The 57,671-nt window shown below is 63.4% G+C and carries 53 protein-coding genes (2 of these 53 cut by a window edge); 24 read left to right on the forward strand and 29 right to left on the reverse strand.

Going from position 1 to position 57,671, the window contains the following annotated elements; all coding sequences use genetic code 11:
• The 4 genes in view from fabI to L981_RS07295 are tightly spaced (at most 16 nt apart) and all read right to left on the reverse strand, a layout consistent with a single transcriptional unit that may run on beyond the window.
• Positions 1 to 233 carry the 5' end (the start) of an enoyl-ACP reductase FabI gene (gene fabI, locus L981_RS07280; RefSeq protein WP_043613405.1) on the reverse strand. The gene continues 553 nt to the left of window position 1, outside the view, so the window shows 233 of its 786 coding nt (coding positions 1–233); its start codon is at positions 231 to 233; its stop codon lies off the left edge, out of view.
• A gap of 16 nt (positions 234 to 249) precedes the next feature.
• Positions 250 to 1,434, reverse strand: a complete 1,185-nt coding sequence (locus L981_RS07285; RefSeq protein ID WP_043613407.1) for an acetate/propionate family kinase — start codon at positions 1,432 to 1,434, stop codon at positions 250 to 252.
• Position 1,435: 1 nt separating this feature from the next.
• On the reverse strand, positions 1,436 to 2,392 hold the full coding sequence (locus L981_RS07290) for a phosphate acetyltransferase (RefSeq protein ID WP_043613409.1): 957 nt from the start codon (positions 2,390 to 2,392) through the stop codon (positions 1,436 to 1,438).
• Positions 2,393 to 2,405: 13 nt separating this feature from the next.
• Positions 2,406 to 4,622 carry a DUF3141 domain-containing protein gene (locus L981_RS07295; RefSeq protein ID WP_052201653.1) on the reverse strand — a complete coding sequence of 739 codons (2,217 nt, stop codon included), beginning with the start codon at positions 4,620 to 4,622 and terminating at the stop codon, positions 2,406 to 2,408.
• Positions 4,623 to 4,980: 358 nt separating this feature from the next.
• Here L981_RS07295 and htpG point away from each other — a divergent pair, with 358 nt between their 5' ends.
• Positions 4,981 to 6,870, forward strand: a complete 1,890-nt coding sequence (htpG, locus tag L981_RS07300; protein WP_043613411.1) for a molecular chaperone HtpG — start codon at positions 4,981 to 4,983, stop codon at positions 6,868 to 6,870.
• 93 nt (positions 6,871 to 6,963) lie between these two features.
• Here the strand turns inward: htpG and L981_RS07305 are convergent, their stop codons facing one another.
• Positions 6,964 to 8,148, reverse strand: coding sequence for a CaiB/BaiF CoA-transferase family protein (locus L981_RS07305; protein WP_043613413.1), 1,185 nt, complete (start codon positions 8,146 to 8,148; stop codon positions 6,964 to 6,966).
• 11 nt (positions 8,149 to 8,159) lie between these two features.
• The gene (locus tag L981_RS07310) at positions 8,160 to 9,347 is read right to left on the reverse strand and encodes an acyl-CoA dehydrogenase (protein ID WP_043613415.1); all 1,188 of its coding nucleotides are present in this window, start codon (positions 9,345 to 9,347) and stop codon (positions 8,160 to 8,162) included.
• A gap of 235 nt (positions 9,348 to 9,582) precedes the next feature.
• On the opposite strand from L981_RS07310, the gene L981_RS07315 reads away from it, so the two are divergent.
• The 5 genes from L981_RS07315 to L981_RS33230 all read left to right on the forward strand — a co-directional run bounded on the left by L981_RS07315 (position 9,583) and on the right by L981_RS33230 (position 14,932).
• Entirely contained in the window at positions 9,583 to 10,533 is a 951-nt protein-coding gene (locus L981_RS07315; RefSeq protein WP_043613417.1) for a LysR family transcriptional regulator, read from the forward strand.
• A 95-nt stretch (positions 10,534 to 10,628) separates the two neighbouring features.
• On the forward strand, positions 10,629 to 11,756 hold the full coding sequence (locus tag L981_RS07320) for an FAD-binding oxidoreductase (RefSeq protein ID WP_043613419.1): 1,128 nt from the start codon (positions 10,629 to 10,631) through the stop codon (positions 11,754 to 11,756).
• Positions 11,757 to 11,901: 145 nt separating this feature from the next.
• Positions 11,902 to 12,861, forward strand: coding sequence for an ATP-grasp fold amidoligase family protein (locus L981_RS07325; RefSeq protein ID WP_043613422.1), 960 nt, complete (start codon positions 11,902 to 11,904; stop codon positions 12,859 to 12,861).
• The gene (locus tag L981_RS33225) at positions 12,861 to 13,898 is read left to right on the forward strand and encodes a sugar-transfer associated ATP-grasp domain-containing protein (protein WP_052201646.1); all 1,038 of its coding nucleotides are present in this window, start codon (positions 12,861 to 12,863) and stop codon (positions 13,896 to 13,898) included. Before L981_RS07325 ends, L981_RS33225 begins: the two co-directional genes overlap by 1 nt.
• The gene (locus L981_RS33230) at positions 13,898 to 14,932 is read left to right on the forward strand and encodes a sugar-transfer associated ATP-grasp domain-containing protein (protein WP_052201647.1); all 1,035 of its coding nucleotides are present in this window, start codon (positions 13,898 to 13,900) and stop codon (positions 14,930 to 14,932) included. Before L981_RS33225 ends, L981_RS33230 begins: the two co-directional genes overlap by 1 nt.
• Positions 14,933 to 14,944: 12 nt before the next feature.
• On the opposite strand, the gene L981_RS07340 is transcribed toward L981_RS33230, so the two are convergent.
• Complete coding sequence (locus L981_RS07340) at positions 14,945 to 16,465, reverse strand: lipopolysaccharide biosynthesis protein (RefSeq protein ID WP_197067108.1); 1,521 nt, start codon at positions 16,463 to 16,465, stop codon at positions 14,945 to 14,947.
• Positions 16,466 to 16,677: 212 nt separating this feature from the next.
• On the opposite strand from L981_RS07340, the gene L981_RS07345 reads away from it, so the two are divergent.
• The 14 genes from L981_RS07345 to L981_RS07410 all read left to right on the forward strand — a co-directional run bounded on the left by L981_RS07345 (position 16,678) and on the right by L981_RS07410 (position 32,099).
• Positions 16,678 to 17,838, forward strand: coding sequence for a glycosyltransferase family A protein (locus L981_RS07345; protein WP_052201648.1), 1,161 nt, complete (start codon positions 16,678 to 16,680; stop codon positions 17,836 to 17,838).
• Positions 17,839 to 17,949: 111 nt separating this feature from the next.
• Positions 17,950 to 18,333 (forward strand): YciI family protein, encoded by a 384-nt coding sequence (locus L981_RS07350; protein ID WP_043613427.1) that lies wholly within the window; start codon positions 17,950 to 17,952, stop codon positions 18,331 to 18,333.
• Positions 18,334 to 18,573: 240 nt separating this feature from the next.
• Positions 18,574 to 19,416, forward strand: coding sequence for a phosphonate ABC transporter ATP-binding protein (gene phnC / locus L981_RS07355; protein ID WP_043613429.1), 843 nt, complete (start codon positions 18,574 to 18,576; stop codon positions 19,414 to 19,416).
• A gap of 84 nt (positions 19,417 to 19,500) precedes the next feature.
• Positions 19,501 to 20,406, forward strand: coding sequence for a phosphonate ABC transporter substrate-binding protein (phnD, locus tag L981_RS07360; RefSeq protein ID WP_043613432.1), 906 nt, complete (start codon positions 19,501 to 19,503; stop codon positions 20,404 to 20,406).
• Positions 20,407 to 20,575: 169 nt separating this feature from the next.
• Positions 20,576 to 21,538, forward strand: a complete 963-nt coding sequence (gene phnE / locus L981_RS07365) for a phosphonate ABC transporter, permease protein PhnE (protein ID WP_043613435.1) — start codon at positions 20,576 to 20,578, stop codon at positions 21,536 to 21,538.
• Between the two features lie 9 nt (positions 21,539 to 21,547).
• The gene (phnE, locus tag L981_RS07370; RefSeq protein ID WP_043613601.1) at positions 21,548 to 23,065 is read left to right on the forward strand and encodes a phosphonate ABC transporter, permease protein PhnE; all 1,518 of its coding nucleotides are present in this window, start codon (positions 21,548 to 21,550) and stop codon (positions 23,063 to 23,065) included.
• A 127-nt stretch (positions 23,066 to 23,192) separates the two neighbouring features.
• Entirely contained in the window at positions 23,193 to 23,900 is a 708-nt protein-coding gene (locus tag L981_RS07375; RefSeq protein WP_043613437.1) for a DUF1045 domain-containing protein, read from the forward strand.
• A 1-nt stretch (position 23,901) separates the two neighbouring features.
• Complete coding sequence (locus tag L981_RS07380; protein ID WP_043613439.1) at positions 23,902 to 25,041, forward strand: alpha-D-ribose 1-methylphosphonate 5-triphosphate diphosphatase; 1,140 nt, start codon at positions 23,902 to 23,904, stop codon at positions 25,039 to 25,041.
• Complete coding sequence (gene phnN / locus L981_RS07385) at positions 25,038 to 25,622, forward strand: phosphonate metabolism protein/1,5-bisphosphokinase (PRPP-forming) PhnN (protein ID WP_043613441.1); 585 nt, start codon at positions 25,038 to 25,040, stop codon at positions 25,620 to 25,622. Before L981_RS07380 ends, phnN begins: the two co-directional genes overlap by 4 nt.
• Before the next feature lie 298 nt (positions 25,623 to 25,920).
• A complete protein-coding gene (hutI, locus tag L981_RS07390) occupies positions 25,921 to 27,165 on the forward strand; it encodes an imidazolonepropionase (protein ID WP_043613444.1) in 1,245 nt (414 codons plus the stop codon).
• A complete protein-coding gene (gene hutH, locus L981_RS07395; protein ID WP_043613446.1) occupies positions 27,162 to 28,697 on the forward strand; it encodes a histidine ammonia-lyase in 1,536 nt (511 codons plus the stop codon). Before hutI ends, hutH begins: the two co-directional genes overlap by 4 nt.
• Before the next feature lies 1 nt (position 28,698).
• Complete coding sequence (gene hutG, locus L981_RS07400) at positions 28,699 to 29,517, forward strand: N-formylglutamate deformylase (RefSeq protein WP_043613448.1); 819 nt, start codon at positions 28,699 to 28,701, stop codon at positions 29,515 to 29,517.
• Between the two features lie 2 nt (positions 29,518 to 29,519).
• Positions 29,520 to 31,193, forward strand: coding sequence for a urocanate hydratase (gene hutU / locus L981_RS07405; RefSeq protein ID WP_043613602.1), 1,674 nt, complete (start codon positions 29,520 to 29,522; stop codon positions 31,191 to 31,193).
• 267 nt (positions 31,194 to 31,460) lie between these two features.
• A complete protein-coding gene (locus L981_RS07410; RefSeq protein ID WP_043613450.1) occupies positions 31,461 to 32,099 on the forward strand; it encodes a hypothetical protein in 639 nt (212 codons plus the stop codon).
• Between the two features lies 1 nt (position 32,100).
• On the opposite strand, the gene L981_RS07415 is transcribed toward L981_RS07410, so the two are convergent.
• The 6 genes from L981_RS07415 to L981_RS07440 all read right to left on the reverse strand — a co-directional run bounded on the left by L981_RS07415 (position 32,101) and on the right by L981_RS07440 (position 39,022).
• The gene (locus tag L981_RS07415) at positions 32,101 to 33,321 is read right to left on the reverse strand and encodes an MFS transporter (protein ID WP_043613453.1); all 1,221 of its coding nucleotides are present in this window, start codon (positions 33,319 to 33,321) and stop codon (positions 32,101 to 32,103) included.
• 181 nt (positions 33,322 to 33,502) lie between these two features.
• Entirely contained in the window at positions 33,503 to 34,945 is a 1,443-nt protein-coding gene (locus L981_RS07420) for a M81 family metallopeptidase (RefSeq protein ID WP_043613455.1), read from the reverse strand.
• Positions 34,946 to 34,956: 11 nt separating this feature from the next.
• Positions 34,957 to 36,876: a beta-N-acetylhexosaminidase gene (locus L981_RS07425; protein ID WP_043613457.1), complete on the reverse strand. Its 1,920-nt coding sequence runs from the start codon at positions 36,874 to 36,876 to the stop codon at positions 34,957 to 34,959.
• Between the two features lie 23 nt (positions 36,877 to 36,899).
• The gene (locus tag L981_RS07430) at positions 36,900 to 37,676 is read right to left on the reverse strand and encodes an SDR family oxidoreductase (RefSeq protein ID WP_043613458.1); all 777 of its coding nucleotides are present in this window, start codon (positions 37,674 to 37,676) and stop codon (positions 36,900 to 36,902) included.
• A gap of 21 nt (positions 37,677 to 37,697) precedes the next feature.
• Positions 37,698 to 38,561 carry a MurR/RpiR family transcriptional regulator gene (locus L981_RS07435; RefSeq protein ID WP_043613460.1) on the reverse strand — a complete coding sequence of 288 codons (864 nt, stop codon included), beginning with the start codon at positions 38,559 to 38,561 and terminating at the stop codon, positions 37,698 to 37,700.
• 71 nt (positions 38,562 to 38,632) lie between these two features.
• Complete coding sequence (locus L981_RS07440) at positions 38,633 to 39,022, reverse strand: RidA family protein (RefSeq protein WP_043613462.1); 390 nt, start codon at positions 39,020 to 39,022, stop codon at positions 38,633 to 38,635.
• A 114-nt stretch (positions 39,023 to 39,136) separates the two neighbouring features.
• On the opposite strand from L981_RS07440, the gene L981_RS07445 reads away from it, so the two are divergent.
• Together L981_RS07445 and L981_RS07450 are read left to right on the forward strand one after the other, a co-directional pair.
• A complete protein-coding gene (locus L981_RS07445) occupies positions 39,137 to 39,634 on the forward strand; it encodes a hypothetical protein (protein WP_043613464.1) in 498 nt (165 codons plus the stop codon).
• Positions 39,635 to 39,756: 122 nt separating this feature from the next.
• Positions 39,757 to 41,232 (forward strand): M81 family metallopeptidase, encoded by a 1,476-nt coding sequence (locus L981_RS07450; RefSeq protein ID WP_043613603.1) that lies wholly within the window; start codon positions 39,757 to 39,759, stop codon positions 41,230 to 41,232.
• Between the two features lie 36 nt (positions 41,233 to 41,268).
• On the opposite strand, the gene L981_RS07455 is transcribed toward L981_RS07450, so the two are convergent.
• From L981_RS07455 to L981_RS07520, 14 genes are all read right to left on the reverse strand, one after another.
• A complete protein-coding gene (locus L981_RS07455; protein ID WP_043613466.1) occupies positions 41,269 to 41,625 on the reverse strand; it encodes a DUF1801 domain-containing protein in 357 nt (118 codons plus the stop codon).
• Entirely contained in the window at positions 41,615 to 42,025 is a 411-nt protein-coding gene (locus tag L981_RS07460) for a VOC family protein (protein ID WP_043613468.1), read from the reverse strand. Before L981_RS07460 ends, L981_RS07455 begins: the two co-directional genes overlap by 11 nt.
• 55 nt (positions 42,026 to 42,080) lie before the next feature.
• Positions 42,081 to 42,476 carry a VOC family protein gene (locus L981_RS07465; RefSeq protein WP_043613470.1) on the reverse strand — a complete coding sequence of 132 codons (396 nt, stop codon included), beginning with the start codon at positions 42,474 to 42,476 and terminating at the stop codon, positions 42,081 to 42,083.
• Positions 42,477 to 42,589: 113 nt separating this feature from the next.
• Positions 42,590 to 43,366 (reverse strand): helix-turn-helix transcriptional regulator, encoded by a 777-nt coding sequence (locus tag L981_RS07470; RefSeq protein ID WP_043613472.1) that lies wholly within the window; start codon positions 43,364 to 43,366, stop codon positions 42,590 to 42,592.
• Between the two features lie 154 nt (positions 43,367 to 43,520).
• A complete protein-coding gene (locus L981_RS07475) occupies positions 43,521 to 44,660 on the reverse strand; it encodes an ABC transporter ATP-binding protein (RefSeq protein WP_043613474.1) in 1,140 nt (379 codons plus the stop codon).
• Positions 44,661 to 44,755: 95 nt separating this feature from the next.
• Positions 44,756 to 45,985: an ABC transporter substrate-binding protein gene (locus L981_RS07480; protein WP_043613477.1), complete on the reverse strand. Its 1,230-nt coding sequence runs from the start codon at positions 45,983 to 45,985 to the stop codon at positions 44,756 to 44,758.
• Between the two features lie 38 nt (positions 45,986 to 46,023).
• Positions 46,024 to 46,881, reverse strand: coding sequence for a carbohydrate ABC transporter permease (locus L981_RS07485; protein WP_043613479.1), 858 nt, complete (start codon positions 46,879 to 46,881; stop codon positions 46,024 to 46,026).
• The gene (locus L981_RS07490; protein ID WP_043613481.1) at positions 46,878 to 47,762 is read right to left on the reverse strand and encodes a carbohydrate ABC transporter permease; all 885 of its coding nucleotides are present in this window, start codon (positions 47,760 to 47,762) and stop codon (positions 46,878 to 46,880) included. Before L981_RS07490 ends, L981_RS07485 begins: the two co-directional genes overlap by 4 nt.
• Positions 47,763 to 47,775: 13 nt before the next feature.
• Positions 47,776 to 48,933 carry a Gfo/Idh/MocA family protein gene (locus tag L981_RS07495; RefSeq protein ID WP_043613483.1) on the reverse strand — a complete coding sequence of 386 codons (1,158 nt, stop codon included), beginning with the start codon at positions 48,931 to 48,933 and terminating at the stop codon, positions 47,776 to 47,778.
• Between the two features lie 241 nt (positions 48,934 to 49,174).
• Positions 49,175 to 49,987 (reverse strand): pirin family protein, encoded by an 813-nt coding sequence (locus tag L981_RS07500; RefSeq protein WP_043613486.1) that lies wholly within the window; start codon positions 49,985 to 49,987, stop codon positions 49,175 to 49,177.
• Between the two features lie 78 nt (positions 49,988 to 50,065).
• Entirely contained in the window at positions 50,066 to 50,803 is a 738-nt protein-coding gene (locus L981_RS07505) for an ABC transporter permease (RefSeq protein ID WP_043613488.1), read from the reverse strand.
• The gene (locus L981_RS07510; protein WP_043613490.1) at positions 50,803 to 51,741 is read right to left on the reverse strand and encodes an ABC transporter ATP-binding protein; all 939 of its coding nucleotides are present in this window, start codon (positions 51,739 to 51,741) and stop codon (positions 50,803 to 50,805) included. The genes L981_RS07505 and L981_RS07510 overlap by 1 nt, the downstream gene beginning before the upstream one ends.
• Positions 51,738 to 52,907, reverse strand: a complete 1,170-nt coding sequence (locus L981_RS07515) for an ABC transporter permease (protein ID WP_043613492.1) — start codon at positions 52,905 to 52,907, stop codon at positions 51,738 to 51,740. Before L981_RS07515 ends, L981_RS07510 begins: the two co-directional genes overlap by 4 nt.
• 98 nt (positions 52,908 to 53,005) lie before the next feature.
• Positions 53,006 to 53,917 carry an ABC transporter substrate-binding protein gene (locus L981_RS07520; protein ID WP_043613494.1) on the reverse strand — a complete coding sequence of 304 codons (912 nt, stop codon included), beginning with the start codon at positions 53,915 to 53,917 and terminating at the stop codon, positions 53,006 to 53,008.
• Positions 53,918 to 54,251: 334 nt separating this feature from the next.
• On the opposite strand from L981_RS07520, the gene L981_RS07525 reads away from it, so the two are divergent.
• Together L981_RS07525 and L981_RS07530 are read left to right on the forward strand one after the other, a co-directional pair.
• Positions 54,252 to 54,719, forward strand: coding sequence for a membrane protein (locus tag L981_RS07525; protein ID WP_043613498.1), 468 nt, complete (start codon positions 54,252 to 54,254; stop codon positions 54,717 to 54,719).
• Complete coding sequence (locus tag L981_RS07530) at positions 54,716 to 56,092, forward strand: FAD-containing oxidoreductase (RefSeq protein ID WP_043613500.1); 1,377 nt, start codon at positions 54,716 to 54,718, stop codon at positions 56,090 to 56,092. Before L981_RS07525 ends, L981_RS07530 begins: the two co-directional genes overlap by 4 nt.
• 26 nt (positions 56,093 to 56,118) lie before the next feature.
• Here the strand turns inward: L981_RS07530 and L981_RS07535 are convergent, their stop codons facing one another.
• Both L981_RS07535 and L981_RS07540 read right to left on the reverse strand, forming a co-directional pair.
• Positions 56,119 to 57,270, reverse strand: a complete 1,152-nt coding sequence (locus L981_RS07535; protein WP_043613504.1) for a M20 aminoacylase family protein — start codon at positions 57,268 to 57,270, stop codon at positions 56,119 to 56,121.
• A 10-nt stretch (positions 57,271 to 57,280) separates the two neighbouring features.
• Positions 57,281 to 57,671, reverse strand: partial view of an ABC transporter ATP-binding protein gene (locus L981_RS07540; RefSeq protein WP_043613505.1) — the 3' portion only. Its footprint extends 374 nt past the window's final position; 391 of the gene's 765 nt are visible here — the last part of the coding sequence; the start codon falls outside the window, past its right edge; its stop codon occupies positions 57,281 to 57,283.

Below are 57,671 nucleotides of genomic sequence, written 5' to 3' on the forward strand. Positions count from 1 at the left end.
ATCTGACCCGGCACAGCCACGTCGAGCGGCAGGAAGATCGGCGCCTCGATTTCACGCGCCAGGGGTTCGACATGGGGCTTCGCCTTGTCGTTCAGATAGGTGACGGCGACGTCCGCCCCGAAGGCACGGAAAGCACGGGCGCAGCCCCAGGCGATCGAGCGGTCATTGGCGATACCGACGATCAGGCCCTTGCGGCCATCGAGAAGTCTGGCCTTTGCGACAGGAATGGACATCAATTGTCTCCGATGGTCAGGCTGCGCGCGATTTAAGCAGAGCAAGCGTATGGCGTGCGATCATCAGTTCCTCGTCGGTCGGGATGACGTAGAGCGCAACGCGGCTCGAAGGCGTCGAAATCAGCGTTGCGCCGGCCTCGTTGGCGGCCGGGTCGAGTTCGACGCCGAGCCAGGCGATGTTTTCGGCGATGCGGGCACGGATCTGGGCGGAGTTTTCCCCGACGCCCGCCGTGAAGACCAAGGCATCGACGCCACGGAGCGCGGCTGCCAGCATCCCGACATTGAGCCCTGAGCGATAGACGAAGTGGTCGATCGCGAGCTTGGCATGAGGATCCGCGCTTGCAAGCAGGTCCCGCATGTCGTTCGACACGCCCGAGAGCCCCTTGAGGCCGGCCTCGTGGTAGAGCAGATCGGAAACGGCCTGGGCACTCATGCCGCGCTGCAGGATCAGATAGAGTACGACGCCCGGATCGAGCTGGCCGGGCCGGGTTCCCATCGGCAGGCCGTCGAGCGCGGTGAAGCCCATGGTGCTCTCGACGCTTTGGCCATCGCTGAGGGCGCACATCGAGGCGCCGCTGCCGAGATGCGCGACGATAACGCGGCCACCGGCGACCTGAGGTGCCACATCCCGCAGTCGCTCCGAGATGTATTCATAGGAAAGGCCATGGAAGCCGTAGCGCCGCACGCCTTCATCATAATAGCTGTGCGGCATCGCGTAGCAGTTCACCTCTTGCGGGTGGCCGTGGTGAAAGGCCGTATCGAAACAGGCGACCTGCGGCACATCCGGGTTGATCGCCATCGCCTGGCGGATCGGCGCCAGATTGTTGGGCTGGTGCAGCGGCGCCAGATCCTGGTAGCTCGCGAGGCGATCGAGGACGGTCGCATCGATCAGCACCGGCGCGGCATAATCGGGACCGCCATGCACGACGCGATGGCCGACCGCCCGCAGGGTGAAGCCTTCCAGCGTCAGCAGCCAGTCGCGCGCCGCCGCGATCGCTGCCGGCAAGTCGCCAACGTCACCCGCATCATAGCTTTTGTCGACCAGCACGGTCCCGTCGGCGGCTTTCGCCTGCAGGCGGGGACGGGTGCCGATGCCGCCGATCTGGCCCTTGATCTGGCGCTCAAGTCCCTGATCCGTGATCCCGAACACTTGGAACTTCAGGCTCGACGAGCCGGCATTGACGACGAGAAGCGCGTCCATGTCACACCGCCGCGACTTGCGAGGTCCGCCGGCGCGCCGCGTAGAGCGAGGCGACGGCGCAGGAGGCGAGACGCGTGCGCACGGAGTCCGCCCGCGACGTCAACACGATCGGGACGCGGGCACCCAGCACGATGCCGGCCGCATCGGCATGGGACAGGAAGGTGAGGTTCTTCGCCAGCATGTTGCCGGCCTCAAGATCCGGCACCACCAGGATCTGGCCGCGCCCGGCGACCGGCGACTTGATGCCCTTGATCCGTGCCGCTTCCGGGTCGATCGCATTGTCGAAGGCAAGCGGACCGTCGAGCAGGCCGCCGGTGATCTGGCCGCGCTCGGCCATCTTGCAGAGTGCCGCCGCCTCGATCGTCGAGGGGATCTTCGTCGTCACGGTCTCGACCGCCGAAAGGATGGCGACCCGCGGCTCGCCGAGCCCGATCGTCACCCAGAGGTCGATGGCGTTCTGCACGATGTCGCGCTTGGCTTCGAGGTCGGGGAAAATGTTGATGGCGGCATCGGTAATGAACAGCGTTTCGCTATGCCCCGGCACGTCCATGATGAAGACGTGGCTGATCCGTCGGTCGGTCCTGAGTCCGGTCGCCGACGCCGCGACCTCCTTCATCAGCTCGTCGGTATGCAGGCTGCCTTTCATCAACAGCTCGCCTCGCCCCTCCCGGATCATCGCCACCGCTTTGGCCGCCGCCGCATGGCTGTGCGGCGCATCGACGATCTCGCTCCGGCCGAGATCGAGGCCATGTTCGGCGGCAACGCTGCGGATCTTTGCTTCCGGCCCGACCAGAACGGGCGCGATCAAACCCATCTGCGCGGCCTCCAGCGCACCACGCAGAGAGGTTTCGTCACAGGGATGCGCGACGATGGTGACCGCCGGCGTTTCATCTCTCGCGGTGGCGATCAGCAGATCGTATTTGGACTGCTCAACCGGCAGTTCGGTTAATTCGGACACGTCGATTCCCCCATCAGGATGCAGTGCGATTGCGAATGGTCTTGCCCGCCGCGATCGGAACCGGCGGCTCGCTCTCCAGCCGGAAAAGCGCGGCAACCTGCTGCAGCCGCTCGGCAGCGACGCCCGTGACGGCCCCGGATGCCTCCAGCACCTCACGAAGGGCCGTAAAGGCGCTGCGACGCTCCTCGACCGTTTCCGGCAGCAGCTTCGGAAGGGTAGCGAGCGCCTCCGCCTCGTCGATCAGCAGCATGAAGTACTGCTCCCGCATCACGGTCTTGAACTCGGCCAGGCTCAGCCGTTTCGCCTCTGGATGGGAAAGCCGGAGCCGGCGAACCGCCTCAAACCCACGTTCGTCCGCGCCGCCGCGCGCCATGCCGACGAAAGTCAGGGCTCTGGCAAGGCCTTCGCAGGTTCCACCCTCGGCCATCCGGGCCTTGAGTTCGGCGATCCGCGCCTTGACGAGCTCCTGGTGCAGCAGGCTCTTCTCCGCCTTTCGCGGCGGCTGCTTTGTGTTCGTGTCGATACCGAGCGCGGCCTGCAGGCTCGGAGCGCCATAGATGGCGTGGAAGCTCTGCTCCGAAAGATACTCGGCCGTCCGCCGCCAGGTCTCGAGACCATCGACGATCTGCTGTGACAGTGCCTCCTGCCAGGCGATGAACGGGTTTCCGGCGGCGGCAGGTTCCCGGTTTTCGCGAACATGGTCCGCGAGCGCCGACGTCCAGGCCATGAACGGATTGTCCGGTCCGAAAAGCGCATATTGCAGGCGCAGCGGGTGCATGTTGCGCATTGCCTCTGCCACGGGCGGCGTCGCCGCGGCTTTGACCATCGGCTGCAGGTAAGCGCGGTAGAGCGCCAGATTGATCTCCGAGAGCTTCGCCGCAGTGGCGAAGCGCCTGTCGTCCTCGATGTCGTTTCCGCCGAGTGCGCGGATATCTTCAAGGGTGCGCGGCTCGCAGCGCATCAGCCATTCGCCGGAGACAAGCGCCCTGCCCTCGACCGCTTCGCTTGCCGGCGTCAGCACCGCCTCATAAAGCCCTGGCGGCAGCACGTCGATCAGCTCGATGTTGGAAGCGAACTCGTCATGTTCTTTCCGCGCAACGCCAGCGGAGACGAAGATGCCGAGATGGCCCACGGTCTCGTGCACGGTGTAGACGATCGTCTGGCCGTAGGCGCGGATTTCGTCGACGCTGTCATAGAGATCTAGGATCCAGTCGAGCGCCTGTTGCGGCGGGGTGATGTTGTCGCCCTTGGAGCAGAAGACAACAATCGGCGAGCGGATGTTGCGCAGGTCGATCGCGATGCCGTCGGAGGTTCGGATTTCGCCGGCCGCGAGCTTGTTGCCCACGAAGAGTTCGTCGACGATGAACTGCATCTCCTCGGCATTGAGCGTGACATGGCCGCCCCACCAGCGTTCGAAGCCGAGGTAGCGCGCAGCTTCCGTGTCGATCTTAGAATAGAGATTGTACTGCTTGGTCCAAAGTGTGTTCGCCGGATTCTGGTTCTCGAAATTCTGCACGAGCCAGGCGCCGTCGAAAATGCCGCCACCGAGGTCGCCGGTCAGCGCCGTCAGCCAGCTGCCGCCGAGAAGCCCGCCGGAATAGCGCATCGGGTTCTGCCCGCGCACCCCTGCCCAATAGGAAAGTGGCGCACCGGCGATGATGATCGGGCCGAAGAGTTCGGGACGCAGTGCCGCGACGATCGTGACCGCCCAGCCCGCCTGGCAATTGCCGATCACGCAGGGCTTGCCGTCCGCCTGCGGATGGCGGGCGATGACGGTTTCGAGAAAACCGGCTTCGGCCAGCGCGATGTCCTCGATCGTCTGGCCGGGAACCGGATCCGGCAGGAAGCCGATGAAATAGCAGGGATGGCCCGCTTTCAGCGCCACGCCGATCTCGCTGTCGGCCTTGAAGCCGCCGATGCCGGGGCCGTGTCCCGCCCGGGGATCGACGACGACGAAGGGACGCTTCGTCGGATCGATCGTGACACCCTCGGGCGGAACGATGCTGACCAGAGCATAGTTCACCGGCCGGGCGAGCGTGCGCCCATCGGTAACGAGCCGGGCCTCGAACTCCAGCACGTTCGGCGCAGTCTGGGTGCGATGCTCCTCATATTGCGCCCCACGCTGGCGCATCACATCGAGAAAGAGGACCGAGCGCTGCCAGGCATCGAGCGAATAGGAATAGGCATCTGCGAAAGTCGGGATGGTCGGGCTCGTGGAATGCTTCGGCATGATGTCCACTCCTCGGTGCGATTGAAGGTCGGCCCCGTTTCCAAAGCCAATAGAACAACGCAATTCGTCTCGCATTGACCTTAGTCAAAGAGACAGGCGGCAGGGCCGCGATATGAACTCGGCATGATAACCCAAGGCCATTGCCCGGGTCGAAGCAGCATAACTGCGGAGTGTTACGGCGATTTGTCGCCCGCGCGACTTCCTCGCCGTGGACCCCGTTGAAGAAGCATCGTTTCGCTAGCGTTCACTGATCTTTCGCACTGCAGCATTATCCAGAAATGGGGAGCGCGCAAGTCAGGCCTTGAAATTCCGAACACCGCTTGCCAATTGGGGCGAAACCCAAAGGAGTTGCCAGGCAATGAGCGAAATCGAAATGTCCGTAGAGAAACATGTCTTCGAAGCCGATGTGGCGCGACTGCTCCATTTGATGGTGCATTCTGTCTATTCCGACAAGAACGTCTTCCTCCGCGAACTGATTTCGAACGCCGCGGATGCCTGCGAGAAGCTGCGCTACGAAGCGATCGTCTCGCCGGAGCTTCTGGCCGGCGACCCGACCCCGCGCATCGTGCTGAAGCTGGACGAGGAAAACAACCGGCTCGTCGTCGAGGACAACGGCATCGGCATGAGCCGCGACGAGCTGGTCGAAGCGCTCGGGACGATCGCCCGCTCGGGCACGCGCGCCTTCATGGAGCGTATCGAAGCCGCCCAGGGCAAGGAGGGCGCGCAGCTCATCGGCCAGTTCGGCGTCGGCTTCTATTCCGCCTTCATGGTCGCCGACAAGGTGGACGTGGTATCGCGCCGCGCCGGTTCCGAGCATGCCTTCCTGTGGTCGTCGGACGGTAAGGGCAGCTATACCGTTTCTGCAGCCGAACTCGCCGACGCCCCGGCGCGTGGCACCCGCATCACGCTGCACCTGATGGAAGACGCGAAGACCTACACCTCGCGCTGGACCGTCGAGCGCATCGTCAAGGACCAGTCCGGCCACGTGCCTGTGCCGATCTCGATTCTCGAAAAGCCCGACGCTGAGCCGGTCCAGATCGGCGATGGCACCGCGCTCTGGACCAAGCAAAAGAGCGAGATCAGCAAGGAAGACTACGCCGATTTCTACCGCGGCGTCGCCGGCCAGTATGACGATCCGGCACTGACGGTGCATTTCCGCGCCGAAGGCCGGCACGAATATACGGCCCTTGCCTTCGTGCCTGGCTCGAAGCCCTTCGATCTGTTCGACCCGGACCGCAAGGGTCGGATGAAACTCTACGTCAAGCGCGTCTTCATCACCGACGAGGCGGAATTGCTGCCGCGTTACCTGCGCTTCGTGCGCGGCCTCGTCGATACGTCCGACCTGCCGCTCAACGTCTCGCGCGAGATGATCCAGGAAAGCCCGCTGCTCGCCAGCATCCGCAAGGGTGTCACCAACCGCGTGCTGACGGCAATCGAGAAGCTGGCGGAGAGCGAGAAGGAAACGTTCGACAAGCTCTGGGAAAACTTCGGCAGCGTGCTGAAGGAAGGCATCTACGAAGACTACGAGCGCCGCGAGCAGCTGGTGGCGCTGTCGCGCTTCCGTACCACCACGTCGGATGAGAGCCAGCGCAGCCTTGCCGATTACGTCAAGGACATGAAGGACGGCCAGTCGGCGATCTATTACCTGACCGGCGACAACCTCGCCCAACTCAAGGCCTCGCCACAGCTCGAAGGTTTTCGCGCCCGCGGCATCGAAGTGCTGCTCCTGACCGATCCGGTCGACAGCTTCTGGGTGACCTCGGCACCGGATTTCGACGGCAAGCCCTGGAAGTCGATTACGCAAGGGGCGGCCGATCTCGGCGCCATCTCCAAGCCCGAAGGCGGCAAGGAAGAGGCCCCACAGGCGAGCCAGTTGGTCATCGACTTCGTCGCCTTTGCCAAGGAAACCCTCGGCGCGGCCGTCTCGGACGTGCGCACCTCCGACCGCCTGACGGAAAGCGCGGTCTGCCTGGTGGCGCCGGAACACGGCCCCGACCGCCAGCTTGAAAAGATGCTGCAGGGCGCCGGCCGTCTCGAGGACGCCCCCAAGCCGATCCTCGAAATCAACCCGGGCCACGCGCTGATCACCGCCATGGCCGCAAGCCCCGCCGGCGACACGGCGTTCCGCACGGACGCCGTTCAACTCCTGCTCGACCAGGCGCGCGTGCTCGACGGCGACAAGCCGCAGGACCCGCGCGGCTTCGCCGAGCGGCTGTCGCGCGTCTTTGATCGCGCACTCAAGGCCTAACAAAGAAGCCCTGGAAATCTCTCCGATTTCCAGGGCTTTTCGCTGTTTTCTTCAGGTCGCGCATCAACGAGAGACTCAGCATCTCACGCTGCGTTAATCGCGCTTCGACGCGTCCATCCCGATCTCCGTCAGCACTTCAGCCGTATGCTCCCCAAGCCGCGGCACGCCACGATCGAGTGCCAACTCGGCGGCCGAAAAGCGAATCGGCGTCCGGACCCCGGGCGAGGTACCGCCAGCGGCCCCCGAATGCGGCGTATCCACCCGCATCTGCCGATGCTCGATCTGCGGATCGGCAAAGACGTCGGCGACGGTGTTGATTGGCCCGCCGGGCACACCGGCATCTTCGAGCAGTTTCAACAGCGTGTCGCGCTCGATCTTCGCCGTCTCGGCTGACAGTTCCGGCGTCAGCGTGTCGCGGTTCTGCACGCGAAGCGCATTGGTCAAATAACGCTCGTCGGACGCAAGATCCGACCGTCCGAGCAAGGTGCAGAACTTCACGAACTGCCGATCGTTGCCGACAGCGACGATCAGGTGGCCATCGGATGTGGGGAAGACCTGATAGGGCGCGATGTTCGGGTGCGCATTGCCGAGCCGGCGCGGCGCCTTGCCGGAGACCAGGAAATTCAACGCCTGGTTGGCGAGCACGCCGGTCATGCAGTCGAGCAGAGCCATGTCGATCTGCTGCCCCTCGCCGGTGCGCTCGCGCTGGGCAAGGGCCGCCTGTACGGCGATCACGCCGTAGAGACCGGTGAAGATATCGGCAAAGGCGACGCCGATCTTCTGCGGCTCGCGGTCGGGTTCGCCGGTCAGGTCCATGATGCCGCTCATGCCCTGGACGATGTAATCGTAGCCGGCGCGATGGGCATAGGGGCCATCCTGGCCAAAGCCGGTGACCGAGCAATAGATCAGCCGCGGATTGATCTTCTTCAGGCTCTCGTAATCGAGCCCATACTTGGTAAGCCCGCCGACCTTGAAGTTTTCGAGCAGCACGTCCGACTGGGTGGCAAGGCGGCGCACGGCCTCCTGCCCTTCCTCGGTCGTGAAGTCGAGCACCACGGAGCGCTTGCCGCGGTTGCAGGCATGGAAATAGGCGGCGTCCAGCGTCTCGCCGTCCTCGCCCGCAACAAAGGGTGGGCCCCAGGTGCGGGTGTCATCGCCATCAGGGCTTTCCACCTTGATAACGTCGGCACCGAGATCGGCCAGCGTCTGGCCGATCCATGGGCCCGCAAGAATGCGGGCCAGTTCCAGAACACGAATGCCCTTCAGCGGCGCTTCCATGACGGCACCGCTCAGAAGAAGGCCTGGAGGCCGGTCTGGGCGCGACCGAGGATCAACGCATGGACGTCATGCGTACCCTCGTAGGTGTTGACGGTCTCGAGGTTCGCCATGTGGCGCATGACCTGGTATTCCTCGGAGATGCCGTTGCCGCCGTGCATGTCGCGGGCCATGCGGGCAATGTCGAGTGCCTTGCCGCAATTGTTGCGCTTGACGATCGAGATCATTTCCGGAGCCATGCGGCCTTCGTCCATCAGGCGGCCGACGCGCAACGACCCTTGCAGGCCGAGCGTGATCTCCGTCTGCATGTCGGCGAGCTTCTTCTGGAAGAGCTGCGTCTGGGCGAGCGGGCGGTTGAACTGCTTGCGGTCGAGGCCGTATTGGCGCGCCGCATGCCAGCAGAATTCGGCCGCACCGAGCGCACCCCAGGAAATGCCGTAGCGGGCGCGGTTGAGGCAACCGAACGGACCCTTGAGGCCCTCGACATTCGGCAGCAGTGCCTCCTCGCCGACCTCGACGTTATCCATGACGATCTCGCCGGTGATCGACGCGCGCAGCGACAGCTTGCCGGCGATCTTCGGGGCGGAAAGGCCCTTCATGCCCTTTTCGAGCACGAAGCCACGGATGGCGCCGCCATGCGCTTCCGACTTCGCCCAGACGACGAAGACATCGGCGATCGGTGCATTGGAGATCCACATCTTCGAACCGACGAGGCGGTAACCGCTCTCGGTCTTGATCGCGCGGGTCTTCATGCCGGCCGGGTCAGAGCCGGCGTCCGGCTCGGTCAGGCCGAAGCAGCCGATCCATTCGCCACTGGTGAGCTTCGGCAGGTATTTCTGCTTCTGCTCCTCGGAGCCATAGGCATAGATTGGGTAGATCACCAGCGACGACTGCACGCTCATCATCGAGCGGTAACCCGAATCGACGCGCTCGACTTCGCGGGCAACCAGGCCGTAGGCGACGTAGGAAGCGCCGACGCCGCCATAGGTTTCCGAGACGGTAACGCCGAGCAGGCCAAGCTCGCCCATTTCGCGGAAGATTTCCGGATCGGTCGATTCTTCGCGGTAGGCGTCGATGACGCGCGGCTGCAGACGGTCCTGCGCATAGGCCCGCGCGGTGTCGCGGATCATGCGCTCGTCCTCGGTCAACTGATCGTCGAGGAGGAACGGATCATCCCATTGAAATTGCGTCTTGCCGGCCATGTTTCTCTCCCATCGGATTATTCGGCTCACGTTATCGCAAGGGGTGCATGGCGTTTCAAACGAAATTGAGGCACCGCCTCATGCGTCCAGGGAATGGCCCCTCGCCCGGCTTCGTGCAGCCCTTGTTGCAAAATCGCTGGAATATGACGACAAGAACGGATGTCTTTCGCTCTGCCTGCCCTCCTTGGAGATCGAATGCCAGTGCAACGCCAGAGATCAGAAGCAAGCCACGACCATGGCCAATGACCGCCTCGAACGCTTCGCCCACAATCTCGACTGGAACCTGCTGCGCACCTTCGTCGTGCTCGTCGAGGAAGGCAGCATCACGGCCGCGGCCAACCGGCTGCTCCTGCAACAGCCGGCCGTCAGCATGGCGCTGAAGCGGCTGGAACAGACCGTCGGCCAGAAGCTCATCGACCGCCGTCCCGGACGTTTCAACCTGACGGACGCCGGTGCCCGGCTGCATGCCCAGTGCCGCGATATCTTCGCAGCCGTCATCCGTCTGCCGAACGTTCTTGAAACCGCCGGCGATGAGATTACCGGCCATCTCAACATCCATTCGGTCAGCCACGCCCACAATCCCGCCTGGGACCGCAAGCTCGAAAGCTTCTTCCGCCTGCACCCCAAGGTGACCCTGTCGGTCACGATCGCAACGACCGTGGATGTGTTGAGTGCCGTCGAACGCAATGTCGCGACCATGGGCCTTTGCGACGGCAACATTCCCGACTGGCTGAACAGGCGCTTTCACGTGCGCGAGCGCTATGCGCTCTATTGCGGCAGAAGCCATCCGCTGTTCGGGGTCGAAGGCGTCGACTTCAACGACCTCAGGGGCAATCCCTATATCGCCTTCATCGCCGACGTTTTGGGCGGCCAGCACATGAACTCGGTAACGGCCGTGCGCGCGGTCGGGTCTTTCGGCCAGCAGGTCCGCGCCGTCTCCTGCAATGTCGAAGAGGTGATGCGACTGATTGCCGCCAATGTCGGCATCGGCATGCTGCCGGACCATCTGGCGTCACCTGCCGTCGCGGCGGGCCAGCTCTGGCAGCTGCCACCCTATAGCGATCTGCCGACCACCGACGTCTTTCGCATCTCCAATCCGAACGCGATCCTCAATCCGGCAGAAGCCGCATTTCTTGCCCATGTGGCCGATACGGAGCCGCTGGATCACTGCCTCGATGCTGCCTAAGCATCATCAAAATTGATAGTCGCCTTTCCAGTTATAAATTTGAACACGGATGGCGCCTTGCCTATGGTCCGGCCGACAACCAACGGAGGCGGGACATGCAGGACTACGATGTGGCGATCATTGGCGGTGGAATTGCCGGCCTGTCGCTGGCCTATTTCCTGGCGCCGCATCGCTCCGTCGTGGTGATCGAGCGGGAGGAAGGCCTCGGCTATCACAGCACCGGTCGCTCGGCGGCGGAGTTCGTGCTGCGCTACAATGCGCCGGAAGTCTGTGCGCTCGCGGCCATCTCCAAAAGCTTCTTCGACAACCCACCCGAAGGCTTCTCCGAAATTGCGCTGCTCAAGCAGCGCGGCGGCGTGATGATCGCCAATGCCGAAAAGCTTGCGCGGTTCGAAGAGGTATTTGCCGCAGAAAGCCGTGCCAACGCCGACATTGAAAGGCTGACCGTCGACGAGGCGATCGCACGCGTGCCGGTCCTGCGCCGTGACTATGTGGCCGCGGCCTTTTATGATCCGCAGTTCTGGGACATCGAAGTCGAGAACCTGTTGCAGGGATACGTCCGCGGCGCGCGCCGCCACGGTGCCGCGATCATCGAGCGCTCAGACGTGCTGGCACCGCGCCGGGACGGCGACCGCTGGGTCCTGGCGACGAGTACCGGCGAGGTTGGCGCCAAGACGATCGTCAATGCCGCCGGCGGCTGGGCCGATCCCGTCGCGCAATCGTTCGGCGTCGCCCCCGTCGGCATCGTGCCGCATCGCCGCACGGCGATCACCGTCGACCTGCCCGAAGGCATCGACGCGCTGACGCTGCCCGAAATCAACGAGATCGACGAAGACTTTTACATGAAGCCTGAGGGCGGGCGGCTGCTTTCCTCGCCCGCCGACGCAACGCCGTGCGAGCCGGCCGACGTCCAGCCGGAGGAGATCGACGTCGCCTGGGCTGCGCACTACGTCGAGGAGGCAACAACCGTGCCGGTGCGCCGCATCTTCAAAAGCTGGGCCGGCATGCGCAGCTTCTCGCCGGACAAGCTTCCGGTGATCGGCTTTGCCCGCGAGCGCCCGGACTTCTTCTGGCTCGCCGGCCAGGGCGGCTACGGAATCCTTACCTCACCCGCACTTGGAGCATTCGCCGCAAATCTCCTCGTCGGTGCACCAGCGCCCGAGGGCTTCGAAGCGGCCGGCCTCGATGCCGCGACGTTCAGCCCGGCTCGATTGGAACGCTAGCCCGAGCAAAGTTGGCAGCAGGCATCCCGTCGGCAGGTCGGGTTGCGCCCCGGCCACCGTATCGCCACATCGTTCTGGAAACCTCCGCCTCGTCGCGCGCCCAACCGGATCGCCGGCACCGAGGTTTCTTAGTGACGGATAAGCGATGTCCACCATGAAGGAATATTCCCGCCAGTTGCTGGCGCGGCGGGCCCCCGATCTCCTGACGCAACTCTACCGCTGGTCCCGCTACAGTCGCTTCCGTAACGAGCGCCGGACCAGCACACGCGCCTTCATTGAGGCGCAGTATCGCGGCAGAACCGGCAGGGTTCTCGAAGTCGACAGGCCACGGGGGCTGAGCGAAAAGCTCAATGCCCTGAAGCTGCTGCCTGCGACGGAGCTGCAGACGATCTGCGCCGACAAGATCAAGGTGCGCGATTACGTTGCCGAGCGCGTCGGCACGGATATTCTCATTCCCGCCATCCTCGCAACCTATCGGCTGAGGGACATAACGCCTCGGTACATCCGGCAGGATGCCTTTGTCCTCAAGACGAACCACGATTTCGGCGGCGTGGTGATCTGCCGGGACAGGAACGCCTTCGACTGGGGTGCAGCCCGAGCCAAGCTCGCCGATCATCTGGCGTTCAACCATTGGTACCGGCACCGGGAGCCGGTCTATCGGGACATCCGCCCGGGCGTGCTTGCCGAAGAGTTTCTCCACGCAGATAGTCCCGATGGCCTGCGCGAGTTCAAGATCTTCTGTTTCCACGGTCGGCCGCTTTTCATCATGGTCATCCGCGAGAAGGATGGCGTGCGCGCCAAGACGGTTTTCGACACAGATTGGCAGCCGTTGCCGGTGCGTCGGCGCGGCGCGCCGTGCGAACGGGAAGCGATCGCCGCGCCCCAGTCCCTTCGCACCCTGCTCGATGTCGCGACGGAACTCTCCGCGCCCTTCGCGTTCAGCCGCGTCGATCTCTACGAGAATTTCGGTCGGGTTCTGTTCGGAGAAATCACCTTCTTCCCCGAGGGCGGCATGGATGTTTTCGAACCTTATGAGTGGGAACTGCGTTTCGGGGATCTGCTGCGATTGCCGACAGCGGAACCAGGAGAGGAGGCCCACGCCTGATGCTGCAAGCTTTGGTTCGACAGACGATCGACACACGCCGTCTTCGCTTTCTGAAAAGCCATGCGCGGCGCTATTGGTCAGACAGCGCTTCCACCGAGGAGCGGCAGTTGGCGCCGCTACGGCGCATCCAGGACATTCTGGCTGGCTTCGACCCCAAGGAGGCCGACTGGTATCGCCAGATCCGCGGTGATGTCAGGGGCGTCGTCACCAATTGCGAAAGAGAGCAGCACCTGCATGGCCTAAACGGCCACTATGCCTATGTGCTGGACAACAAGTCCGTGTTCACCGAGCTTCTCGTCTCGGCGCAACTGCCGACGCCGCAGACCTTCGCCTGCTACTTTGGAGACAGGTGGCATTGGCGCGATGGAAGCCGAAGCGCTTTCCACGACGAACTCGCCGCACGCGGCCGCTTTGTCATCAAGCCGACGCTCGGATCGAAGGGGCGTTCGGTGCAGATCGGCACGACCCCGGACGCCGTCGACAGCTATCGCGGCGAAGACGCCATTCTCACCGGCTTCGTGCAGCAGGCCGACTATGCCCAGATTATTTTTCCGGACGCCTTGAACACGATACGCCTGCTCATGCTGCGCGACGATGATGGCACTCCGCTCCCGGCCGCCGCCATCCATCGCTTCGGCAGCGCGCGTTCTGTGCCGGTCGACAACTTCAGCGCCGGCGGCCTCGTCTCCAAGGTGGACCTGAAGACCGGGCGGCTTTCGCGCGCCGTTTCGATCGGCAAGGACAATCACGTCCGTCATCATGACGTGCATCCGGATACGCGGGCAGCGATGCCCGATGTCGAGATCGCCCATTGGCCAGCGGTGCTGCGGCTCGTCGAGGATCTCGGACGCGCCTTTCCCTATCTGCATTATGTCGGCTGGGACATTGCGGTGACGCCCGATGGCCCGACGGTCATCGAGGGCAATGCGCATCCGAGCCTGCGCTTCTTCCAGCTCTATGATCGCCTGCTCGACGAGCCCCGGCTGCGGCGCATCTTTGCCCGCTATATCCCCCGGGCCAACGGCGAACCGCTCTGATGGCCGGGCTCCCGATCGTCGGCGCCATCCGGCACCGCGTCTCCTTGCTTCGGCAGTTCTGGGCGCTGGAACGGCGCGGAAATACCGGTCGCCCCAGGTTGCGGCTCCTGACCCGCGGGTTCCTTTCCAACCGCGCCTGGCTCTACCCTTTCGACCAGTTCGACCAGCACCTGTTCCTGACCGACCTCGAAGCCGAAGCGCGGTTGCCGCGGCTGAACAGCCCGGAGGCAATGGCGCTTCTCGGCGACAAGCTGCGGTTCCACCAATGGGCGGGCACGGGCGCCTTTCCCGCATCCTGTCCGGAGTTGATCGGAATCGTCGAGGATGGTGTCGCGAGACGGCCCGACGGCAGCCCGCTGCCACGCGCCGAAATCGACGGCCGCGCGATAATCGCAAAGCCGGTTGACGGCAGTGGCGGGCGGGGCGTCAAGCGCATAGCGTCGATCGATGACGTCGACCGACATGGCCGCTATCTGATCGAAGCCGCCGTCGAGCAGCATCCCTACGCTTCCGCCATCTACCCGCATGCGGTCAACACGATCCGGATCCTTGTCGGCCATGACGAGACGACCGGCAAGACGGTACTGCTCGGTGCCGCGCACCGCTTCGGGACGCAACACTCCCGCCCGACGGACAACTTCAAGGCCGGCGGCATCGTTGCGCTGGTCGATCTCGAGAGTGGTCAGCTGACCGCTGCGATCGCCGATGACGGCGGTCCTGAAAGGACGATCTTCGATCGTCACCCGGAGACGGGCACTGCCATCGTTGGAACCGTCATCCCACGTTGGAACGACATCAAGACGCTGGCATTGCAATGCACGCGCGCTATCCCCGGCCTCAGCTATGTCGGCTGGGATATCGTGTCGACCGAAGCCGGCCCGGTCGTGATCGAGGGCAATGCCGCGCTTGCCAATCCCAATCTTATCCAATTCCATGAGCCGATGCTGCTTCGCAAGGAGGCACGGGACTTCTTCGCTGCCAAGGGCACGATCAGCCAGCGCCGGGTAAAGCGCCTGCGCGCCTTCGCTGCCTGACGAGCGATTGGATCAGCCGTTGCGCGATGCCTGCGGATCGGCAATCGTTCCGAGGATCAGCGGGATGCGTGATTTCGCCGAAGCCCAGTCGCCACGAACCACATCGAACATGGCCTTGAGCAACAGGATCGTCTGCCGCGGATTGAAGGCGGCCCAGGCCAGCCCGTAGACGATCACGCCGATCGCAACCAGTGAGCAGAGCAACGGCACCGGCTGCAAGCCATGAATGGTCTCGCTGGCAAACCAGACGGAGCCGGCCATGATCAAGGACGGAAGCGCTGCAATGAAAAGCATGCGCAACTGGCCGAGGGGATGCAGCCCGGAGACGCGATAGACCTGCATCGCGCCGACCGGCCAGAGCGCCCATTGCCGGAGCGACAGCGCGGCGGCAACGCCAACGAGGCCATATTGGACGCCGACCGCGAGGAAGGCCACGCCCAGCACGATCGACAGAACGGAAATGAAGGATACGGATCCCATGCGGCCGAACGCGACAAGCACCGCCGTGTTGAAGCTCGAGACCGGCGCGCGCAGGGTTCCAAGCGCAAGGGTCTGAAGTACGGGGATCGCGCCGGCCCATCCGTCGCCGAACGCCAGCGGCACGAGGACCGGGGCGACCATTGCGACACCAAGGACGACCGGCCAGAACACCCAGGTCGTCAGCCGCACGGATGTCTCGATCAGCCGGGCAAGGCGCTCCCGGTCGTGCTGCAGCTGCGCGGCCGCGGGAAAGGCGACCGCGGCGACGGGGCCGCTCAGTATATTGTGCAGCTGATCGAGCAGCCGGCGAGCGACGGCGAACAGGCCGAGCGCCTCGGTGCCGAGCCATTGGCCGATGAAGAGCCGCGGCAGCGCGTTCTGCGAGATGTAGGTCAGCCCGTTGTTTTCGACCCGGCGCGACGCAAAGCGCAGGACTTCGGCGAATTCCTGCCGCTGAAAGCGTAGGCCGGGTCGCCAGCACGCTGCCGGAAAGAGCATCGCGAGGTTCATCGCGCGCCGCGCGATCTCCATGATAACGAGGCTCCAGATGCCGGCGCCGGAGAAAGCCAGGACCACGCCAACAAGAACGGCCAGGGTTCCGCTGACCGCCCCGATGCGGGCGAGATCATTGAATTGCAGCCGCCGCACGAGGATCTGGTTGGGAACGCTCGCAAGCCCGGTGAGAACGGGCAGAACCGCCATCGCAAGAAGCGGCGCCTGCAGCTGCGGCGCCTCGAAGAAATCCGCCGCAGCGGCCCCGCCCGCCCAGATCACGACAGCCGAGAGAACCGAAATCACGCTCAGCGCGACGAAGGCGGCATTGCGATGGCCGGCTGTGACATCCGGTTTCTGCACCACGATGTCGGCGGCATGACCACCAACGAAGATCTCGGCGAAGCCGACGATCAGCAATCCGAGCGCGAACACACCATAGGTCTCGGCGCCAAGAATTCGTGCCAGGATGATGGTGCTGATGGTTGCAAGCAACGCCTGCGCCAGTTGGCCCAATGACGCCCAGATGGCTTGCCCGGTCAGTTCTACTGCACGGCTCAATAGGTCTGCCTTCCGTCGTTCGGCTCGCAAACTAGCCGAAGCAAGCCTGCTTTCCATCTCACGATAGATTTTGCCTTGTTGTCGAAATTGAGGGCAGGCCGCCTTTTTGTGGACGTTTCAAGCGTCATGGTTGTGCACGTTTTCCGGGTGATGCCCGGTTCATCGAGCGAATGCGCTGCAGGGGAGGCAGCGATCGAGGAGGAGCATAAAGTATGAAATTGTCGAAAGAATCTCGCAACGGCGCCCGCGTGTCGATCATCGTTCCGACCTACAACCGCGCACAGTTTCTGCCGGCTTCAATCGACGCGCTGCTGCCGCAGATCGCGGGGGATGACGAGATCGTCGTCGTCGTCGACGGTTCGACCGATGAGACCATGGATGTGCTGTCCCGATACGGTGACAGGATCAGCGTCCTCAACCAGGAAAATGCCGGCAAGGCACGCGCCCTCAATGCCGGCTTGCAACAGAGCACTGGCCAATATGTCTGGATCGTCGACGATGACGACATCGTCTGTCCGACCGGTCTCGCCGACCTCCTGCAGGTCTTCGAGGCGGATCCGTCAGCCGACATCGCCTATGGGCGCTACGTCCGCTTTCAGCACGAGCTGGACACCCCTGCCCGTTTCCTCGACACCGGCTACTGGACCGACTGCCCGCCGGACGAATTCCTGATCGCCACGCTGGAAGACTTTTTCGTCCATCAGCCGGGCATGCTCGTGCGCCGCCGGCTTTACGAAGCGGCGGGCCCCTTCGACGAAGCGCTGCCCCGATCAGTCGACTACGACATGCTGATCCGGCTGTCGCTTCTCGGCAGGGCGACGTCGAGCCGCAACATCATCTTTCACCAGCGCTTGCATGATGGCGACAGAGGGCCGGCGGCAAGCCGCTTCCAGGCACATCGCCGAAATCAAAACTGGATCAGCAACGACGCCCTCATATTCGACCGCCTGCACCAGACACTGCCGCTGGCGGACTATCTGCCCACGCGGCGGATCGAGAGCGCCGAAGAGCGACGCCGAGCCCTTCTCCAGCGCGGCGCCATCATGGCCCGCAAGAAGCGCTGGGACGTGGCGATCACCGACTTCGGACACGCGATGGAGCAAAGCCCCATCGCGCTGACCGGTCAGGAGAAGCGCATCCTGCGGCGCGCAACGGGATCGAAATACGATTGTGACGAGGTCTTCGGCAACGCCGCGATCGATGAGGGTCTGCGCGCACTCAGCCGCCGATATCCGTCGGGGCGCGACGTTGCCCGCTCGCTGGCGCGCGGCCTCGTCTGGAGGGCCCGCGATGCGGCGACCCGCGGCGAGCTCACACGCAGTTCGCGGATCGCCCGGCAGGCCTGTCGATGGGCGGCGACGGCCTGGAGCTGATCGGATGAACAGGCGCCCCTCTCCGGCGGCACGCCCGGTGATGCGGTCCGCGCGACGAGCCGTTGATGCGGCCGGCAAAACCTGACAGGAATACACGCGGGAGGACGGTTCATGTATTACGCAATCTTGGCCTACCACACAGCAGGCGTCGTCGAATCCTGGACCGAGGAGGAGGACGAAGCGCTGATGACCGACCTGCTTCAGGTTCATGACCGGTTCGTCCAGCAGAAGGCCTTTGGCCCGGCCGCCCGGCTCGGACCAGCCGAAGGTGCCGTGACGCTAAGGGGCAACGGCGAAGGCATCGTCACCGATGGGCCCTTCGCCGAAACCAAGGAGCAATTGCTCGGCCTCTACGTCGTCGACTTCCCGGCCATCGACGCCGCCGTTGACGCCGCGCGCGAATTGCGCCGCTCCAATCCGAGCGCGATCTACGAAATCCGGCCGATTGCACTCTACATTCCCGGCGCGACGCTGGACCCCGGTCCGCAGAACTAGCGCCCCTCACCGGTCCTGCGTCGCCGACCGCAGGTATTCGCTCGATGTTGATGCGAACTCCCCCTGAAAGTTGATGGGGGTGCGGGCGCCTGCGCGCCGGCAGTCAAATTTGGTCAACCAAACATGCGGGGCTGTGAACTGTAACAGAACTTACAACAAACTGACATTCCGGCTTCATGAAGCGGCGATATGGCAGGGTCATACCGATGACCGGTCTCCCCGAAAGAGGACCTGCTAGACATGTTTCAGTTGAAGAATGTAACCCGCCAGTTCGGCGAGAAGACAGCCGTGAGTTCGGTTACCTTCGACATCCCGCAGGGCCAGATGGTCGGCGTTATCGGCCGTTCCGGCGCCGGCAAGTCAACGCTCCTGCGCATGATCAACCGCCTCGTGGACCTATCTTCCGGCGCGATCGTCTTCGACGGCACGGAAGTCTCGTCGCTTCGCGGTGCTGCCCTTCGCACCTGGCAGCGCGACTGCGCAATGATCTTCCAGCAGTTCAACCTGGTGCCGCGCCTCGACGTGCTCACCAACGTGCTGCTCGGCCGCCTCAACCACCGCTCGACCGTGCTCAGCATCCTCAACATGTTCACCCGCGAAGAACGGATCATGGCGATCGGCGCGCTCGAGCGTCTCGGCATCGAGCAGACCGCGCTGCAGCCGGCCGGCACGCTCTCTGGCGGCCAGCAGCAGCGCGTCGCGATCGCCCGCGCACTGATGCAGCAGCCGAAGGTTCTGCTTGCCGATGAGCCGATCGCCTCGCTCGACCCGCTGAACGCCAAAATCGTCATGGATGCGCTGCGCGACATCAACGAGCGCGATGGCATCACCGTCATCACCAACCTGCACACGCTCGACACCGCCCGCAACTATTGCGAACGCATCATCGGCATGGCGCACGGCCGCGTGGTCTTCGACGGCCAGCCCAAGGATCTGACGGCGGCAGCCGTTGCCGAGATCTACGGCGCCGACACGGGCATCGAGGAATCGATGACCTCCACCAGCATCAACATTCCGGCGGCAGTACCGCAGGAAGAAACGGCATCGGCCGGCCTCAAGCCGCTGGCACTCGCCGGCATCTGACGCCCGCCACGATCGAAAGCCCGCGTCAAGGGCACCTCTTTGAAACCCAATAGGATCCGGCCAAGCCGGACACGGGAGAACCTTATGCTGAAGAAAGCTCTTCTGGGCGCCGTCGCGCTCCTCGCCCTCGTCGGCCACGCCCAGGCTGAAGACCTCAAGGAATTCCGCGTCGGCATTATCGGCGGCGAAAACGAAGCCGACCGCCTGCGCAATTTCCAGTGCATCGTCGACAAGCTGCCGGCTGCCATCGGCGTCGAAAAGGTTTCGCTGTTCCCGGCCGCCGACTATGACGGCGTCATCCAGGGCCTGCTTGGCGGCACGCTCGACTACGCAGAACTCGGCGCTTCCGGCTTTGCCAAGATCTATCTCGCCAAGGCCGACGCCGTCGAGCCGATCCTGACGACCGTCCAGACCGACGGCTCGACCGGCTACCACTCGATCATGGTTGCCCGCAAGGATTCCGGCATCACCAAGCTCGAAGACCTGAAGGGCAAGAAGCTCGGTTTCGCCGACCCGGACTCCACTTCCGGCTACCTCGTCCCGCTCGTCACGCTGCCGGAATCGATCGGCGCGCCGGTCAAGGAATTCTTCGGTGAAACCGGCTTCGGCGGTGGTCACGAGAACCTCGTTCTCGAAGTCGTCAAGGGCACCTTCGATGCCGGCACGACCTTCGGTTCGGGCGTCGGCGAATTCAAGGACGGCTACACCTCGGGCAACCTGAAGAAGATGGTCGACAAGGGCATCCTCGACATGAACGACCTGGTCGAGCTCTGGAAGTCGCCGCTGATCCCGAACGGCCCGATCGTCGTGCGCTCCACCATGAACGACGACATGAAGGCCAAGTTCAAGCAGTTCATGCTCGACCTGCCGAAGACCGACGCCGCTTGCTTCTCGGCCATCCAGGGCGGCGACTTCACCGGCTTCACCGAAGTCAACGCGGACTTCTACAAGCCGATCATCGACGCCCGCAAGGCGACGATCGGCGGCTGATAGACCCGCACCACTCGGGAACGCTGGCCGCCCAAACGGCCAGCGTTTCACTGTTTGAAGGGGTGCTTTCGCATCCTCCGTCGCATTGTTTTCACGCATTTCCGGGGCGGAAAGCCGCTTCGCAAATTTCCTGGAAATGCTCTAGAGGCCGGCGAAAGCCGGAACGGTCATGGCAACTTCCCTGCTCCCGCGACATCTGAGCGACAACGGCGCCGTCATCGAGCGTCACTGGCAGGAACTCAGTTCCCGCCGCCGGCTCTACTCCTGGCTCGGCTTCGGCGTTCTCCTCCTGGCGCTGTCGGGTTCGCTCTGGTTCGCCAACGATTCCAATGCCGGCAAGTTCTTCGACCGTTTGCCGCATTTCTTCGATTTCGTCGGCGATCTCGCACCGCGCGACGGGCTGGAAATTTTCCGCGCCATGTTCGACCTGCCCTCGCCCTATGACGACGGCAGCTTCAAGTACAACTACCCCGAGGGCCGGCTGTACCTGACCGAGAGCTTCTACATCCCCGAATACGTGCACAAGATGCTGGAGACCGTGAACATCGCGATCTTCTCGACGGTGATCGGCACGGCCTTCGGCTTCGTGCTCTGCTTCCTTGCCGCGCGCAACCTGATGCCCAATCCGTGGATCCGCGGCATCGTTCGCCGCATCATGGAAATCCTGCGCGCCTTTCCCGAGGTCGTGATCGCCGGCTTTTTCCTCGCCATCCTGTCGCTCGGCCCCATTCCGGCGATTGCCGCCGTCTCGATCCACACGATCGGCGCGCTCGGCAAGCTCTTCTATGAAGTGGTGGAAAACGCCGACATGAAGCCGGACGAGGGCCTGCGGGCTGCCGGCGGCAACTGGATCGAGCGCGTCTGGTTCGGCATGGTGCCGCAGGTTCTGCCCAACTTCGCCAGTTACTTCCTGCTGCGCCTCGAGATCAACGTACGCGCCTCGACGATCATCGGCGCCGTCGGTGGCGGCGGCATTGGCGAGCTTCTCCGACTTTCGATCGGCCAGGGACACCAGGCCAAGACCCTTGCAATCGTCCTCCTGCTGTTTGCGACCATTTTTGCCGTCGACCAGTTCTCCGCCTGGCTTCGCCGCCGCCTTGTTGGCGAGCAGGCCTTCCAGCTTGCCCAGTAGGTGCGCACCATGACCACGACCACACGATTGAACCCGATGGAAATGGACGCGATCGCGCGCCGCCATCCGGAACTCCTGAAATCCTCGACCTCCAGGCGCGTGCGCACCGCAGCCATCGCCGGTGGCGTCGTCGTCTACCTCATCTTCAGCTGGTGGTTCTTCTCGATCGGCCACGTGCTCGGCAATGCCAACTGGGGCATCGCCGGCACCTACCTCGCCGACTGGGTTTCCTATGAGGTACGCCCGGAAATCCACGTCGCCCCCGACCGGACGATGCGCCTCAACTATCAGCGCAACTCGCCGCTCGGGCCCAATCCCAATCCGGATTGGGTGGAACTCGACAGGCAGACGGTAACGCGCCAGGTCGAAATACCGGCCGCCACCACGCAGGCGGTCAAGCCGAAGGCTAGCTCGTCCTTCAGCTTCATGGCCCCCGGTTCCGCGCTCGGCGGCACCACCGCCACGGAAACGCAGAACCGTGTCGAAACACGGACAGAAGAAGTGCTGACGCGCGTCGTCGTCACCTACAACCGCTCGACCAGGATCGAGATCGCCGATGGCCTGGTAAAAGCGACCCATGGCGGCGACACGCTTGTCATGGCCGTCGACGGCGCCGACACGGTGCGGCCACAGGGCGTATTGCCCGCCTGGGCGACACAGAAGCGGCCCGGCGAAAAGATCGTGCTTGCGTTCGGTGCCACCGGCTGGGCGGAAGTGGAAGGCGACGAGGTTTCCGTCCGCAACCGCTTCTTCGGCTGGGCGAACTTCCTGTTCGACACCAACTCGCCCTTCTTCGGCAAAAGCTATGGCGAGGTCGCCTCGCTCATCGCCTCCGGCGAGCGCATCGATCCGGCCCGTTCCAACCTGTCGCTTGCCTGGAACAACATCCTCTATAATGCCGAGTGGCAGCATCTCGACGTCTGGACCAAGCTGCTACAGACCGTCGTCATGGCCTTCGTCGGCACGCTCTTTGCGTCGCTGATCGCCTTCCCGCTCTGCTTCCTGGCCGCCCGCAACATCACCCCGAGCTTCCTGACCAACCAGGTGGTCAAGCGCTTCTTCGACTTCCTGCGGTCGGTGGACATGTTCATCTGGGCACTGTTCTTCACCCGCGCCTTCGGCCCCGGACCGCTTGCCGGCATCTCGGCGATCTTTTTCACCGACACCGGCACACTCGGCAAACTCTACTCCGAAGCGTTGGAAAACATTGACGACAAGCAGCGCGAGGGCGTGAAATCGGTCGGGGCGACGCCGCTTGCGGTGCAACGCTTCGGCGTGCTTCCGCAGGTGTTGCCGGTCTTTGCCAGCCAGGCGCTCTATTTCTGGGAATCGAACACCCGTTCGGCAACGATCATCGGCGCCGTCGGCGCCGGCGGCATCGGCCTGAAACTCTGGGAAGCGATGCGTACCAATTCCGATTGGGAAAATGTCGCCTATATGGTGCTTCTGATCTTGCTGGTTGTCTTTATTTTCGACAGCATCTCGAACGCGTGCCGTTCGCGCCTGATGGGCAGCAAGGCACATTGACGACAGCCAAGCATTTGCGTGTCCGCCATCATGATGTTGTCATGGAAATCGGCTAGCTGCGCATCGCATCCCGCAAACAATCGACCCGCCGCCCTGGCGGGCCGGTCGCTACAAGAAAGTGAAAACCGTGCGTTATGCCATCTATTTCGCGCCGCCGGCGGACAGCCGGCTGTCGCAGGTCGCGTCCCGTTGGCTGGGGCGCGATGCCTTTACCGGCGAAGACCTCACGCTTCCGACGATCGCCGGGATTGACGAAGAGACGCAACGCGCACTGACGGCCGACCCGCGGCGCTACGGTTTTCACGGCACACTGAAGGCGCCTTTCGAACTTGCCGAAGGCCGGGACGAAGACGAGCTTCTCAGTATTTTCGAGTGCTTTGCCGCCGACCTCGACCCGTTCGAAATCCCTGAGATCGTGCTGCACCAGTTGGGCCCGTTCTTCGCTCTCGTGCCATCCGCGCCTTGCCTCGACCTGCAGGATTTGGCCGAAGACGCCGTTCACCGCTTCGACCCGTTCCGCGCGCCGCTGTCGGACGCCGACTTTGCCCGCCGCAAGCCAAACAGCCTGCCTGAGCGCCAGAGGCGCTACCTCAGAGAATGGGGCTATCCCTATGTTTTCGAAGAGTTCCAGTTCCACCTGACCTTGACCGGCCCGGTACCCACGGAAACCAGCGGCGTGATGCGTACCGCGCTCGAAACCACCTTTGCCGAGCATATCGGCAAACCACTTCACGTTACGTCAGTCGCGCTCTTCGTCGAACCGGAGCGCGGCGCACCCTTTACTGTCCGCTCCCTGCTGCCGCTCGGCAGCGACACCCAACGAAAGATCGCATGAGATGAGCAAAGAACAGGTTTTGACCAACGCCCGCATCGTCCTCGAGGATAGCATCCTCGACGGTTCGGTGCTGATCCGCGACGGCAAGATTGCCGACATTTCCGAGGGCACGGTTGCCAGCGGCGAGGACTTTGAAGGCGACTATCTGATCCCCGGCCTCATCGAGCTGCACACCGACCACCTCGAAGCCCACTACTCGCCGCGCCCGGGCGTGCGCTGGCTGAAGATCGCGGCAATCCAGGCCCATGACGCACAGGTCGTCACCTCCGGCATCACCACGGTCTTCGACTGCCTGCGTCTCGGCTCCGACGAGGACGGCGGCTTCCAGAAGGGCGAAATGCGCAGCATGGCCGACGCCTTGGCCCAGGCCAAGGAAGAGGGTCGCCTTCGCGCCGATCACCTGATCCACCTGCGCTGCGAGGTGTCGACCTCCGACGTGCTCGATCACTACGAGGACTTCCAGAACGACCCGCAGGTCAAGCTCGTCTCGCTGATGGATCATGCCCCGGGTCAGCGGCAGTTCCAGACGATGGACCAGTACACGCTCTATTACAAAGCCAAGCGCGGCTTCTCGGACGAGGAATTCGCGCGCTTCGTCGAGCGGCAGCAGGCATTGTCGGCAAAGTATGCCGGTCCGCACCGCACCGCGCTCGCCGAGGCCTGTGCGGCCCGCGGCATCACCATTGCCAGCCATGACGACGCGACCGTCGACCACGTCGAAGAATCGATCGGCTTCGGTATCAAGCTTGCGGAGTTCCCGACGAGCTTCGAGGCCGCCGAGGCGTCGCACCGCGCGGGCCTCAGCGTGTTGATGGGCGCGCCGAACATCGTGCGCGGCAAGTCGCACTCCGGCAACATCGCCGCCCGCGATCTCGCCGAGCGCGGCGTGCTCGACGTGCTGTCGTCGGACTATGTGCCCTTCAGCCTGATCCACGCCCCCTTCGTGCTCTCCGACGAACTCGACGCCGTCGACCTGCCAAAGGCAATCGCCATGGTGACGTCGACGCCGGCGCGCACCGTGGGTCTCGATGACCGCGGCCGCATCGCCGTTGGCCTTCGCGCCGATATCGCCCGCGTGCACCGCAAGGAAGGCATCCCGGTCGTGCGCTCCGTCTGGCGCGAAGGACGGCGTGTCGCATGAGCGCGACCGAAAAGGGCGGCGCGCTCGTCGTCGTCGTCGGGCCGAGCGGCGCCGGCAAGGACAGCGTCATGGGCTTTGCCGCCCGGCACTTTGCCGATTGTCACGACGTGCATTTCGTCCGCCGGGTCATCACCCGTCCGTCGGATGCCGGTAGTGAAGTGCATGAAAGCGTGTCGGAAGACGAGTTCGTCGAGATGCAGAAGGATGGCGCCTTCGCCGTCTTCTGGGATGCGCATGGGCTGAAATACGGCATCCCCGCCGTCGTGCTCAGGAATGTCAGGGACGGCATGACGGCGATCGTCAATGGCAGCCGCGGTGCCCTGCCGGCGTTCCGCGAAGCCTTCGGCGAGATCGCCGTCGTCGTTGTTACAGCCGAGACGCCGGTGCTTGCAAAACGACTTGCCGAGCGCGGTCGCGAGAGTGAAGAGGAAGTTTTGCGACGTCTCAGCCGCCAGGCGCCTGACGTGACCTCGGGCCCCGATGTCAGCGTGATCGACAACAGCGGGCGCCTCGACATTGCCGGAAACCGCTTCGTCGAGGTGGTCGAACGGCTGCGCGCAAAGGCGGATCACGCGGTTTAGCGTGACCCACGTTCGCGGCCCGGCAGGCTTGTGAGTCGCGGGCATGCATCGCGATCTCCATTCCAAGGACAGGCGAAGGCTCCGAACCTCAGGGTTCGGGGCCTTTTCTTTTTACCTGCCGTGATGACGAACCCGCGAGAAGAAATTCGAGCGAAGTCAGAGTTCTACGGCCATTTTCTCAAAGCTCGCGCTCCGCTTCACTCGGCCGATCGCCCTTTCCTTTTCCGCAGGCTCCATAAATTTCCCCTTGTGGAGCAAACTAATATGTATATACATTATATCCAATGGAGGCGACCTGATGAACGAATTCTCGACCCGCAAGCCAGCATCCGGCATTTGGCGCAATGTGCGTCTCGTGACGCTTGGCGAATCCGTTGACGGTCTTGGCCTCGTCGAGAATGCGGCCGTGGCGGTCGTCGATGGGCGGATCGCCTATGCCGGGCCGGAGAGCGGGCTGCCCGCCGAACTCGCACGCAGCCTCGAAACGACGGACTGCCAGGGCCGCGTAATGACGCCCGCCCTTATCGACTGCCACACCCATCTCGTTCATGGCGGCAACCGCGCCCGCGAATTCCAGATGCGCCTCGAAGGCGCCACCTATGAAGAAATTGCCCGCGCCGGCGGCGGCATCGTTTCCTCGGTCAAGGCGACCAATGCGCTGACCGTCGATCAGCTTGTCGAAAGCGCCCTGCCGCGCCTCGATACGCTTCTTGCCGAGGGCGCCTCGACCGTCGAAATCAAATCCGGCTACGGCCTCAACGTCACGGCCGAGCTCAACATGCTGCGCGCCGCCCGCGAGCTCGAAACGCTGCGGCCGTTGCGCGTTGTCACGAGCTATCTCGCCGCACACGCAACGCCTGCGGACTACAAGGGCCGCAACGGCGACTACATCACCGAGGTCGTGCTGCCTGGGCTCGACGCCGCCCATGCCGAGGGCTTGGTCGATGCGGTCGACGGTTTCTGCGAGGGCATTGCCTTTTCGACCGCCGAGATCGCCCGCGTCTTCGACCGCGCCAAGGCGCTCGGCCTGCCGGTCAAGCTGCACGCAGAACAGCTTTCCAATCTCGGCGGCGCCAAGCTTGCGGCCTCCTACGGAGCGCTCTCGGCCGACCACCTGGAATATCTCGACGCAGAAGGCGCTGCAGCTCTTGCGAAGTCAGGCACGGTCGCCGTGCTCTTGCCGGGCGCCTTCTATGCGCTGCGCGAAGAGCGCCTGCCGCCGGTCCAGGCTTTGCGTGACGCCGGCGCGCGGATCGCGATCGCCACCGACTGCAATCCCGGTACCTCGCCGCTGACCTCGCTGCTTCTCACGATGAACATGTCCGCGACGTTCTTCCGGCTGACGGTGGCCGAATGCCTTGCCGGTGCAACGCGCGAAGCCGCCCGCGCGCTTGGCCTGCTGGCCGAAACCGGCACGATCGAAGTCGGCAAGTCCGCCGATCTGGCAATCTGGAACATCGAGGATCCGGCCGAACTCGTCTACCGCATCGGCTTCAATCCGCTTCATGAATGCATCTTTAGAGGGCAAAGGACCGGTCAATGACCATCACTCTACACCCGGGCTCCGTGCCCCTCCGCGACCTCGAAACCATCTATTGGACCGGCGAACCGGCCCGCCTCGACACCTCCTTTGACGCCGGCATCAACAAGGCTGCCGCCCGCATTGCCGAGATCGTTGCCGGCAATGCGCCGGTCTACGGCATCAACACCGGCTTCGGCAAACTCGCCTCGATCAAGATCGACAGCGTCGATGTCGCGACGCTGCAGCGCAACCTGATCCTGTCGCATTGCTGCGGCGTCGGTGAGCCGCTTGCCGAAAATATCGTGCGCCTCATCCTGTCGCTGAAGCTCGTCTCGCTTGGCCGCGGCGCCTCCGGCGTCCGCCTCGAACTCGTACGCCTGATCGAAGCCATGCTCGAAAAGGGCGTCATCCCGGTCATCCCCGAAAAGGGCTCGGTCGGCGCCTCCGGCGACCTCGCCCCGCTCGCCCATATGGCAGCGGTGATGATGGGCCACGGCGAAGCTTACTTCGAAGGTCGCCGCCTGTCCGGCGCCGAAGCGCTGTCCGCCGCCGGCCTCAAGCCGGTCGTTCTGGCCGCCAAGGAAGGCCTGGCGCTGATCAACGGCACCCAGACCTCGACGGCGCTGGCGCTCGCCGGTCTCTTCCGCGCCCATCGTGCCGCACAGGCAGCACTCATCACCGGCGCCATGTCGACCGATGCGGCCATGGGTTCGTCGGCTCCCTTCCATCCGGATATCCATACGTTACGCGGTCATCGCGGCCAGATCGACACGGCCGCGGCTCTCCGCGCGCTGCTTGCTGGTTCGGCAATCCGCGAAAGCCACATCGAAGGCGATGAGCGCGTGCAGGATCCCTACTGCATCCGCTGCCAGCCGCAGGTGGATGGCGCCTGCCTTGATCTCCTGCGTTCGGTCGCCCGCGTGCTTGAGACCGAAGCCAACGCCGTCACCGACAACCCGCTGGTTCTTTCGGACAATTCCGTCGTCTCCGGCGGCAACTTCCACGCCGAGCCGGTTGCCTTTGCCGCCGACCAGATCGCCCTTGCCGTCTGCGAGATCGGCGCGATCTCGCAGCGCCGCATCGCGCTGCTCGTCGACCCTGCCCTTTCCTACGGTCTGCCGGCCTTCCTCGCCAAGAAGCCGGGGCTGAACTCCGGTCTGATGATCGCCGAAGTCACCTCGGCGGCCCTGATGTCCGAGAACAAGCAGCTCTCGCATCCGGCCTCGGTCGACTCGACACCGACTTCGGCCAACCAGGAAGACCACGTTTCCATGGCCTGCCACGGCGCGCGCCGCCTGCTGCAGATGACCGAAAACCTGTTCTCGATCGTCGGCATCGAAGCACTGACCGCCGTCCAGGGCGTCGAATTCCGCGCCCCGCTCGCCACCAGCCCCGAATTGCAGAAGGCCGCCGCCGCCCTTCGCGCCGTGTCCCCGACGATCGAAGAGGATCGCTACATGGCCAACGACCTCAAGGCCGCCGGCGACCTCATCGCCTCCGGCCGTCTGAACGCCTCCGTCTCCGCCGGCATCCTGCCAAGCCTGGAGGCCTGAAATGGCTGTCGTCGAAGTCAGACAAGGCAGCTCGCCGGTCATTCTCGGCTTTCCGCATACCGGCACCGACGTGCCGGCGGCGGTCTGGGATCGGCTGAACGACAACGGCCGTATCCTCGCCGATACGGACTGGCATATTCATCAGCTCTATGATGGTCTTCTGCCCGAGGTGACCGTTGTTCGCGCCACCTTCCACCGCTACGTGATCGACGCCAACCGGGATCCCGCAGGCGTCAGCCTCTACCCCGGCCAGAACACGACCGGCCTGATCCCGGAAACGGACTTCGACGGCAAGCCGATCTGGAAAGACGGAGAGGCACCTACCGAAGCCGATATCGCCGAACGTCTCCAGGCGTTCCATGCGCCCTATCACGCGGCCCTTGCCGCCGAGATCGAGCGGGTGAAAGCGATCCATGGCGTGGTCGTGCTTTATGATTGCCACTCGATCCGCTCGCGCATCCCGTTCCTGTTCGAAGGCAAGCTGCCGGACCTCAACATCGGCACCGACGTGGGCAAGACCTGCGCGCCCGAGATCGAGAAGGCGACGGCCGAAATCGCCGCCGGTGCCGAAGGTTACAGCAGCGTTCTCAACGGCCGCTTCAAGGGCGGCTGGACCACCCGCCACTATGGCCGCCCGGAAACCGGCGTGCATGCCATTCAGATGGAGCTCGCGCAATCGACCCATCTCGCCACCGAAGAGCCGCCTTTCGCGCTCGACGCCACGCGATCCGCCCTTTTGCGAAAGCCGCTGGGAGCGATCCTGAACCGCATCGAAACAACAGCATTTGACCTCAAGACACTGACAGGGAGCGAGGCATGACCATCAACAATCCGCGCCACAACATTCGCGACGTGCGCGCCCCTCAGGGCACTACGCTCAACGCCAAGAGCTGGCTGACCGAAGCGCCGCTGCGCATGCTGATGAACAATCTGGACCCGAACGTCGCGGAAAACCCGCACGAGCTCGTCGTCTATGGCGGTATCGGTCGCGCGGCGCGCACCTGGGCCGACTTCGACAAGATTGTCGAGACACTGAAGGACCTCAACGACGACGAGACGCTGATGGTGCAGTCCGGCAAGCCGGTCGGCGTGTTCCGCACCCACAAGGATGCACCCCGCGTTCTCATCGCCAATTCCAACCTCGTACCGCATTGGGCGAACTGGGACCATTTCAACGAGCTGGATAAGAAGGGTCTCGCCATGTACGGCCAGATGACCGCCGGCTCGTGGATCTATATCGGCACGCAGGGCATCGTGCAGGGGACCTACGAAACCTTCGTGGAAGCCGGCCGCCAGCACTATGGCGGCAACCTCAAGGGCAAGTGGGTGCTGACCGGCGGCCTCGGCGGCATGGGCGGCGCCCAGCCGCTCGCCGCCGTCATGGCCGGCGCATCGTGCCTCGCCGTCGAATGCAATCCGGACTCGATCGATTTCCGCCTTCGCACCCGCTACCTCGACGAAAAAGCCGAGACGCTGGACGAGGCGATGGAGATCATTGCCCGCTGGACGAAGAACGGCGAAGCGAAATCCGTCGGCCTGCTCGGCAACACCGCCGAGATCCTGCCGGAAATGGTCCGCCGCGGCATCCGCCCGGACATGGTCACAGACCAGACCTCGGCGCACGACCCGGTCAACGGCTACCTGCCGAAGGGCTGGACGATGGCCGAATGGAAGGCCAAGCGCGAAAGCGACCCGAAGGCGGTCGAGAAGGCCGCCCGCGCCTCGATGCGCGAGCATGTCGAAGCGATGATTGCCTTCCAGGACATGGGCATCCCGACCTTCGATTATGGCAACAACATCCGCCAGGTCGCCAAGGAAGAAGGTCTCGAAAACGCTTTCGCCTTCCCCGGCTTCGTGCCGGCCTATATCCGTCCGCTCTTTTGCCGTGGCGTCGGCCCGTTCCGCTGGGCGGCCCTGTCCGGCGATCCGGAAGACATCTACAAGACCGATGCCAAGGTCAAGGAACTGCTGCCCGACAACAAGCACCTGCACAACTGGCTGGACATGGCGCGCGAGCGTATCGCCTTCCAGGGCCTGCCGGCGCGCATCTGCTGGGTCGGTCTCGGTGATCGCCACCGCCTCGGCCTCGCCTTCAACGAAATGGTCAGGAACGGCGAGCTGAAGGCGCCGGTCGTCATCGGCCGTGACCACCTCGACTCCGGCTCGGTCGCCTCGCCGAACCGCGAGACGGAAGCGATGAAGGACGGCTCGGACGCCGTTTCCGACTGGCCGCTTCTGAACGCTCTGCTCAACACCGCATCGGGCGCCACCTGGGTGTCGCTGCACCATGGCGGCGGCGTCGGCATGGGCTTCTCGCAACATTCGGGCGTCGTCATCTGCGCCGACGGTACCGATGATGCGGCCAAGCGCCTGGAGCGCGTGCTCTGGAACGACCCGGCAACCGGTGTCATGCGCCATGCCGACGCGGGCTACGACATCGCGCTCGATTGCGCCAAGGAAAAAGGCCTGCGCCTGCCGGGCATTCTCGGCAACTGAGCCGCGCCGGACCGACATAATCAAGGACCTACAGATAGGGGCGCCGAAAGGCGCCCCTATCACTTTTTGATGAGACTGGTGTAAGGAGAGCGTCTTCCCGGCTCCGGCGCCTTGCAGCCGTTGATAGCAATGCTAGAAAAATCGAGATGCCATCGCATTGCCCGCGACGCGTTGCAGGACGTCTCCGTTCGCTCACGTGCGCACTGGCTTTGATGAGAAGGCTTGATGCGTTACGGCACGAACAGGAGAAGAACCATTAGACATCTGATGTTTGCCACCGGGCTTCTTGCGAGCGTCTTTGTTGCCTCGTCCGCGCTCGCCCAGACCGTGAGTTTCTTCGGCCCTGTTCGCAACGGCGAACGGCATTTCACCGCCTTCCCGGAGTTTATCGGCGTCGGAATGAGCCAAGGGGAGACCAAGAAGAGGGACGTGGTCTTCTCGACAATTCAAATGATCGCCATGGCCGCCGGGCTTGAGACCAAGGCTCAACCGGGCCTTGGAAGAAACACCATCGGCGTGATCTTCAGAAAGGACGTCGTCAAGAATGGGCGGGTCGACGTCAGCAAAATTGAAGACTTCGGCTTCGACGCCTACTACGAGCGACTACTGAACGATACAGCAGCAACTGGCGTACCGAACTGCGCTTCCGCCGTGAACTATTCTGCGGAAGGACGGTTTGACCGAGCCGTCATCGTTGCAAACAGCGATGTCCCCGATCAGGAATTGGCGACCTGCGTGGCGCAGGCCCAGGCGCACGCTCTGGGGATCGCCACCTTTACCTCCAGCAAGGCAGACTTTTCGCGCTTCTTCGCAAGGATCATGATCCTCGCCGATCAGAAGAAGAGATGTCTCCAGGACAACCAGACAAAATTCACCTGCACTTTTGTCGACGAGCCCTGGGACTGACTCACGAGCGCCGGACTGTTTTCTTCCCTGATTTGTCGCCGTCGAGCGCGAGCAGCAGCACCAGCCCGGCAAGGCCCCCGGCACCGCCAAGCAGGGCGGTGCCCGAGTAATCGCTGATCCGCGTGCCGAGTGCAAAAAGCCCAGCACAAAGACCGCCGCTCAGGAAAAGGTTCACGGCGAGCAGCGAGCTCCCCAATCCCGGCCGGTCGGCAATCAGGTCCTGGAGGTAGCTGATCGGGATCGTGATCAACGCGGCGGCGCCAAAGGCGCTGATCAGCGTGAGCGCGTAGATTTGCCAGGTCGCAGTCGAGAAGCCGAGCAGCACCATGTAGCCGATATAGATCGCGGTGCCGAGCGCCAGCGCCTTGAATGGCACGAGGCTCAGTTGGATGCGCGCCCAGACGAAGATGAACACGACTTCGAGGAAGGCGACGATGCCGACGATGATGCCTATATCGGTGACGCTGCCGCCGATCTCGTCGGTCATGATCAGAGGCAGCACGGCGGCGTTGACGTGCAGCGAGGAGGTGATGATCGCAACCGCGATCACGCGCAGGAAAATCCGCGGCGCCAGGATCTCCCGAAAAGACGTCCAGTACGAAAGCCGCTTGCCGAGCGATGCGTCGGCCCCGCTTTCGTTGGGCAGTTTGAAATAGACGATCAGCAGATTGGCGAGGCAACCGAGACAGGCGAGCAGATAGGCCGGCAACATGCTGTCGCCGCCGGCGAGCGCAAAGCCGACCAGTCCGGGCACCAGAACCCAGGACACGGATATGGCCGCGCGGGCGCCCGTCGTCAGCGACGCAGCGTCATGGCCGCTCATCCGCCGGGCGATGCTGCGCACATTGGCGAAAAGCAGCGTGTAGACCGCGCCGTAGATCGGCAACAGCAAGAGGACGCTGACGACGAAGCTCATCTGGTGCGGGAGCACATAGACGATGCCGTAGCCGACAACGCCGAAAAAGATCGCCGTCGACATCAGAAGCCGATAGTTGCCGACGCGATCGGCCAGAATGCCGATCGAAACGCTGACGATGACGTTCACCGTCGAGGCAAGCAGGATCAGCAGCGAATAGACAGCGTCGCTGAGCCCCAGCTCGTTGATACCGACGACGGACTGATAGGGCGAGGTGGCCGCACCGGCAAACCCGAACAGGAAGATTGCCAGCATGCTGATCCGCATGGCCGGGTTGCGCATGGCGCTGAGAATGGTGGAGGTCATGCTAGAACGTGTCCGCGAAGCGGGTGGAGGATATCGCACAATCGCTTAAATTGTGATCGATTTAAGGACGGTGTTATGCGGAAGGCCAAGGTGTTTCAGCGCTCCTTGCGCGTCGAACGACGCGCGGCGCTTTGAGGAAAGCCCTACCCGAAAATCGGGGAGGGAAAGTGCGAAACATGTCTCAGGCGCCGCTCGACCAACGCGCCGAAAAGCGGGCGACAGGCTCGAAGGCAAAGTCCTGATCGAAAGGATAGACCGGTCGCTGGCGACGCAGGCTCGCAAGCCCTTGGATATCCTGATTGACGACCCCGTCAGTCAGGGCCATCAGGTTGGGGTTGGCGATCGGCGCCAGTTCAGGCGAAAGATAGCCCGACTTGACGACGAGCAGCCGCACCGCCTTGGGGTCGAGGCCCAGCCGCCGGAAATCCTCGATGTTGTGGTAGGGCCTGCGGCGTGCCGCGATGACCACATCGATCGCGCCGACACGCACCACCGCCTGCCGCTCTTTCGCAGGCCCGGGATCGTCAAGCGTGACGACCTCAGCCAGCATTTCTGCGCGGGGGCTTGCCGGATCGAGGCTGCCGCCAATCTTGAGCATCAACGTTTCGCCGGTACCGGCGGCAAAGCAGGCTTCGACCGCCGGCAGGTCCGTGATACCGGCAATCAAGGCGCCCCGCCAGCCGCGGGCGAGCAGCGCCTTCAGCACATCGGCGCGGTCGCCGACGCCGCCGCCGGTCGGGTTGTCGCCGGAATCCGCAAGAATGATCGGCGTCGTCGTTGCGTGCTCGGCTACATCGAGCATTTCGTTCAGCGGCCCCGTCACGGGACCGAAGCGGAAGTTTCGACGTTCAGACCAGTAGCCGGCGGCAATCTCCTCCGCTGCCCGTTTGGCCGCCGCCCTATCGGTGGCAGTTACCACCGCACAGGCGGTCGCCCGCGGCTCGTCGGCCCAGACATAACCGACCATCAGGTTGGCATCGAGAACGCCCGGCCGCTTATCCATTTCGGGCAGTTGCGCGTAAAGCGACTTTGCCGGCTCGTCCTCCGTCGATGTGCATTCGCCGGGAAGCAGGACCGGAACCGGTGCCCAGGCGATGCCGGGACGCGTGCCGTCTCTCAGCGCCGAGACGAGCATCGACCAGGCGCGGGTCATGGTCTCCGGCGTGTCGATATGCGGCGCGGTACGATAGGCGGCAAAGATGTCGAGCTGGTCGATGATCTCTTGGCTGACATTGCCATGCAGGTCGTAACTGGCCGCAATCGGGCAATCGGGGCCGACGACAGCGCGGGCGGCCGAGATCCAGTCCCCCTCCGCATCGTCCACCCCGTCGACCTTGATGGCGCCGTGCATGGCGAGATAGAGGCCGTCGATCGGCAGGGCTTCACGCAGCTTGTCGAGGAATTCCGCCTTGAAGGCGTCGTAGGTCGGACGCGACACCGGACCGCCGGGCACGGCGCGCGCATGTAGCAGCGGCAGATGCTCGACGCCTTCTGCCTTCATAAACCCGAAGTATTCGGCGTCCAGCAGCGCCTGTCCGCGCAGCACGCGAAAATCTTCCTCCGTCATCAGGACAGGCGAGTAGGTGCTGCATTCGGTATGGATCCCACCAACGGCAATGCGCATGGGCTTTCCCCTCAGAGGTTCGGGCTAAGCGGCGCGATGGCCGCAAAGCGCAGCCAGTCCTTCGCCGACTTCGGTGTCCATGCCGCTTCGGCGATCGCCGGAAGCCGCGGGAAGACGAGACGGTTGAAGTAGCCCCGCGAAAGATAATGCTCGGACCAGATGCAGGCCTGCACCCCTCTGAGGCGGGCCTTCAATTCGTCCGGGAACTCGCCCTCGGCCTCGTAGCCATAGGTGTGCGCAGGTGTCGCCGTACCGGCCCAGCTTGCGCCCGGCTCCTGCCAGGCATCGGCCTGCGCCATGTCGAGGTAATAGGCCTGGCCGGGGGTCATCACCACATCATAGCCTTCGCGCGCGAGCTCGATCCCGACCTCCGGCCGCTCCCAGGCCATCAGCAGCGTATCTTCGGTCGAGACACCGCCGCCATGCGCCACCTCGTTCCAGCCGGCGAGCTTGCGGCCACGCGCCGTCAGCATCTGCTTGACCCGTTTCAGGAAGTAGGATTGCAGCGCGAAGGTGCCGGAGATGCCCTCCTGCTCCATCAGCTTCTTGGCCAGCGGCGAAGCGAGCCACGAACCGTTCGCCACTTCGTCGCCGCCGATATGGATGTAGGCGCTCGGGAAAAGCTCGACCATCTCGTCGAGGACCTTCTCCAGAAACTCGTAGGTGAAGGCAACGGCCGGGTTGAGCGCATTGTTGGGATAGCCCTGAACCGAGTGGTAGCTCTCCGGTGCCTCCTGGCCGTCGGTCAGATCCGGCAGCGCCACCAGGGTCGCCGTGCTGTGGCCGGGGATGTCGATCTCCGGCACGACATCGACATGCAGCGCCGTCGCCTGCGCGACGATCGCCTTGACGTCCTCCTGGCTGTAGAAGCCGCCGACGGGCTCAGCACCGTTGCCGAGTTGCGGCAACAGCGGCTCATCCGGCCCGCGCAACACGCCAAGCGTCGTCAGCTGCGGATAGGCCTTGATCTCCAGGCGCCAGGCCTCGTCGTCGGTCAAATGCCAATGGAAAACGTTGAGCTTGAACCAGGCGAGAATGTCGATCAGCCGCGCCACATCCGCCGTCGGATAGAACTGGCGGGAGACGTCGAGGTGGCAACCGCGCCAGCTGTAACGCGGCGCATCCGAAATTGTGCCGCTCGCCGGAAAGCGGAACTTGTTCGGATGGTTGCGTGCCCCGTCCAGAAGTTGGACCAGACTGGTCAAACCATATTGGCGGCCAGCGCTGCCGCCAAAGCTGAGGCGAATTTCGGTCTCGGAAAAGTCGAGCCGATAGGCCTCAGCCTTAAGACCAGCGTCGGCGGCAAAGACAATCGCCCGCCCCTGCTTCGAGGCCGCCAGGCTGAAGGGAGCGTGACCCGCAGCAAACAGGCGATGGTACATCGCCAGAACCGTATCGATGGCTGCGACATCCTCGCCCGACGCGCCGACCGCCGGATAGAGAACGACGGGGAATCCGTCTCCAGCACGAAGCTCGAGCTTCGCCGGCCAGGGCTGCAACGCATAGGGCTGATCGAGCTTGCCTTCCGGCAGCCGCACTGGCGGCGGCTCACTGACAGCATTTTCAAGCAGCAGGTCGGAGACGGCAACCGGCACGTGCCGGCCATCGGCAAGCGTCAGATAGGCGGACTTGGCTCCATCGGTGCAGTGGCGCGCATTGCGGTGCAGGCCGCTGACAGTGAAGGTCCAGCTCTCGCCGCTTTCGATCGTCAGCCCCGTTGGCGGCGCGAATTCGTGAAAGTTGGCGTTGCGGCGCAGGAATACGGCATTGTCGCAGGCCTTGGGATCAATCACCCGGGTGAGCGAGGTATAGACGATCCTGAAACCGGAAAGCGGCGCTCCGGAGAAATTGAACAGCGTGAAGGTAAACCGCCCGAACGGCCCGCCATCCGGCTGCCAGGACGCCTCGAGACGGTAGGAAACCGGGTGCATGCTCATCCTCCAGAATGCTTATGTCAGTAGTGGCTTGATTGCGAGAACGTGCGGGCCAGCTCCGCCTGTCCTGCGGTCAGGCCGCAATCGACAGGCAGGCAGACGCCCGAAATGGCGGCCGCCAGCGGGCCTGCGAGAAAATGCACGGCATTGGCGACGTCATCGGGATTGACGATGCGCTGCAGCGGATACCAGCGGCGCGCCTCTTCGAATACGTCCGGGTTCGATGCCGCCCTCGCCTCCCAGGCCTGGGTGCGCACCGTACCGGGCGCCACCGCATTCGAGCGGATGCCGAACTTGCCGTACTCGACCGCGATCAGTCGGGTCAGGTGTAGGAGGCCGGCCTTGGCGGCGCTATAGGCCGGGTGGCCGAAGACGTTCATGCCGTTGACCGAGGCGATGTTGACGACCGACCCGTGGGTCTCTTTCAGCATGTCCTCGACGGCGCGAAAGGTGAGGAAGGCTGCCTCGAGGTTCAGCGCATTGTCCATGCGCCAGATCTCCGGCGTCGTGTCGTGCAGGCTGACGGCACGGGCGGCACCCGCATTGTTGACGAGGGTGCGGACGGCGCCCTTCTCCGCGGCCTTCGCTGCCATCGCAGCAACGCTTGTCGCGTTGGTCACGTCACAGGCGACAGCGACGAAGCGCCTATCGTCGCCAAGCGCCCGTGCTGCCTTTTCGGCGGCCTCCGCATCGATGTCGACGAGCAGGACCACGTCATGGTCGTCGGAAAGCTTGCGGGCGATGGCACGGCCGATATCGCCGGCGGCACCGGTGACGATCGCGAGAGATTGCGTCATGCGTTGACCTTTCGCGGCACGTCAGTCTCCGAGCAACTGGCGGTCGTCACCGTCGCGGTGCGTCACCAGCTGCTGTTTGATGCGCCGAAGTGTGGCTGTTGCCTGCGGCTGGACCCGGTAGGCGACGAGACTGGAGAGGATGTCGAGCAACGCCAGATAGGCGATGCGGGTGGAGGTGGGACGGTAGATGTTGTTGCCTTCGGGCAGGTCGACCGGAACGGTGATGCTTGCAGCGTTGGCCACCGGACTGCCGCTCTGCGTCAACGCGATGGTCGGCACTTTCAGTTCGCGCGCGAGCGTGAAGGCGCGCACCAGTTCGGCGTTACGGCCGGAAAAGGAGGAGCCGATCAGCACGTCGGTCGGCCGGGCCGCCGCCGTCATCATCAGTTGCATGCTGTGATCAGAGCTGGACGTGATGCGCAGCCCGAAACGAAAGAGCCGGTTTTGAAGTTCGCCGGCGATCATCGACGAATTGCCACCGGAACCAAAGGCGTAGATCATTTCCGCTGAGGCAATGCGCTCGACCGCCTGTTCGATCGCGGCCAGATCGAGCGAACGGTGCAGCAAGAACAGCGCGTTCTGCGATTTGGTGATGATGTCTTGGGCGACGTCGCCGGTCTCGCGGCTCTTCGGCTCGGGCTTCAGGTAGCGCATGCCGATATAGGCGGTTCGCGCAAGCTGCACCTTGAAGTCGGAGAAACTGTCACAGCCCAGCCGGCGACAGAAGCGGGTGACCGTCGGCGGCGAAACGTCCGCCTTGCCCGCGAGCTCGATGATGGAGGCGTTTACCGCGAACTCGAAGTCGTTCAGGAGAATATCGGCAATGCGGTTTTCCGATTGGGAGAGCCGCCCTTTTTCTTCCTGCAGTGTCGCGAAGATGTCCATCGCCCGCTTACGCCTTGCTCGGATCACGAATGAGAGCGGGCTGCGGACCGAAAACCGCTCCCGCTCCAGGATCAGCCTTCCTTCGGCTTATAGGCCACGCAGTCGATCTCGACCTTGCAATCGACCATCATCGACGACTGGACGCAGGCCCGTGCCGGCGGATGCGCGCCGAAGTACTCCTGGTAGATCTTGTTGAATGTCCAGAAATCCCGGGGATCGTCGAGCCATACACCGCAACGGACCACGTGCTCCGGGCCATAGCCGGCTTCCGCCAGGATGGCCATCACATTGGCGATCGTCTTGTGGGTCTGGGGGATGATCCCGCCCTCGATGATCTCGCCGTTTTCCATGGCGACCTGACCGGAGACATAGAGCCAGCCGTCCGCCTCGACAGCGCGCGCAAAGGGCAAAGGTTTGCCGCCAGCGCCGACCTGTTCCGCACCATAGCGCTTGATCGTCATCTTGAGCCTTCTTGCAAATTATTTTCTTTGATCGTTGACAAGTGACCATAGAAAGCTGAATTTGGCTAGCGAAAAACACCATTCATGAAAAGAATTTCAATCCAGGGCGCGAATATGCGGGATCCTTTTCTCAACCCATTCCCCTCTTCCGATGCTGCACGCCACTCGATCTGGGAGATGCTGGTCTCCCGCGACATCACTGCCTTTCTGGCAGCCGACTGGTCGATGGTTGCAGACGATTTCGTCGGAGAGAGCTTCATCGGCATCGACGGACGGCGCGAAACCAATCCGGACAATTGGCGACTGACGTTCCCGTCGCTCGCCGCCTATCGCGAAGAGTGGCTGCGCCAGGCGCAGGATTTTGCGACACAGAGCTTCGCCGAGGATCCGCGCACTGCGATCTTCACCACGACGACGCTCGAGGACATCGAGATCAACGGCGAGCAGGCGCTGGCGCGCAAGAAGTTCGACGGCAGCCTGAAGAAGACGGACGGCAGCGTCGATATTCTGAAATGGCAGACAGTCTATTACTGCCGTCTGCATGAGGGACGCTGGAAGATTGCCGGCTTTACCGGCTACCTGCCAAACCCGATGGGCACGGCTTCCGCATAATTTCCTGGATCGTCACCCGTCCGGGAAAAATCATGCGCCAGACTTAGAGCTTGCAGCGGCTTTCGCTCATCCGGCCGGATGAGCGGCGCTGCGGGCGTGACGCGATAGAAAAGGCAACGGCATTGCGGATCTTCACAGCGGCGCTTGCGACCGAGACCAACACCTTCTCTCCGATCTGCATCGACCGCAGGGCCTTTGAAGCCTCGCTCTACGCTCCGCCGGGAGAACACCCGGAGACGCCGACGCTTTGCACGGCGCCGATCACCGTCGGCCGGCGCGTCTGCGCTGAGAAGGGCTGGGACCTGATCGAGGGAACCGCGACCTGGGCGGACCCGGCTGGCCTCGTCAACCGTGAAACCTATGAAGGCCTGCGCGACGAAATCCTTGGCCAGTTGCGCGCTGCCATGCCCGTCGACGCCGTGGTGCTCGGCCTGCACGGCGCGATGGTCGCCGATGGTTACGAAGACCCCGAAGGCGACCTGCTGGCGCGCGTGCGCGCAATCGTCGGCCCCGATATCCTCGTCTGCGCCGAACTCGACCCCCATAGCCACCTGACGGCCAAGCGCGCCGCCGCCTCGAACTTCTTCGTCTACTTCAAGGAGTTTCCGCACACCGACTTCGTCGACCGGGCCGAGGATCTCTGGAAGATCGCCGTCGACACGCTCGAAGGCCGCGTCACGCCCGTCATGTCAATCTTCGACTGTCGGATGATCGACGTCTATCCGACTTCACGCGATCCGATGCGCTCCTTCGTCGACAAGCTGATGCGCATCGAGAAGGAAGACGCCGACGTGCTTTCGCTTTCCGTGATCCACGGCTTCATGGCCGGCGACGTCCCGGAAATGGGAACGAAGCTGCTTGCCGTCACCAACGGCAAGCCGGAGAAGGGCGCGAACCTTGCGCGGGAATTGGGTCTCGAACTCTTCTCCCACCGCGGCACCTTCATCATGCCGCAGATTGACGAGAAGCAGGCGGTCGACGAGGCGCTCGCGGCAACCAGAGGGCCCGTCGTCATCGCCGATGTCTGGGACAACCCGGGCGGCGGCACGGCCGGCGATGCGACGGTGCTGCTTGAAGAATTGCTCGCCCGCGGCGCAACCGACGTTGCGGTCGGCACGATCTGGGATCCGATGGCGGTGCAGATCTGCATGGCGGCGGGCGAAGGCGCCGAAATCCCCTTGCGCTTCGGCGCCAAGTCGGCGCCGGGAACCGGCAATCCGGTCGATGGCACGGTCAAGGTGGTCAAGCTGGTGCGGAATGCCGAGATGCGCTTCGGCGAGAGCTTCGCTCCCTTCGGAGATGCGGCTCACATCCGTTTCAAGGGTATCGACATCATCCTCAATTCGACCCGGGCGCAAAGCTTCGATCCGAGCCTGTTTTCGGTGATGGGCATCGACCCGACGGAAAAGAAGATCCTGGTCATCAAGTCGACCAACCACTTCTACGCCTCGTTCTCCAAGATCGCGGCGGAAATCCTCTATTGCTCGGCCGGCACGCCCTACCCAAACAATCCGGCCAGGACCGACTACAAGCGCGCACCGAAGAATATCTGGCCGAAGGTGGAGAACCCGCACGCAACCGAGAAGTGCGAGGCCTGACGATTTGCGGCATCGTCGCCGGCTGCGACCGCACCTTCAGCGATCGACGGCCTGGCGGGCCATCTCGATGTACTGTGCAACGTGCTTCGCATCTATATCCGCTGGGCGCAGCAGCTTGATGTGGCGGCGAAGCTTGCCCGAGCCTTCCAGGACGGCATGTGGATCAGGCAAGGCGGCGCCCCGGCTAAATTCCAGCGTCACGTGCTCTGCGTAAGAAAAGGCGCCGCAGAAGCTATCACCGGACGAAAACAGGATGCCGCCATACTTCACCTCTTCGGTGACCGCAGGATCTGAAGCGAGCGCGATTTCCCGCAGTCGGGTGATGATCGCGACCTGATCGCCGCGATGAAGCTCGATCTCCCGCAGAAGGGCCCGAATCCGATCATCCGTCATGCGGCACCCGAGGGATGACAAACGGCTTGTACTCCGGCGCGGGTTCGCGGTTGGAGTAGATGTAGAGCAGCACGCCGTTCGGGTCCTTCACCGCAAAGCCGCGATCTCCCCAAGGGTGATCCTCGATCGGTAGTGCCGCGGCAAGGCCTGCCGACGTGATCCGGCGATACTCGCCATCGACATCTTCGACACAGAGATTATAGGTGAGGCCTTCGGTGTTGCACACGGGCTGCCCCTGTTGCGGTTCCATGAATTGCAGCGACAGGCCTTGGCCCAGTTCCAGGCTGATGTACCAGCCGCAGTCGAAGGTCAGCCGCGCAGAGAAATATGTCTGGTAAAAGTCCCGCGACGCGGCAATCCGGTTGGTCGTAATACAGGGCGAGGCTGTGGTCGGGCGCACAGGCGGATTCCTCCTGAGTTATGGCGTTCGTGGGTTGCGCGGTAGTGCCGGGCCGCTAAGCGGGCATCGCGGAGCAGAGCTCGACAAGGCAGCCGTTGAGATCGCGTACATAGCCGACCACCTGCCCCCACGGCTTTTCTTCCGGCGGCTTCACCGGTGATGCTCCGGCAGAGACTGCCATCTCATAAGCCTCTTGCGGCGCCGAGCAGACGAGCGCGATTTCGAAACCGGCAGCGAGGTCACCCTTGCGGTTCGCGCGAACGGCAAAACCATTCAGCTGCGCCATGGTCTCGCTGGCAAAGGCCAGAGCCGTCTCACCGGTCTGCATCTCCGCATAGAGGTTGCTTTCATGCACGAACCCGCGCTTCAGACCGAACGCCGCCTCATAGAACGAGACCGTTGCCGGCACGTCGGGAACATAGAGGATCGTGTATCCGAAACGGACAGTCATGCTTTCGTCTCCAAGGGTTGCCCGCCGCCGAGATCGGCCACGCCCGAAGCACCGCGAACAGTTACGTGCCATCATCGTTCATTGCCGGGCTCCGTTCTTGAACAATTCGGACATCAGTCCGAGATCGTCACCAGCGTGACGTCGGGCAAGCGCGCCGGCGAGAACCCGCCCAACCGCCGGAAGACCCGGGTCATGTGGGACTGGTCGGCAAAACCGGCTTCGAACGCGGCATCGGCGGGGCTGAGGCGGTGATCGCGCAAAAGACGCAGGGCGCGATGAAATTGGATGATGGCCGCAAACGCCTTCGGCGTGAGACCCGTCGCGTGAAGGAGGATGCGTCTGGCGGTGCGCTCGGAGACACCGTGCATCGCGGCGAGCTCGGCGATGCGCAACCGACCACCGGAGGCGTGCAGCGCGCTTATGATGTTGCGGCTGAGCGGTGTCACCTCAAAGTCACTCTCGGCAGCGCGCTTGCGGACGAACCGAACCAGGCGACCGGCAAGTTCCTGCTGGTCCAATGCCGGTGCGCAGAGGGCGGCGAGGTCGGGCCATTGGCCCAGAGCGGCCGCGCCGATCAGCGCGTCACCGTGCAACCGGATCGGCTCCAGCCCGAGAATTCTCTGAAAATGGCCGGGCCTCAGCCGCACGCCGACGAAGGCGGCACCCGGTTCCAGCGGGACGTCGTAATAGCCCGTCGTTGGACCGGTCACGATTGGCATCAGGTCGAGGATTGGCGAAGCCTTGAGCGCAAACCTGAGGATGATGTCGCATCGCCCATCCGGCAGGACCCGATAACTGCCTTCGTTGCGGCTGACAGACGCCCAGACGGCTTCGATCCCGGCATTGGCGTCAACGAGATGAGGAAGCTCCGTGTAACGGCCAAGCATCATGATGCCCTATCCGAGTGCGCTTGATCGCCTTTGAACAGGAGGAATGCCGCCAGCGACGGGCGATTTTTACAGACAGAACTGTCGGATATCCAGCTACACCACCAAGCACTGGCCGCGCCCTGATCGGACGCGACCGTGATCCTGGCCCCTGGTTTCAGGCAGCCGCGGGGTTGAGGTTGAGCACGCCCATATCGATGTCGGTCAACTCGACGCGACGTTCGAGCGCTATACCGGCCTCGTCGAAGAGGTGGCAATCGGGAGTACGGATACCGGCCTGCACAGTTTGTTCCGGCTGGATCGCCGCCGTTCCCGGCAACATGGCGCAGAAGTTCTCACCTTCTCCGCCGATCGCGGCATAGGCAACCGTGTGGGCACCGAGACGTTCGATGACCGTCGGCGTTACCTTGAGCGTCAGGTCGCCGGCGCCGAGCACGATATGTTCCGGACGAACCCCGAGTGTCAGCGTCCGACCGGCGAGGCCTGCTTGCGGCACGACCGGAACGACCACCGACTGCCCCTTGTAATCGACCTCGACACCCGCGTCGCTGACGCCCTTGCAGGTGACCGGCAGGAAGTTCATCTTCGGGTTGCCGATGAAGCCAGCAACGAAGGTGTTGGCCGGCTTGTGATAGAGTTCGAGCGGCGCGCCGGTCTGGGCGATCTGGCCGGCATTGAGAACGACGATCCGGTCCGCCATCGTCATCGCCTCGACCTGGTCGTGCGTGACGTAGATCATCGTTGCCCGCAATTGCCGGTGCAGTTTCGCCAGCTCGATGCGCATGTCGGCGCGAAGCGCCGCATCGAGGTTCGAGAGCGGCTCGTCGAAGAGGAAGATCTTCGGCTCGCGCACGATCGCACGCCCGATCGCCACGCGCTGACGCTGACCGCCCGATAGCATGCCCGGCTTTTGCTGCAGCCGCTGGTCGAGGTGCAGGATGCGCGCCGCATGCTCCACCTTTGCTTTCAGCTTCTCCTCGGCCATCTTTTCCACGCGCAGCGGAAAGGCGATGTTCTCGAAGACGCTCATGTGCGGATAAAGCGCGTAGGACTGGAAGACCATGGCGATGCCGCGCTTGACCGGCGGCAGGTCGTTGACGCGTTTGCCCTCGATCAGGATGTCCCCCGAGCTGGTCTCGTCGAGACCGGCGATCATCCTGAGCAAGGTCGACTTGCCGCAACCGGAGGGTCCGACGAAAACGACGAACTCACCGTTCCTGACTTCGAGATCGATGCCTTTCAGCACCTCGAATGTCCCGTAGAATTTCTGAACCCGATTGAGATTGAGCTGTCCCAAGAAACTGTCTCCGGCCACCGGCGAGAAGCGGCTCATTTATAGCAGAGTTAGGTGGGGCCGCGAACCGATCTTGTCGGCGCGCGGCCCCGGTGGCCTTACTTGTACTCTTCGAGGTCAGCAGCCGCCTTCTTCAAGGCGTCGGCCGGCTCGGCCTTGCCGGTCACGACCGACTGGACCATCTCGATGATGACGTTCTGGAAGCCCTTGTAGTCGGTAAAGAGCGGCTCCGGACCACCAAAGGCGATACCGTCGATGAACGGCTTCCAGTAGGGATCCTTCTTCACGAATTCATCGACCATCGGCGATGGGCGCAGCGGCGTCAGGCCGGCAGCACCCTGCAGTTCATATTCGCCCTGCGGACCGGGCGAGGTGATGAACTTGGCGAACTCGATCGCCTTCTCCTCGACGCCCGACCCCTTGAAGACCGCCAGGCTGTCGGTGATGAGCAGCGTGCCCTCGCCCTTGGCCGAGGGGCCGAGCGGCAGCGGCGCGACGCCCCAATTGACCTTGGTGTCCTTCAGGCGAACGGCTGCACCGGAACCCGACTGAAGCATGCCGACCTTGCCGTCCAGGAAGATGGCCCGCATCTCGTTCTGTTCGTAGGCGGTCGCGCCTTCGACAGAATAGGGCGTGATGTCCTTGTAGGCCTGGAGCGCCGCCAGAACTTCTGGGCTGTCGATGACGATCTTGTCACCGTCGATGACCTTGCCGTTGTTGGTGTAAACCCAGTGCATGAACTGGTGCATGGTGTTGTCGAAGGTCTTGGCCGGCAGGCCGTAACCGGCAATGCCGGTCTTTTCCTTGATCTGCTTGGCGAACGCGATCTCTTCGGCCCAGGTCTTCGGCGGCGTTTCCGGATCAAGACCGGCCTGCTTGAACAGATCCTTGTTCCAATAGAGCGCCTTGGTCGAAAACGCTATCGGAACGCCCCACTGGTTATCGTCGAAGGTCACGGTGTCGACGATATTGGGATAGTAGCTCTTCTTCTCCTCGTCCGTCATCGGAACGGGGACGATAAGGTCGTTCTGGGCGAACTCCTTCAGCGTGCGCGAACCGACATAGGCCATGGCGACCGGCGTGCCGGCGGCAGCAAGCGTCGTTGCCTTGTCCTGGCACTGGGCCCAGCCGACGACTTCAGGGGTTACCTTCCAGCCCGGGTTCTTCTCTTCCCACTGTTTGATGTACTTCTCGTGCACCGCATCCATGGTGTCGCCGCAGTAGATCCAGCTAATCTCCTGGTCGGCCGCCTTGGCGGTCACGGCGCCGAGCGCGGTCGAGCCGAGCAGGGCAAGGGCGAGCACCCCCGTCTTGAATTGGATAGACACGTTTTTATGCTCCCGTTCTCTGGTGGTTGACTTAAGTCTTATTGTTTCACCGCGCCCGCGGTCAGCCCGCTGACGAGATAGCGTTGCAAGAGGAAGATGACGACGACGGCCGGCGCGATGCCGACGAAGCTCGCGGCCATCAGCTCGTTCCAGACCACTTCCTGGCGTCCGAAATAGGCAAAGAGACCGACAGGCAGCGGCATGAATTCGCTCTTGGAATTGAAGGTCAGCGCGTAGATGAACTGCTGGGCATAGGCGCCGATGAAGGTGGTGATCGCCACCACGGTGATACCGGGCATGGCGATCGGCAGGATCACCCGGCGCAGCGTGTAGAAGTGGCTGGCGCCGTCGACGAAGGCAGCCTCGTCCAGTTCGCGCGGGATGCGCATCATGTAGGTGCGCAGCAACCAGATCGCAGACGGGATCAGGAAGGCGACGCCCGGCACGATCATGGCGAGATAGGTGTTGAGCACGCCGAAGGTGCGCATCAGCCGGAAGAGCGGGATCAACAGCACCGCGCCCGAGAACATGTTGACGGCGAGGAATGCGCCGAGCAGCACGCCGGCACCGCGGAAGTTGAAGCGGGCGAAGGCGTAGGCAGCAGGAATGACCAACACCAGCACGATGGCCGTGACGATGGTGGAGATGAAGAAGGAATTGAAGATGTAGCGGGCAAAGCCCGGTACGCTCTCCCACATCGTAAAGTAGGCGGCAAACGACCCGTTTTCCGGCCAGAAGCGATAGGGCGACGAAAACAGGAGACCCAGCGGCTTCAGCGACACCAGGAACCCTTCCACGAAGGGCGCCAGGATGAAGGTGAGGAAGACGAAGATGCCGGCATAGATGCCAAGGAGCTCGTACCAGCGGTAGCGATTGATCAGGGCAGGCTGGCTCATTTCTGTTCCCCCTGAGAAAGACGGCTGGTGACCCGGAAATAGGCAAAGCAGAAGATCGACAGGAAGATGCAGATCAGCACCGCACGCGCCGCCCCTTCGCCGTATTTTTTCGACCCGATCGCGGTGCGATAGGTGTCGATGATCATCGTGGTCGTCTCACCATTGGGACCGCCCTGGGTGAGGATCCAGATGATGTCGAAGGAGTTGAAGGTCGCAATCAGCGACAACATCGACATGGTGATCAGCGACGGCACGAGCAGCGGCAGCGTGATGCGGCGGAAGCGATAGAAGCGCCCTGCCCCGTCGGTCCAGGCGGCCTCGTAGAGATCTTGCGGGATCGCCTGCATGGCCGCCAGCATATAGAGCGTCACCAGCGGCACGCCGATCCACACGTCGGTGACGATCGTCGCCCAGAAGGCGGTTTCGCCCCGCGCCAGGAAAGCGATCGGCCCATTGGTGAGGCCGAGGTTCTGCAGCACGCCGGAGATCATGCCGAACTGGCCGTTGTACATCCAGCCCCACATGAAGATGCCGATGGCCATCGGCACGATCCATGGCGGCATGGTGAGCAGGCGGAAAAGCGCCCGACCGGGCACGGCCGCGTTCAGCATCGTCGCGCCGAAAACGCCGATGATCATCTTGATCGACACCGAGAAGAACGTCCAGATGAAGGTCCGGAAGATGACCTCGGCGAAGGTCTCGTTGAAGATCTTGTCGTAGTTGGTCCAGCCGACCCAATTGGTCGTCTTCTTCAGCGACGCGTCCGTAAACGACAGGATGAAGGTGTCGACCAGCGGATAGGCGACGATCACCGTGACGTAGAGAACAGCAGGAAGAAGCAGGATCCAGGCGAAGATGACTGTGCTGCGTTGAACACTCATCCGTCGCCTCCCCTTACGCCGCGCGGGAATGCAGGGCTTCGTCGAAACGGTCCCATATGGGCCGGAGGTCTATGACGCTCTTCTTGCGCCGAGCCTCGTCCATGGAGAGCGCCAGGATGCCGGCTTCCAGCGCATCGCGGGTCGAAACCGGCAGCGGCCGGCCGTCGCGCACATGGCCGATGATATCGGTCGCCATCTGCTCGTCGGCACCGTAGTGCTGCGACAGTTCCGTGGCCTTGTATTTGTTCTCGATGACCTTCTTGCCGGTCAGCATCTCGTGCACGTCGAAGTAGCCGCGAATGAAATCGCCCTCGGCCATGCCGCGCGAGCCCATGATGCAGAAGCGGCGGAACTGATCCGGCACGTTGAGATTGGTGTGGAAGTTCATGCCGACGCCGTTGGCGTATTCGACGATTGCCACCTGGTAGTCGATGATGTCGCCGTCGCTGTCGAAAACCTTGTCAGACCCCATCCAGCCGCTCGGCTTGCGGTGGAAGAGTTCGAGATCGTTGATGCCTTCGCGGGCCGGGTCGTTGGCGGGGATGAAGCTCTTGCGGCCACCGAAGCTCGCGACGCGTTCCGGGCGAGCACCGACGACGCCATTGTAGAGGTCGAGGTCGTGGCAGCATTTCTCCAGCATGAAGCTGCCGGAATAGCGCTCGTAGCGGCGCCAGTCGCGCATGAAGAAGGCGCCGTGATAGGGCTCGATATGCTCGGATGCCTCGATCGAGACCACCTGGCCAAGCTTGCCTTCGGCAAGCGCCTGGCGGAGATCGCGGTACATGGGCGCATAGCGCAAGACGAGACCGACCATCAGCCGCTCATGACCGAACTTCGCCATGAGCGCTGCGAGTTCCAGGCTCTCCTGGATCGTGGTGACGATCGGCTTTTCGCTGAAGACCTTCAGGCCGGCTTCAAGGCCGATCCGGATGTGGTCGAGGTGCATGTGGTTGGGCGAGCCGATCATCAGGAGATCGAGCTTCTCGTTGGCGATCAGCTCTTGCGGTGTGGCATAGGCCTTGCCGGGAGAGATGCCTTTTTCGGTGAGCGTGGCCAGGCCAGCCGGGTTCGGATCGACGTATCCGGCGATTTCGAAGCTCTCGTCCATGGCCTTGAAGACATAGCCGAGATAACCCAAACGGAATCCGAGTCCGATGATGCCAACTTTCATGCTCGTCCTGTTCCCCTGCCTTTTGGCGTAATTTATTTTCGCAGACTGGGACAGTTTTTTCAGGCCGTCAACTCGAATCCGCATATTTCGTAAAATTGTGAAATTCATTTTCATATCTCAGGCAAATGCTGACAAAGCAGGCATTTCATGGACAACTAAAGAGGGTGCACACAGCGCAACTCTACGGCAGGAGGAAAGCGGTCCAGACCACTGCACGTTGCGGAACGATCTTTTTCACGGCTCACGTTTTTCCGACCAGGCGGTCACGCCAGCGCAGAAGCCCGAGCAAGGGCCGGGCCAGATAGGGCGTCGGGATTTTTCGGTGGTCGCCGACCGTCCCTCCTCTCGCGACAGGCGCATCCGGCTCGATCAGGAACGCAACGACGATTGCGTCGCGGGTGGCGACAAGGTCCAAGCCTTCATCGGAGGGGAGCAGCCCCTGCTCCGAAGCGCAGAAACTGGCTCGACCCGCCTGTATCGCACCGGAGAAGACGTAGAAATAGAGGTGACGGCCTGCCACTCGGGGAAACGCTGTCCCTGCCCCGGGCTCGAGCCGCAGGTCGAAAATGTCGATGGCGCTGCGGACGAAGAAGGGAGCCGTCCCACCTTCCGGCCCGACAAGGTGCCGCCACTCGTTGACCGCCCCGACGGCAATCGGCCCATGCTGGATCTTCGGTGGCAGATCGAGGCCATGCGGGCGCACGAGGATCTGGAGCATCCTGAGCGGCGGATCATCAGGCAACGTCTCTTCGGAATGCCAGAAGCTCGTGCCCGCATTCATCACCATCAGATGTCCGCTGTCGATGACCAGCTCGCCGATCGCGCGGTCGTTGTGGCGCATGACGCCATCCGGCACCCAGGACAGGATTTCGTCATTGCGGTGCTCGTGCATGGCGATCAGCCGACCCGGCGAAAGCATCGATTCCACGACCATCGCCAGGGGGCCATAACCATGATCGCGCGGCCAGGGCTGCAGCCATCCGGGCATGTTCAGCCTGGCGACAAATCCGCCGGTATCCCTGACGACAGGACTTCTGGCCCCTCGATAAAGCATCGTCCATTCTAGCACGGTGCTGCGGCTTGGCACGCCGATGAATGGCGAGCGCCCCCTGGGCAGTTCCGTGAGGCGGCTTCAGCGGCCCATGCGCGCGGCAAGCTTCCGCTCCGCCGCCTGCAACCCGTCGTGCAAAAGCACCGCAAGCGTTGCGACGATGAGGCCACCCTGAACGACGAAGGAAAGGTTGTTCGACTGCAGCCCGGCGATGATCACTTCGCCAAGCGTTTTTGCGGCGACCGTCGATCCGATCGTCGCGGTTGCAAGGCTGATGACGACCGACAGCCGGATGCCTGCCAGGATCACCGGCATCGCCAGCGGCAGCTCTACCTTGAGAAGCCGCTGGCCGCTCGTCATGCCGGCGCCGCGCGCCGCCTCCATGACCGACGGAGGCAAGGTCGTCAGCCCCGTCAGCGCATTCTCGAAAATCGGCAACAGGCCGTAGAGAAAAAGCGCGATCAGCGTCGGCTTTTCGCCGAAGCCGAAGATCGGAACCGCGAGCGCCAACACCGCAACGGGCGGAAAAGTCTGACCGATGTTCACCAGGCTGCGCGAGAGCGGCAGGAATTCCGCTCCGGAGGTACGCGTGACGAGAATGGCAAGCGCAAGCGCGACCAGCGCGGCCGCTGCTACCGCCAGCGCCACAGTGCGCAGATGCAGGAACGTCAGCTGCAGCAGGCTTCCCTGGTTGTAGATGACAGGGGCGTTGTCCTGCACCAGCGGTCGCAGCAGCGGCTCAAACCAATGGGGCTGCAGCAGGAATGCGACCAGAGCCAGGAAAACCGCGATGCGAATGAGCGTGGCGAGCTTTGGCATCAGGCTGGACCGGCCGCACGTTTGGCCAGCCCCTTGAGGCTGACCTTGCCGATCACGGCACCGTCGGGACCTGCGACCGGCAGTGCATCTCGTCCAGACCAGAGGAGTTCGGCCAGGGCCTCCCTCTGGCTGGCATCGCTCGAAATCGGAGCACCTTCTGCGGACCCGGGCTCCACCGCACTCGATACCGGCGCGATCGCCAGCAGGCGGTAGGGCCGCTCGCCCGCGCCGATCAGGCTTTCAACGAAGGGGGTGGCCGGCTTCAGCAGCATTTCGGCGGGGGTCGCGTACTGCACCACTTTGCCCTTGTCCATAACGGCAATGCGATCGGCTAGGTGAAAGGCCTCTTCCATATCGTGGGTGACGAGAATGATCGTCGTCTGGAAGTGTTTCTGGATGGCAAGCAGATCGTCCTGCGCCTTGGCGCGGATGATCGGATCGAGCGCTCCGAAGGGCTCGTCCATCAACAGCACCTTGGGCTCGGCCGCAAGCGCCCGGGCGACGCCGACACGCTGCTGCTGGCCGCCGGACAGTTCGTGCGGGAAACGCGGACTGAAATCGGCAGGATCGAGCTGGAAAAGGCGCAGGAGTTCCTCCACCTTCGCATCGATGCGCGCACGCTCCCATCCGAGCAAGGTCGGCACGGTCGCGATGTTCTGGGCGACAGTGCGGTGGGGAAACAGACCGTGCCCCTGGATCGCGTAGCCGATCCGCCGGCGCAACTCATAACCGGGTAGCGAACGATTGTCCTCGCCGTCGAGGCGGATTGTGCCCGAGGTCGGCTCGACCAGCCGGTTGACCATGCGCAGAAGCGTGGTCTTGCCGGAGCCGGAGGTCCCGACGACGACCGTGACCGTGCGCGGCGCGATCGTCAGGCTGACGTCGTCGACAACGGTGCTTTCGCCATAGCGCTTGGTGATGTTCTCGATCTCGATCATGCGGCCTCTGCCTGCCTGGTGTTGGGTGTGGCCATCTCGATGACCGCGTCGAGCACGATCGCCGCGGCGAACGCCAGCACGACCGTCGGGACGGCACCGAGCAGCACGAGGTCCATCGCGGTCTGGCCGACGCCCTGAAAGACGAAGACGCCGAAGCCGCCGCCGCCGATGAGCGCAGCGATGGTCGCAAGGCCGATATTCTGGACGAGCACGATGCGGATCCCGGTGAGGATCACCGGAAAGGCCAGCGGAAATTCGATGCCGACCAGCCGTTGCCAATCGGTCATGCCGATGCCACGCGCGGCGTCGTTCGCGTCTCGCGGAACGCCGGCCAGTCCGACGACGGTGTTGGCGACGACAGGCAGCAGCGAATAGAGGAAGAGGGCGACGAAGGCCGGAGCAACGCCGATGCCACGAATGCCGATCGCGGCGGCGCCCGGCACATGGAGGGCGATCCAGCCGAGCGGCGCGATGAGAATGCCGAAGAGCGCGATCGACGGGATCGTCTGGATCGCGTTCAGCACGCCGAGCAATCCGTCGCGCAGTCGCGTGACCCGGTGGCAGAGGATGCCGAGCGGGATGCCGACGACGGTCGCAGCGACGAGCGAGCCTAGCGCCAGGGTCACGTGCTTGCGGCCCTCCGCCCAGAACGTGTCCACCCGGCTCGCATACTCCTTCAGGATGGAAAGACCGTCCCAGGTGCCGGAAAGCAAGAGTATTCCGATAAAGCCAAGCACGGCGACGAGCACCACGACGCGCACGAAAGGCACCGGGCGCAGTCGCGTCAAGGCGTCGGCGGCGAGCAGCCCGAAGGCAAAGAGCATGGTCCAAAAGCCCGAAGCGGGCGACACCCGGGCATAGGTGTTGGCTTCAGGCGTCAGATGCGTGGCGGCAACGCCGATGCCGAGCGCCAGCGTGGCGAGCGCGACAAAAGCCGCAGCGAGACGCAGATAAGCGGGCGAGCGCAGTAGCGCGACGACGACCGCGCAGACCACGATGGCCAGCAGCACGGCACTCCAGCCCGCAGGCAGGGCGTCGGCCACCGACTTGACCTCGCCGGCGACAATACGGTTGGCACGAAACGTTGCAAAAGGCGCGATGAAGGCGCCGCCGAGCGCCAGGGCCGCAATGATCGCTCCGAGCTTGTCAAAGCGGAGTGCTTTCAAACCACATTCCCTCCCCGCCTGTGCCGGCGCGTCTCCGGCACCTGCAGGCCTATCCCGGAACGCCGGCCATCCGACCAGCGTCCCGGGTGTCCGTCAACTTATTTCAGGAAACCGTTCTTCTTCAGGAAGTCCTCGGCGACCGCCTTGGCCGGTTCGCCACCGACCTGCACGCGGCCGTTCAGCTCCTGTAGCGTCACCAGGTCCAGCTTCTCGAACACCGGCTTCAAGAGTTCCTCGATCTGCGGGTTTTCCTTGAGTATGGCCTCGCGGATGATGGGAGCCGGCTGATAGACGGGCTGCACCGCCTTGTCGTCTTCCAGCACTATGAGACCTGACGGCGCGATGCCACCGTCGGTGCCATAGACCATGGCCGCGTTCGCGCCGTTCGTCTGGTTCGCCGCAGCCGCAATCGTTGCCGCGGTATCACCGCCGGAAAGCGTGATGAGCTGGTCCTGCTTCAAGGTGAAGCCGTAGGTCGTCTGGAACGCCGGCAGTGCGGCGGCCGAGTTCACGAATTCAGACGACGCCGCCAGCACGACCTTCCCGCCGCCAGCGATGTATTTGCCAAAGTCGCTCAGCGTCTTCAGCTTGTTTTCATCGGCCACTTCCTTGCGCAGGCCGATCGCCCAGGTATTGTTGGCCGGCGATGGCGTCAGCCAGACGATCTTGTTGGCGTCGTAGTCGAGCTTCTTGGCCGTCTCATAGCCCTTGGCCGCATCCTTCCAGACCGGATCGTCGGCCTTTTCGAAGAAGAAGGCGGCATTGCCCGTGTATTCCGGATAGATGTCGATCTCGCCGGCGGTGATCGCCTTGCGCACGACCGGCGTCGCCCCGAGCTGGACGCGGTCGACCGTCTTGATGTTGTTGGCGTTGAGCACCGCAAGGATGATGTTGCCGAGCACACCGCCCTCCGTGTCGATCTTCGAGGATACGACCACATCGGCACTCGCCGCGGCAGCAGTCAGCGTGAAGGCAAGGGCAGTTCCGATAAGCAGTCTGGTCAGGCGCATGATGGGTCTCTCCTCGAGTTTCGCTCCGCAAGTTTGATCACGGAACGCCCGCTCCGTCGGGGCAAGGCATTCCATATATGTCAGGCCCCGGCAAAAAATAGGGTTGCACGCACAGACTGCAGCAGGCGAATAATCTCGCCGGCGACTAAGACGATCGAAAGCATAGACTAAGAGAAGCCGCCCGTGATTGCGCGGTTGCAAAGGCCGGCATTGTCGGCCACTCTGATTGCGGCCCGCCAGAAACAACCGCCTTCATTCTTGGTCGCGAAGCCGCTCGACCCGACCCGTCTGGGGGCTGACGGCCGGGCTCGCCCGGCGAACGTTCGGGGAATTTATGTCGATCTATCTTCTCGCGCTGCTTATCGGCGTGGTTGCCGGCCTGCGCACCATGACCGCACCTGCCGCCGTCAGCATTGGCGCAGCCGCCGGCTGGCTGCCGCTCAACGGCACCTGGGCAGCCTTCATGGGCTTCCGGTTCACGCCCTATGTCGCCGGCCTTCTGGCGCTCGTGGAATTCGTCGGTGATCAGTTGCCGAGCACGCCAAGCCGCAAGGTTCCCCAGCAGTTCGGCGCCCGCATCGTTTCGGGTGCTTTCTGCGGCGCCGTGCTTGGCACGGCCGGAGGTGCTATGCTCCCCGGACTGGTCGCCGGCGTCATCGGTGCAATTATCGGAACGCTCGGCGGCTATGAAGCGCGCAAGCGCCTCGTTGCGGCCATCGGCGGCAAGGATCTGCCGATCGCCCTTCTCGAGGATGCTGTTGCCGTTCTCCTCGCACTCTGGGTGGTGTCCTCGGTCTCATGACGAAACATTTCGACGCAATCATCATCGGTGCCGGCCAGGCCGGTCCATCGCTTGCCGGGCGGCTCACGGCGGCCGGCAAGACCGTCGCCCTGATCGAGCGCAAGCACTTCGGCGGCACCTGCGTCAACACCGGCTGCATGCCGACCAAGGCGATGGTCGCGAGCGCCTATGCCGCGCATCTGGCGCGACGGGGCGCAGACTATGGCGTGACGACCGGCCCGGTCACCATCGACTTTGCCCGCGTCATGGCGCGCAAGGACACGGTGCGGTTCACGTCCCGGGGAAACATCGAAAACTGGCTGAAAGGCATGGAGAACTGCACCGTGTTCCAAGGCCATGCGCGCTTCGAAAGCCCGCATGAGATCCGGGTCGGCGACGCGCTGCTCTCGGCCGACCAGATCTTTCTGAATGTCGGCGGGCGCGCCGCGACCCCGGATTTCCCCGGTGTCGCGGACGTACCGTATCTCACCAACGTCTCGATCATGGATCTCGACACCCTGCCCCGCCACTTGATCGTCGTCGGCGGCAGCTACATCGGGCTCGAGTTTGCGCAGATGTTCCGTCGCTTCGGCTCCGAAGTCACCGTGATCGAGAAGGGGCCGCGGCTGATCGGCCGCGAGGATACGGACGTTTCCGACGCCATTCTCGCCATCCTGGAGAAAGAGGGCATCCAGTTTCGCCTTAATGCCGAGTGCATCCGCTTTGCCAGGAGTGGCGACGACGTCGTCGCCGGCGTGGATTGCACGGCGGGCGCACCCGAGATCGTCGGCTCCCACCTGCTGCTCGCGACCGGGCGCCGGCCGAACACCGACGATCTCGATCTTAACCGCGCCGGCGTCAAGACCGACGCACGCGGCTATATCGAAGTCGACGAGCAGCTTGCGACCAACGTCTCGCATATTTTCGCGATGGGCGACTGCAACGGCCGCGGCGCATTCACCCACACGGCCTACAACGACTTCGAGATCATCGCCGCCAATCTGCTCGACGGCGAGGCGCGGAAGGTCAGCGACCGCATTTCGACCTACGGCCTCTTCATCGATCCGCCGCTTGGCCGCGCCGGCATGACGGAAACCGAGGCGCGCAAGGCGGGACGCAAGCTGCTCATCGGCACGCGACCGATGACCCGTGTCGGCCGTGCCGTGGAAAAGGGAGAAACCGAAGGCTTCATGAAAGTGATCGTCGACGCCGAAAGCAAGAAGATTCTCGGAGCTTCGATCCTCGGAACGAGCGGCGACGAGGCGGTGCAGAGCATCCTCGACGTCATGTATGCCGGCAAGCCCTACACGACGATCACGCACGCGGTTCATATCCACCCGACCGTGTCGGAGCTGATCCCGACGGTCTTCGGCGACCTTCACCCGGCCACCTGAGCGACCGGGCGTTTGATGCCGCGCGCTTAAACGAGCGCCGCGCGTGCGAGCTGGTAGAAATAGGTCGCGCCGCGCTCAAGAATGTCGTCGTTGAAATCGTAGCGGGTTGTGTGCAGCCCACTGCTGTCGCCATTGCCGATCAGCACATAGGCGCCCGGCACCTTTTCCAGCAAGAACGAGAAGTCCTCGCTGCCCATCAGCGGCTCAGGCAACTCGACATAGGCATCCGCGCCGAATGTGTCGGCGATCACCGCACGCGCGTCCTCGACCGCCTCGGCATCGTTGATCGTCGCAGGATAGCCGACCTGCCAGTCGAAGACGGCTTCGGCGTTGTAGCTTTCCGCCTGCAGGCGGGCGATCTGCTCGACACGCTCCTGCAACTGCTTGCGGACGACAGGGTCCATGGCGCGCATGCTGATTTCCAGCACCGCGGTATCCGGAATGATGTTGGAAGCGGAACCCGCCTGGAACGAGCCGACCGTCAATACGGACGGCTGGTGCGGAGAGACGTTGCGCGAGACCAGCGTCTGCAGCGCCATCACCACGCTGGAACCGACGACGACCGGGTCGACCGTCAGTTCCGGCTGGGCGCCGTGGCCACCCTTGCCCTTGATCGTCAGCGTCAGCACGTCGATCGACGCCGCCATGGCGCCGGCGCGGCTGGAGAATTGGCCGAGCGGAAGACCCGGCCAATTGTGAAGCGCATAGACCCGTTCGCAAGGGAAACGCTCGAACAGGCCGTCCTCGATCATCAGCTTGCCGCCACCGAAGTTTTCCTCGGCCGGCTGGAAGATCAGGTGAACCGTGCCGTTGAAGCTCTCGTCCTTCGACAGCGCCCAGGCTGCGCCGAGCAGCATGCTGGTGTGGCCGTCATGGCCGCAGGCATGCATCGCGCCCGGATGCTTGCTCTGATAGGCAAGGCCGGTCTCTTCCTGCATCGGCAGCGCATCCAAATCGGCGCGAAAGCCGATGGCGCGGTTGCTGTTGCCGCGCTTCAGCGTTGCAACGATGCCTGTTGTCGCAAGACCACGGGTGACCTCGAAGCCCCAGGATTGCAGGAGGCCGGCGACAAACTCCGAGGTCTTCACCTCGGAAAGGCCGATCTCGGGCATCTCGTGCAGCGTGTGGCGGATGTCGACGAGCTCGGGCAGGAATTCGGAAAAATTGGCGTCGCGCATTTCGGCCTCCTCAAGCCATCTGCAGGAACTGGCGCAGCCGCGCCGATTGCGGATCGCGCATCATCTGCTGGGGCGCACCGCGTTCTTCGACCAAACCCTTGTGCAGGAAGATCACTTCGCTCGAGATATCACGGGCGAGTGACATTTCGTGGGTGACCATCACCATCGTGCGGCCTTCTTCAGCGAGCTTCTTGATGACGAGCAGCACCTCGTTGACGAGTTCCGGATCGAGCGCCGAGGTGGGCTCGTCGAAAAGCATCACCTCGGGCTTCATCGCCAGCGCCCGGGCGATCGCCGCGCGCTGCTGCTGGCCGCCGGAAAGCTGGTTGGGATAGTGATCGCGCTTCGGCGTGATGCCGACCTTTTCCATCAAGAGCTCGGCTTCGCCGATCGCATCCTTC

The organism is Ensifer sp. ZNC0028 (assembly GCF_000799055.1).
In the GTDB taxonomy this organism is placed as follows: domain Bacteria; phylum Pseudomonadota; class Alphaproteobacteria; order Rhizobiales; family Rhizobiaceae; genus Ensifer.

Bases quoted from the DNA above. Each gene is read 5' to 3' on its own strand.
- L981_RS07520 (WP_043613494.1), bottom strand. From the start codon at position 53,917: ATGCGCCTGACCAGACTGCTTATCGGAACTGCCCTTGCCTTCACGCTG.
- L981_RS07500 (WP_043613486.1), bottom strand. From the start codon at position 49,987: ATGCTTTATCGAGGGGCCAGAAGTCCTGTCGTCAGGGATACCGGCGGA.
- L981_RS07295 (WP_052201653.1), bottom strand. From the start codon at position 4,622: ATGCCGAAGCATTCCACGAGCCCGACCATCCCGACTTTCGCAGATGCC.
- L981_RS07445 (WP_043613464.1), top strand. From the start codon at position 39,137: ATGCGGGATCCTTTTCTCAACCCATTCCCCTCTTCCGATGCTGCACGC.
- L981_RS07305 (WP_043613413.1), bottom strand. From the start codon at position 8,148: ATGGAAGCGCCGCTGAAGGGCATTCGTGTTCTGGAACTGGCCCGCATT.
- L981_RS07530 (WP_043613500.1), top strand. From the start codon at position 54,716: ATGACGAAACATTTCGACGCAATCATCATCGGTGCCGGCCAGGCCGGT.
- L981_RS07455 (WP_043613466.1), bottom strand. From the start codon at position 41,625: ATGACGGATGATCGGATTCGGGCCCTTCTGCGGGAGATCGAGCTTCAT.
- L981_RS07535 (WP_043613504.1), bottom strand. From the start codon at position 57,270: ATGCGCGACGCCAATTTTTCCGAATTCCTGCCCGAGCTCGTCGACATC.
- L981_RS07380 (WP_043613439.1), top strand. From the start codon at position 23,902: ATGAGCAAAGAACAGGTTTTGACCAACGCCCGCATCGTCCTCGAGGAT.
- phnN (WP_043613441.1), top strand. From the start codon at position 25,038: ATGAGCGCGACCGAAAAGGGCGGCGCGCTCGTCGTCGTCGTCGGGCCG.
- L981_RS07285 (WP_043613407.1), bottom strand. From the start codon at position 1,434: ATGGACGCGCTTCTCGTCGTCAATGCCGGCTCGTCGAGCCTGAAGTTC.
- L981_RS07315 (WP_043613417.1), top strand. From the start codon at position 9,583: ATGGCCAATGACCGCCTCGAACGCTTCGCCCACAATCTCGACTGGAAC.
- L981_RS07320 (WP_043613419.1), top strand. From the start codon at position 10,629: ATGCAGGACTACGATGTGGCGATCATTGGCGGTGGAATTGCCGGCCTG.
- L981_RS07465 (WP_043613470.1), bottom strand. From the start codon at position 42,476: ATGACTGTCCGTTTCGGATACACGATCCTCTATGTTCCCGACGTGCCG.
- L981_RS07525 (WP_043613498.1), top strand. From the start codon at position 54,252: ATGTCGATCTATCTTCTCGCGCTGCTTATCGGCGTGGTTGCCGGCCTG.
- L981_RS07430 (WP_043613458.1), bottom strand. From the start codon at position 37,676: ATGACGCAATCTCTCGCGATCGTCACCGGTGCCGCCGGCGATATCGGC.
- L981_RS07485 (WP_043613479.1), bottom strand. From the start codon at position 46,881: ATGAGCCAGCCTGCCCTGATCAATCGCTACCGCTGGTACGAGCTCCTT.
- L981_RS07425 (WP_043613457.1), bottom strand. From the start codon at position 36,876: ATGCACCCGGTTTCCTACCGTCTCGAGGCGTCCTGGCAGCCGGATGGC.
- phnE (WP_043613601.1), top strand. From the start codon at position 21,548: ATGACCACGACCACACGATTGAACCCGATGGAAATGGACGCGATCGCG.
- L981_RS07470 (WP_043613472.1), bottom strand. From the start codon at position 43,366: ATGATGCTTGGCCGTTACACGGAGCTTCCTCATCTCGTTGACGCCAAT.
- hutI (WP_043613444.1), top strand. From the start codon at position 25,921: ATGAACGAATTCTCGACCCGCAAGCCAGCATCCGGCATTTGGCGCAAT.
- L981_RS07420 (WP_043613455.1), bottom strand. From the start codon at position 34,945: ATGCGCATTGCCGTTGGTGGGATCCATACCGAATGCAGCACCTACTCG.
- L981_RS07350 (WP_043613427.1), top strand. From the start codon at position 17,950: ATGTATTACGCAATCTTGGCCTACCACACAGCAGGCGTCGTCGAATCC.
- L981_RS07410 (WP_043613450.1), top strand. From the start codon at position 31,461: ATGTTTGCCACCGGGCTTCTTGCGAGCGTCTTTGTTGCCTCGTCCGCG.
- L981_RS07310 (WP_043613415.1), bottom strand. From the start codon at position 9,347: ATGGCCGGCAAGACGCAATTTCAATGGGATGATCCGTTCCTCCTCGAC.
- hutH (WP_043613446.1), top strand. From the start codon at position 27,162: ATGACCATCACTCTACACCCGGGCTCCGTGCCCCTCCGCGACCTCGAA.
- L981_RS33230 (WP_052201647.1), top strand. From the start codon at position 13,898: ATGGCCGGGCTCCCGATCGTCGGCGCCATCCGGCACCGCGTCTCCTTG.
- phnD (WP_043613432.1), top strand. From the start codon at position 19,501: ATGCTGAAGAAAGCTCTTCTGGGCGCCGTCGCGCTCCTCGCCCTCGTC.
- htpG (WP_043613411.1), top strand. From the start codon at position 4,981: ATGAGCGAAATCGAAATGTCCGTAGAGAAACATGTCTTCGAAGCCGAT.
- L981_RS07490 (WP_043613481.1), bottom strand. From the start codon at position 47,762: ATGAGTGTTCAACGCAGCACAGTCATCTTCGCCTGGATCCTGCTTCTT.
- L981_RS07435 (WP_043613460.1), bottom strand. From the start codon at position 38,561: ATGGACATCTTCGCGACACTGCAGGAAGAAAAAGGGCGGCTCTCCCAA.
- L981_RS07415 (WP_043613453.1), bottom strand. From the start codon at position 33,321: ATGACCTCCACCATTCTCAGCGCCATGCGCAACCCGGCCATGCGGATC.
- L981_RS07505 (WP_043613488.1), bottom strand. From the start codon at position 50,803: ATGCCAAAGCTCGCCACGCTCATTCGCATCGCGGTTTTCCTGGCTCTG.
- phnC (WP_043613429.1), top strand. From the start codon at position 18,574: ATGTTTCAGTTGAAGAATGTAACCCGCCAGTTCGGCGAGAAGACAGCC.
- L981_RS07345 (WP_052201648.1), top strand. From the start codon at position 16,678: ATGAAATTGTCGAAAGAATCTCGCAACGGCGCCCGCGTGTCGATCATC.
- L981_RS33225 (WP_052201646.1), top strand. From the start codon at position 12,861: ATGCTGCAAGCTTTGGTTCGACAGACGATCGACACACGCCGTCTTCGC.
- L981_RS07495 (WP_043613483.1), bottom strand. From the start codon at position 48,933: ATGAAAGTTGGCATCATCGGACTCGGATTCCGTTTGGGTTATCTCGGC.
- L981_RS07510 (WP_043613490.1), bottom strand. From the start codon at position 51,741: ATGATCGAGATCGAGAACATCACCAAGCGCTATGGCGAAAGCACCGTT.
- L981_RS07440 (WP_043613462.1), bottom strand. From the start codon at position 39,022: ATGACGATCAAGCGCTATGGTGCGGAACAGGTCGGCGCTGGCGGCAAA.
- hutG (WP_043613448.1), top strand. From the start codon at position 28,699: ATGGCTGTCGTCGAAGTCAGACAAGGCAGCTCGCCGGTCATTCTCGGC.
- phnE (WP_043613435.1), top strand. From the start codon at position 20,576: ATGGCAACTTCCCTGCTCCCGCGACATCTGAGCGACAACGGCGCCGTC.
- L981_RS07325 (WP_043613422.1), top strand. From the start codon at position 11,902: ATGTCCACCATGAAGGAATATTCCCGCCAGTTGCTGGCGCGGCGGGCC.